The sequence below is a fragment of the Streptomyces sp. MZ04 genome (assembly GCF_004684775.1).
Classification (GTDB): Bacteria; Actinomycetota; Actinomycetes; order Streptomycetales; family Streptomycetaceae; genus Streptomyces.
In genome coordinates, this window is record NZ_SRIC01000011.1 from 1 (window position 1) to 57671 (window position 57671).

The 57671-nt window shown below is 70.4% G+C and carries 44 protein-coding genes, 1 tRNA gene and 1 pseudogene (1 of these 46 running past the window's edge); 20 read left to right on the forward strand and 26 right to left on the reverse strand.

Features of this window, described 5'->3' with window-relative positions:
* Positions 1-279: 279 nt before the first annotated feature.
* Positions 280-1860 (forward strand): sigma-70 family RNA polymerase sigma factor, encoded by a 1581-nt coding sequence (locus tag E2651_RS04505; protein ID WP_135329662.1) that lies wholly within the window; start codon positions 280-282, stop codon positions 1858-1860.
* A gap of 32 nt (positions 1861-1892) precedes the next feature.
* Here the strand turns inward: E2651_RS04505 and E2651_RS04510 are convergent, their stop codons facing one another.
* Entirely contained in the window at positions 1893-2345 is a 453-nt protein-coding gene (locus E2651_RS04510; RefSeq protein ID WP_135329663.1) for a helix-turn-helix domain-containing protein, read from the reverse strand.
* Between the two features lie 120 nt (positions 2346-2465).
* Here E2651_RS04510 and E2651_RS04515 point away from each other — a divergent pair, with 120 nt between their 5' ends.
* Positions 2466-3677, forward strand: coding sequence for an MFS transporter (locus E2651_RS04515; RefSeq protein ID WP_135329664.1), 1212 nt, complete (start codon positions 2466-2468; stop codon positions 3675-3677).
* A gap of 60 nt (positions 3678-3737) precedes the next feature.
* Here E2651_RS04515 and E2651_RS04520 read toward each other — a convergent pair whose 3' ends face one another.
* A complete protein-coding gene (locus E2651_RS04520) occupies positions 3738-3935 on the reverse strand; it encodes a hypothetical protein (RefSeq protein ID WP_135329665.1) in 198 nt (65 codons plus the stop codon).
* Between E2651_RS04520 and E2651_RS04525 the strand changes: the two genes are divergently transcribed.
* Positions 3934-5658, forward strand: coding sequence for a hypothetical protein (locus tag E2651_RS04525; protein WP_135329666.1), 1725 nt, complete (start codon positions 3934-3936; stop codon positions 5656-5658). The two genes, E2651_RS04520 and E2651_RS04525, sit on opposite strands and share 2 nt — an antisense overlap.
* A gap of 313 nt (positions 5659-5971) precedes the next feature.
* Here E2651_RS04525 and E2651_RS04530 read toward each other — a convergent pair whose 3' ends face one another.
* On the reverse strand, positions 5972-8209 hold the full coding sequence (locus tag E2651_RS04530; protein WP_245238571.1) for a hypothetical protein: 2238 nt from the start codon (positions 8207-8209) through the stop codon (positions 5972-5974).
* Between the two features lie 133 nt (positions 8210-8342).
* On the opposite strand from E2651_RS04530, the gene E2651_RS04535 reads away from it, so the two are divergent.
* Positions 8343-9266: an NAD(P)-dependent oxidoreductase gene (locus E2651_RS04535; RefSeq protein ID WP_135329667.1), complete on the forward strand. Its 924-nt coding sequence runs from the start codon at positions 8343-8345 to the stop codon at positions 9264-9266.
* 150 nt (positions 9267-9416) lie between these two features.
* Here E2651_RS04535 and E2651_RS04540 read toward each other — a convergent pair whose 3' ends face one another.
* On the reverse strand, positions 9417-9902 hold the full coding sequence (locus E2651_RS04540; RefSeq protein WP_135329668.1) for an NUDIX hydrolase: 486 nt from the start codon (positions 9900-9902) through the stop codon (positions 9417-9419).
* On the reverse strand, positions 9899-10558 hold the full coding sequence (locus E2651_RS04545; RefSeq protein ID WP_135329669.1) for a TetR/AcrR family transcriptional regulator: 660 nt from the start codon (positions 10556-10558) through the stop codon (positions 9899-9901). The genes E2651_RS04540 and E2651_RS04545 overlap by 4 nt, the downstream gene beginning before the upstream one ends.
* Positions 10559-10626: 68 nt before the next feature.
* Between E2651_RS04545 and E2651_RS04550 the strand changes: the two genes are divergently transcribed.
* From E2651_RS04550 to E2651_RS04560, 3 genes are all read left to right on the forward strand, one after another.
* Positions 10627-12024: an MFS transporter gene (locus E2651_RS04550; RefSeq protein WP_135329670.1), complete on the forward strand. Its 1398-nt coding sequence runs from the start codon at positions 10627-10629 to the stop codon at positions 12022-12024.
* Positions 12021-13265 carry an FAD-dependent monooxygenase gene (locus tag E2651_RS04555; RefSeq protein WP_135329671.1) on the forward strand — a complete coding sequence of 415 codons (1245 nt, stop codon included), beginning with the start codon at positions 12021-12023 and terminating at the stop codon, positions 13263-13265. Before E2651_RS04550 ends, E2651_RS04555 begins: the two co-directional genes overlap by 4 nt.
* A 197-nt stretch (positions 13266-13462) precedes the next feature.
* The gene (locus E2651_RS04560; protein ID WP_135329672.1) at positions 13463-14113 is read left to right on the forward strand and encodes a YceI family protein; all 651 of its coding nucleotides are present in this window, start codon (positions 13463-13465) and stop codon (positions 14111-14113) included.
* An 83-nt stretch (positions 14114-14196) separates the two neighbouring features.
* Here E2651_RS04560 and E2651_RS04565 read toward each other — a convergent pair whose 3' ends face one another.
* A complete protein-coding gene (locus E2651_RS04565) occupies positions 14197-14610 on the reverse strand; it encodes a hypothetical protein (protein ID WP_245238572.1) in 414 nt (137 codons plus the stop codon).
* A 224-nt stretch (positions 14611-14834) separates the two neighbouring features.
* On the opposite strand from E2651_RS04565, the gene E2651_RS04570 reads away from it, so the two are divergent.
* The gene (locus E2651_RS04570) at positions 14835-15497 is read left to right on the forward strand and encodes an MBL fold metallo-hydrolase (RefSeq protein WP_135329673.1); all 663 of its coding nucleotides are present in this window, start codon (positions 14835-14837) and stop codon (positions 15495-15497) included.
* Positions 15498-15542: 45 nt separating this feature from the next.
* Here the strand turns inward: E2651_RS04570 and E2651_RS43690 are convergent, their stop codons facing one another.
* The 4 genes from E2651_RS43690 to E2651_RS04585 form a co-directional block, all read right to left on the reverse strand.
* Entirely contained in the window at positions 15543-15710 is a 168-nt protein-coding gene (locus tag E2651_RS43690) for a hypothetical protein (RefSeq protein WP_167828691.1), read from the reverse strand.
* 103 nt (positions 15711-15813) lie between these two features.
* Positions 15814-16995, reverse strand: coding sequence for an FAD-dependent monooxygenase (locus E2651_RS04575; RefSeq protein WP_135329674.1), 1182 nt, complete (start codon positions 16993-16995; stop codon positions 15814-15816).
* The gene (locus E2651_RS04580) at positions 16992-24260 is read right to left on the reverse strand and encodes a non-ribosomal peptide synthetase (RefSeq protein WP_135329675.1); all 7269 of its coding nucleotides are present in this window, start codon (positions 24258-24260) and stop codon (positions 16992-16994) included. The genes E2651_RS04575 and E2651_RS04580 overlap by 4 nt, the downstream gene beginning before the upstream one ends.
* Positions 24261-24345: 85 nt before the next feature.
* Positions 24346-25401 (reverse strand): methyltransferase, encoded by a 1056-nt coding sequence (locus E2651_RS04585; RefSeq protein WP_135329676.1) that lies wholly within the window; start codon positions 25399-25401, stop codon positions 24346-24348.
* A gap of 545 nt (positions 25402-25946) precedes the next feature.
* On the opposite strand from E2651_RS04585, the gene E2651_RS04590 reads away from it, so the two are divergent.
* A complete protein-coding gene (locus E2651_RS04590; protein WP_167828692.1) occupies positions 25947-26786 on the forward strand; it encodes a helix-turn-helix transcriptional regulator in 840 nt (279 codons plus the stop codon).
* 70 nt (positions 26787-26856) lie between these two features.
* Here the strand turns inward: E2651_RS04590 and E2651_RS04595 are convergent, their stop codons facing one another.
* Together E2651_RS04595 and E2651_RS04600 are read right to left on the reverse strand one after the other, a co-directional pair.
* Positions 26857-27516, reverse strand: a complete 660-nt coding sequence (locus tag E2651_RS04595) for an ATP-dependent Clp protease proteolytic subunit (RefSeq protein ID WP_135329678.1) — start codon at positions 27514-27516, stop codon at positions 26857-26859.
* A 49-nt stretch (positions 27517-27565) separates the two neighbouring features.
* Positions 27566-28219 (reverse strand): ATP-dependent Clp protease proteolytic subunit, encoded by a 654-nt coding sequence (locus E2651_RS04600; protein ID WP_135329679.1) that lies wholly within the window; start codon positions 28217-28219, stop codon positions 27566-27568.
* A 519-nt stretch (positions 28220-28738) separates the two neighbouring features.
* Between E2651_RS04600 and E2651_RS04605 the strand changes: the two genes are divergently transcribed.
* The 5 genes from E2651_RS04605 (at position 28739) to E2651_RS04625 (ending at position 34076) form a co-directional block, all read left to right on the forward strand.
* Positions 28739-29479: an SDR family NAD(P)-dependent oxidoreductase gene (locus E2651_RS04605; RefSeq protein WP_135329680.1), complete on the forward strand. Its 741-nt coding sequence runs from the start codon at positions 28739-28741 to the stop codon at positions 29477-29479.
* A gap of 74 nt (positions 29480-29553) precedes the next feature.
* Positions 29554-30666, forward strand: a complete 1113-nt coding sequence (locus E2651_RS04610) for an SIS domain-containing protein (protein ID WP_135329681.1) — start codon at positions 29554-29556, stop codon at positions 30664-30666.
* Between the two features lie 45 nt (positions 30667-30711).
* Positions 30712-31809: a pyruvate dehydrogenase (acetyl-transferring) E1 component subunit alpha gene (gene pdhA / locus E2651_RS04615; RefSeq protein ID WP_135329682.1), complete on the forward strand. Its 1098-nt coding sequence runs from the start codon at positions 30712-30714 to the stop codon at positions 31807-31809.
* 4 nt (positions 31810-31813) lie between these two features.
* A complete protein-coding gene (locus E2651_RS04620) occupies positions 31814-32797 on the forward strand; it encodes an alpha-ketoacid dehydrogenase subunit beta (protein ID WP_348541604.1) in 984 nt (327 codons plus the stop codon).
* Positions 32790-34076 (forward strand): dihydrolipoamide acetyltransferase family protein, encoded by a 1287-nt coding sequence (locus E2651_RS04625; RefSeq protein ID WP_135329683.1) that lies wholly within the window; start codon positions 32790-32792, stop codon positions 34074-34076. Before E2651_RS04620 ends, E2651_RS04625 begins: the two co-directional genes overlap by 8 nt.
* A gap of 43 nt (positions 34077-34119) precedes the next feature.
* Here E2651_RS04625 and E2651_RS04630 read toward each other — a convergent pair whose 3' ends face one another.
* The 5 genes from E2651_RS04630 to E2651_RS04650 all read right to left on the reverse strand — a co-directional run bounded on the left by E2651_RS04630 (position 34120) and on the right by E2651_RS04650 (position 40923).
* A complete protein-coding gene (locus E2651_RS04630; RefSeq protein WP_135329684.1) occupies positions 34120-34791 on the reverse strand; it encodes a hypothetical protein in 672 nt (223 codons plus the stop codon).
* 42 nt (positions 34792-34833) lie between these two features.
* Positions 34834-35529: a hypothetical protein gene (locus E2651_RS04635; RefSeq protein ID WP_135329685.1), complete on the reverse strand. Its 696-nt coding sequence runs from the start codon at positions 35527-35529 to the stop codon at positions 34834-34836.
* A gap of 149 nt (positions 35530-35678) precedes the next feature.
* Complete coding sequence (locus E2651_RS04640) at positions 35679-36659, reverse strand: alpha/beta hydrolase (RefSeq protein ID WP_135329686.1); 981 nt, start codon at positions 36657-36659, stop codon at positions 35679-35681.
* On the reverse strand, positions 36656-37969 hold the full coding sequence (locus tag E2651_RS04645; protein ID WP_135329687.1) for a hypothetical protein: 1314 nt from the start codon (positions 37967-37969) through the stop codon (positions 36656-36658). The genes E2651_RS04640 and E2651_RS04645 overlap by 4 nt, the downstream gene beginning before the upstream one ends.
* On the reverse strand, positions 37966-40923 hold the full coding sequence (locus E2651_RS04650) for a tetratricopeptide repeat protein (RefSeq protein WP_135329688.1): 2958 nt from the start codon (positions 40921-40923) through the stop codon (positions 37966-37968). The genes E2651_RS04645 and E2651_RS04650 overlap by 4 nt, the downstream gene beginning before the upstream one ends.
* Before the next feature lie 206 nt (positions 40924-41129).
* Here E2651_RS04650 and E2651_RS04655 point away from each other — a divergent pair.
* Positions 41130-41829: pseudogene (locus tag E2651_RS04655) on the forward strand (FAD-dependent monooxygenase); the annotation flags it as partial.
* 126 nt (positions 41830-41955) lie between these two features.
* Here E2651_RS04655 and E2651_RS04660 read toward each other — a convergent pair.
* Positions 41956-42029: transfer RNA gene (locus tag E2651_RS04660), tRNA-Pro, on the reverse strand.
* 108 nt (positions 42030-42137) lie between these two features.
* Between E2651_RS04660 and E2651_RS04665 the strand changes: the two genes are divergently transcribed.
* From E2651_RS04665 to E2651_RS04675, 3 genes are all read left to right on the forward strand, one after another.
* Positions 42138-42671, forward strand: coding sequence for a DUF309 domain-containing protein (locus E2651_RS04665; RefSeq protein ID WP_135329689.1), 534 nt, complete (start codon positions 42138-42140; stop codon positions 42669-42671).
* Positions 42672-42728: 57 nt separating this feature from the next.
* Complete coding sequence (gene cobF / locus E2651_RS04670; RefSeq protein ID WP_135329690.1) at positions 42729-43511, forward strand: precorrin-6A synthase (deacetylating); 783 nt, start codon at positions 42729-42731, stop codon at positions 43509-43511.
* A gap of 76 nt (positions 43512-43587) precedes the next feature.
* Positions 43588-45678, forward strand: coding sequence for an MDR family MFS transporter (locus E2651_RS04675; protein WP_135329691.1), 2091 nt, complete (start codon positions 43588-43590; stop codon positions 45676-45678).
* Here the strand turns inward: E2651_RS04675 and E2651_RS04680 are convergent, their stop codons facing one another.
* The 7 genes from E2651_RS04680 to E2651_RS04710 all read right to left on the reverse strand — a co-directional run bounded on the left by E2651_RS04680 (position 45679) and on the right by E2651_RS04710 (position 54620).
* Positions 45679-46419 (reverse strand): cobalt-precorrin-6A reductase, encoded by a 741-nt coding sequence (locus E2651_RS04680; RefSeq protein WP_135329692.1) that lies wholly within the window; start codon positions 46417-46419, stop codon positions 45679-45681.
* A gap of 35 nt (positions 46420-46454) precedes the next feature.
* The gene (locus E2651_RS04685; protein WP_135329693.1) at positions 46455-47213 is read right to left on the reverse strand and encodes a sulfite exporter TauE/SafE family protein; all 759 of its coding nucleotides are present in this window, start codon (positions 47211-47213) and stop codon (positions 46455-46457) included.
* Between the two features lie 46 nt (positions 47214-47259).
* Complete coding sequence (locus E2651_RS04690) at positions 47260-48777, reverse strand: long-chain fatty acid--CoA ligase (RefSeq protein WP_135329694.1); 1518 nt, start codon at positions 48775-48777, stop codon at positions 47260-47262.
* A gap of 154 nt (positions 48778-48931) precedes the next feature.
* Positions 48932-50119, reverse strand: a complete 1188-nt coding sequence (locus E2651_RS04695; protein ID WP_135329695.1) for a thiolase family protein — start codon at positions 50117-50119, stop codon at positions 48932-48934.
* 204 nt (positions 50120-50323) lie between these two features.
* Positions 50324-51577 (reverse strand): FAD-dependent oxidoreductase, encoded by a 1254-nt coding sequence (locus E2651_RS04700; RefSeq protein ID WP_245238574.1) that lies wholly within the window; start codon positions 51575-51577, stop codon positions 50324-50326.
* Entirely contained in the window at positions 51550-52992 is a 1443-nt protein-coding gene (locus E2651_RS04705) for an FAD-dependent oxidoreductase (RefSeq protein ID WP_135329696.1), read from the reverse strand. The genes E2651_RS04700 and E2651_RS04705 overlap by 28 nt, the downstream gene beginning before the upstream one ends.
* 155 nt (positions 52993-53147) lie before the next feature.
* Positions 53148-54620, reverse strand: a complete 1473-nt coding sequence (locus E2651_RS04710) for an FGGY family carbohydrate kinase (protein ID WP_245238575.1) — start codon at positions 54618-54620, stop codon at positions 53148-53150.
* A gap of 250 nt (positions 54621-54870) precedes the next feature.
* Here E2651_RS04710 and E2651_RS04715 point away from each other — a divergent pair, with 250 nt between their 5' ends.
* On the forward strand, positions 54871-55857 hold the full coding sequence (locus tag E2651_RS04715; RefSeq protein WP_245238576.1) for a hypothetical protein: 987 nt from the start codon (positions 54871-54873) through the stop codon (positions 55855-55857).
* A 90-nt stretch (positions 55858-55947) separates the two neighbouring features.
* Complete coding sequence (locus E2651_RS04720; RefSeq protein WP_167828693.1) at positions 55948-57480, forward strand: amino acid permease; 1533 nt, start codon at positions 55948-55950, stop codon at positions 57478-57480.
* Between the two features lie 14 nt (positions 57481-57494).
* On the opposite strand, the gene E2651_RS04725 is transcribed toward E2651_RS04720, so the two are convergent.
* Positions 57495-57671: the final stretch of a GNAT family protein gene (locus E2651_RS04725; RefSeq protein ID WP_135329698.1), read on the reverse strand. 378 nt of this gene lie beyond the right edge of the window; the window shows 177 of its 555 coding nt (coding positions 379-555); the start codon falls outside the window, past its right edge — the gene reads right to left on this strand; the stop codon is at positions 57495-57497.

A 57671-nucleotide genomic window follows, 5' to 3' on the forward strand; every position in this document is an offset into this window, starting at 1 on the left:
CCCCCATACGTCCCCCTGTCCCCACGCGTGACTCCTGCCCCTCATCGTGTCATCGCCCACTCTTGCTGGCGCCGGCCGCCGATGTCGTGGCACCGTTCCCGGGCAGAAGGGACGGCACCCCCTGCCCCACGCGGCACTTTTGACCCGCCTTGGGCGCATTGTCCGTACAGACCGCGGACAATCTTCCGCTGTCCCCTCAGGTTTCTGTTATCGGGGCGGAGACCAGGGATCTCCCCTTCTGTCGGAGGAGACAGGTCCCAGGACAGAGAGTGGACAAGCGTGAGCAGTGAACGTGAAGTCGCGATGATCATGGCGGCACGGGCGGGCGACGAGCAGGCGCAGGACGAGCTCGTCGCCGAGTACCTGCCGCTGGTCTACAACATCGTCGGCCGGGCCCTGAACGGCCACGCGGACGTGGACGACGTGGTGCAGGAGACCATGCTCCGCGTGCTCGGCGGCCTGGAGGGACTGCGCACCCCGGAGAGTTTCCGCAGCTGGCTCGTGGCCATCACGATGAATCAGATACGCGGTCACTGGCGCGGGCGCGGGGCCGAGCCGATACCGGCGGGCGGCGGCCTCGCCGACGCGTACGACGTGGTCGACCCCGGCGCCGACTTCGTCGACCTGACCATCGTCCGCCTCGGGCTCTCCGGCCAGCGCCGCGAGACCGCCGAGGCCACCCGCTGGCTGGATGAGGACGACCGCGCGCTGCTCTCCCTGTGGTGGCTGGAGTCCGCGGGCGAGCTCTCCCGGGTCGAGGTCGCCGCCGCGCTCGAGCAGACGCCGCAGCACACGGCGGTACGGGTGCAGCGGATGAAGGCCCAGCTGGAGACGGCCCGCGTGGTGGTGCGCGCCCTGTCGGCCGATCCGCGCTGTGTCCAGCTGGAGCAGATAGCCCACGGCTGGGACGGCATGCCCTCCGCCCTCTGGCGCAAGCGGCTCGCCCGGCACGCCCGCGACTGCGCGGCCTGCGCGAGCCATTGGTCGAACCTGGTGCCTGCGGAGCGGCTCCTCATCGCCCTCGGTCTGGTCCCGGTGGCGGCGGCGCTCGCGGACCGGGTGATGGCACCGGGCCTCGTCACGGTGGCGAACGCCCACGCGACCCCCGCGGCCGCCCCGTCGGCCCGCGGCCGGGCCCGCCTGGAGCGGGCCAGACGCCGCCGCCGCAACGCGACCGTGGCGGCCGCTGCCGCCGCCCTGTTGATCGGCGGTGGTACGGCCTACGTCCTCGCCGCTCCGGAGTCGGATGAGACCTCGCCCTCCACCGCGGCGGCCACGGAGTCCCCCACGAGCGCCTCGCCCTCCAAGAGCCCGAGCAAGTCGCCAAAGCCCTCCGCGTCCCCGAGCAAGACCAAGGCCAAGCCCAAGCCCAAGCCCAAGCCGAGCAAGACGAAGGCGAAGCCATCGCCCACCCCCACCAAGGCCGAGCCCAAGCCGACGCCGACGAAGACCGCCGCCCCGCCGCCGGCCACGCCCAGCGGCGTCGCCGACCAGGTGATCGAGCTGGTCAACACCGAGCGCTCCAAGGCGGGTTGCGGCCCCGTCACCTCCAACGCCAAGCTCGCCACGGCGGCCACCAACCACTCCGCCGACATGGCCGCCCGCGACTACTTCGACCACACGAACCCCGACGGCAAGGACCCCGGCGACCGCATCACCGCGGCCGGCTACCGCTGGAGCACCTACGGCGAGAACATCGCACGCGGCCAGCAGACCCCGGCCTCGGTGATGGACTCCTGGATGAACAGCGAGGGCCACCGCGCCAACATCCTCAACTGCTCCTTCAAGGAACTCGGCGTGGGCATCCACAACGGCTCCGGCGGCCCCTGGTGGACGCAGGCGTTCGGCGCGGCGCTCTGACGCCGGCTCTGACTCTGGCTCTCCGGCTCAGCTCACTGTGCGGAGACCTTGTGGACGGAAGTGTCGTCGGGGTCAAGACGTCGCCCGTCCGCGGACAGCACTTCCAGTGCGCGCAGGCGATTTCCCTCCCGGCGGTCGACCAACTCTGAGTGCGGTTCACCGGGGGCGAAGAAGTTCTGTTCGCCCCACTGTCGCAGGGCCACGATGACGGGGAAGAGCGCCTTGCCCTTCGGGGTCAGTACGTACTCGCGGTAGGCGCTGCCGTCCGACGCGGGGACGGATTCGAGGACACCGCCCGCGACCAGGGTGCGCAGCCGCGCGGTGAGGATGTTCTTCGCCACGCCCAGGCTGCGCTGGAACTCCCCGAAGCGCCGGCTGCCGTCGAAGGCGTCCCGCACGATCAGCAGGGACCACCAGTCGCCGATCGCGTCCACCGACCGGGCGACGGGACATTCGCTGTCGTCGAAGCGCGTCCTGGTCACCATGGCGCCCCTCACTCTCATGTTGGTTGCAACATGCTACCAAGCAGGGCTACTGTCGCCGCCACTGGTAGCAAGATGAAACCAGATACGCGGAGAAGTACCGAGGAGCGCGGAGGAGTGCTGATGCCCGGCAACTGTGAGGCTGTGCCACGACGGAGTGCCGTTTTCGTCCTGTCCCGTGGCGTCGTCATCCTGTTCGCCGTCGCCTGCGGGGCAGCGGTGGCCAACGTCTACTTCGCCCAGCCGCTCCTGGTGACCATGGGCCACGACCTCGCCATGAGCCCGGCACTTGTCGGCAGCGTGGTCACCTTCACGCACCTCGGCTACGGCCTCGGCCTCTTCTTCCTCGTACCGCTGGGCGACATGGCCGACCGCAGACGGCTCATCGTCGCCCAACTCCTGTTCCTGGTAGCGGCGTTGGTCGTGGTGGCCGTCGCCCCCACGGCGGCGGTCCTGCTCGCGGGCATGGCCGCCACGGGACTTCTCGCGGTCGTCACGCAGACGCTGGTGGCCTTCGCGGCATCACTGGCACCCGCCGCCGGGCGCGGACGCGTCGTCGGTCTGGTCACCAGCGGCGTGGTCATCGGCATCCTGCTCGCCCGCACCGCGTCCGGACTCCTCGCCGATCTCGCCGGATGGCGCTCCGTCTACCTCGCGTCGGCGTTACTCACCGCCCTGCTCGCCCTGGTGCTGCACCGAGTGCTGCCGCGCCACGGCACCCCGACGCCCACGACCCTGCGCTACGGACAGCTCCTGCGCTCCACGGTCACCCTCTTCGCCCGGGAACGACTCCTGCGGATCCGGGCCCTGTTCGGGCTGCTGATCTTCGCCGCGTTCAGCACCTTGTGGAGCAGCGTCGCGCTGCCGCTCAGCGAGGCCCCGTACTCCCTGTCCCACAGTGCGATCGGCGCACTGGGTCTGATCGGCGTCGTCGGCGCGCTGGCCGCGACCGTGGCGGGCCGCCTGAACGACCGCGGGCTCTCCGGCCGGACCACCGGCATCGCACTTGCCCTGCTCGCCGCGTCGTGGCTGCCCTTGGCCTTCACCCGCAGCTCGCTCTGGGCCCTGGCCGTCGGGGTGGTCCTTCTCGACCTCGCCGTGCAGGCAGTCCATGTCACCAACCAGACCTTGATCTACGCGCTGCACCCCGCTGCGGGCAGCCGACTGATCGGCGGATACATGGTCTTCTACTCGATCGGCAGCGCCACCGGCGCCATCGCCGCGACCTCCCTCTACACGGTGGCCGGCTGGGGCGCCGTCTGCGCACTCGGGGCCACGTTCAGCTGCCTCGGGCTCCTGCTGTGGGCGTTCACCCGAGACAGCACCCGCCGGTAACGTGTGCCCAGCTCATCGGACGGGCTCCCGGGGAAAGGTTGTGGCACGGCTTGAACTGCGCTAGGTCGACGATGGCCGCGAGCCGCGAGCCGCGAGCCGCGAGCCGCGAGCCGCGAGCCGCGAGCCGCGAGCCGCGAGCCGCGAGCCGCGAGCCGCGAGCCGCGAGCCGCGAGCCGCGAGCCGCGAGCCGCGAGCCGCGAGCCGGTCGGGCGGTTCGGGCGGTTCGGGCGGTTCGGCGTCGCCCCTCGGGGCGGGCATGAACGCCGGAGGGCCCCTGCGCGTCCCCGTCGGTCACGACGCCGACCGCTGGACCACCTTCCGCGGTGAGAAGACCCTGGTCGTAGCGGCTCGCACGGTGACGTCGACCGTGCGGGTCCTTGAGTGTCTGCCGGTCCTGCTGCGCGGCGACAGCCGGGTGAGTGTCGTCTTCGCGTACGACGGCACATCCGCCTTCAACGACGGAGTCCTCGATCTGCTGCACGACGCCGGCTGCCGGGTCATGCCGTGGGATCAGCTCAGCCGGATCACACCCGACCTGATCGTCTCCGCGAGCGAGAACATCGACGTGCCGGACGGCGCGTGCCCGGTCCTGGTCCTCCCGCACGGCATCGGCTTCCAGAAGTTCGTGCCGGACTCCCGCTCGGCACGGGACCGCCTCTCCGGTGTCGTACCGGACAGGCTGCTCGAGGCGGGCCGGGCCTGGCTGGCCCTCTCGCATCCGGCCCAGGAGGAGCAACTGATCGCCGCCCATCCGAAGGCCGCGGGCCGCACCCTGCTCGTGGGTGACCCGGTCTACGACGAACTGCGCGCGGGCGCGGGGCAAGCCGCCGCGTACCGACGCGCCCTGGGCCTGCGCGACGACCAGCACCTGGTGGTGCTCAGCTCGACCTGGGGCCGCACCTCGCTGCTCGGCCGGGCGCCCGAACTCCCGGCTCGGCTGCTCGCCGCGCTGCCCTGCGACGAGTACCGGGTGGCCGCGATCGTCCACCCCAATGTGTGGGCGGCGCACGGTAGTTGGCAGATCCGGAACGTGCAGGCGGCCGCCCTGGAGGCGGGCCTGCTGCTGGTTCCGCCGGTGGGCGCGTGGCAGTCGGTGCTCGTCGCGGCATCGGCGGTGGTCGGCGATCACGGCTCGGTGACTATGTACGGGGCGGCGCTGGGCAAGCCCGTGCTGCTCGGCGCGTTCGGCGACGACTCCGTACCGGGCACGGCGATCGCCGAACTCGGCCGTGCCGCGCCCCGGCTCGACCCGCAAGGCGATCTGCTCGCCCAACTGACCCACGCCCTCCGAACACCCGCCCCACAGCGACACGCCTCCGTGGCCGACCAGGCCTTCGCCGAGCCGGGTCTCGCGCTCGCCCGGCTGCGTACGGCGGTGTACCGGCTGATGGAGCTGCCGGAGCCGCGAACCGCACCGCCCGCCCCGTCGCCGCCACCTCGCCCCGAACCGGCGGCCGACGTCGTCACGTCCTGGACGGTGACCACATCGGTGATCCGGGACCAGGATCCCGCAGCCGTCGTCGTACGACGCCATCCGGCCGCAGTCGGCGACACGGCGGGCGAAGAGCCGGACACGTTCACGCACTTGGCCTGCGACGACACCGAGCGGGACACGCGACTGACCGAGAGCGCGTCGGTACTGCTGCGCCGCGCCCCGGCAGCAACGGCCGCCGACGCGATCCGCTGGGCGCGGGACACCCTCGCCCGCTTCCCCGGCGCGCTGCTCGCCGCGACGGCGCTGCCCGGCGGCGGTTGTCTGGCCGGGCTGCGGGACGGCCGTCTCGTGGAGGCGTCGGTGACGGGTCCACCGTCCGGCCCCGGCCTCGCGGCCACGGCCGTCTACACCTGCCTGCGCGCGGAACTCCCCCTGGCGGACACCATCGTGACACTGCGGATCGGCGACGCACGCGGGGAGGACGTCGCACTCCGCGTGCGACCACAACCGACGACCGGGCCCTTTGGCCAACCCGCCCCGCCCTAGGGCCTGTCCGATGGGTCAGGCCGGCCTTCGCGCCGGGCGCCGATTCACCAGGGCCGAGCGGGCCCTCGTGCAGCTGCAAGGCGGAGGAGGGCGACAACGCGGAGCGTCGGCAACCGACGACAACGCCGGAGGCGGCACCTCCCTGCTCGAGCGAAGCCGAGAGCTTGGGGGAGCGCATGCCAGGGCCCGCGACCCCGGCAGGACCCATCGGACAGGCCCTAGCCTCCACCGCACGCCAAACATCCCGCTCAGCGGAGGCGGCGACAACCGGGGCGCCTCGACTGCGCCGCCCGCCCCTCGCCTCCACCACACATCACGCGTCCCCCTCACCCGGCATCCGTCCGAGCCACCGCCTCAACTCCTCTGCCTCCGGGTTGCCTTCCGACTCGTAGATCTCCGCGGCCCTCAGGACCAGAGCGCGGCGGCCCGCCGCGTCTTCATCCCCGGCCTCCAGGATCTTGGCCACCGCCACCCTCGCCTCGGCCTCGTAGTGGAACGCCTCCAGTGCGCGCAGGGACTCCGCCGCGCCCTTCAGGGCCGTGATCGCCTCGTCGGTCCTGCCGCTTCGTTCGTGCGCCGTGCCCAGGGCGATCAGGACGCGCGCCGCCATCCTCGGGTCGTCGCAGGCCGTCAGCGCCCGGTGCGCCTCCCGCAGTGTCTCCAGCGCGTCGGCGAGATCGCCGTGGGCGTCCTGTGCGCGGCCCAGGAAGTACGTCGCTATGGCCGCGCCCCGCATCTCCCGTCCCTGGACGTTGAGTTCGAGGGACTTCCGGTACGCCGCCATGGCCCGGGGCAGATCGGTGCGCTCCCAGACGCGTCCGGCGAACTCCAGGGCGGAGGCGTGCACCACGGGGTGCCCCGACACCTCGGCGCAGGCCACGGCCTTCTCCAGTTCGACGCGGGCCGCCTCGTGCTCGCCGAGGCTCATCAGCGGGCGGGAGAGCAGGCTGCGCAGCCTCGCCTCGGCCGCCGGGACCGGCGTGGGGTCCGCCACCGCTGCCGCCACACCCAGCTCCAGGGACTCCTTCCACGCGGCGAGGTGCCGGTGGTGGAGGAACAGCACCGTGAACGCCTCCGACAGTTGCCACACCTGCGTGAACAGGCCCTCGTCGAAGGCCGTGCGCAGCACCTCGAGGATGTTGGGGTGTTCGGCCTCCAGCCAGTCCAGCGGGGCGGGCGCGCCGTCGTCGGCGGCGGCGGCGGCGAAGGGATCGGGTGCGTCGGACAGCAGTTCCGTGAGATCGGCGATGCGCAGCCTGTCGGCTCTCACGGCCCGGTCGGCGAACGCGGTCAGGGCGAGGTAGTGCGTCACCATGCGCTCGACCGCCGCGCGCAGCGTTCCCCGCGTCTCCTCCTGCGCGGCGCGCTCGCGGGCATGCAGGCGTACGAGATCGTGGAAGCGGTAGCGGTCGTCCTCTGTCATGTCCAGGAGCCGCACCTCCTCCAGGGCATCGAGGAGGGAGCGGGCTGTGTCCGTGCCGAGCCCGGCCGTGGCAGCCGCGGCCCCCGCGTCGAACGACCCTCCCGGCAGGCAGGACGCGAGCCGGTACATCCGGGACGCCTCCGGCGACAGCTCCCGGTACGTGAGATCGAACACCGCGGTCACGGAACGCTCCTTCCCCACGGCCATCCCCGCCAACCGGCCGCTCTCATCCGCCAGTTCGCGGGCGAGGCGGGTCATGGTCAGCCGCCGCCCGGCGACCAGCCGGGCGGCGAGCACACTGAGCGCCTCGGGGAGACCCGCACACAGCTCGACCAGGTGCCGGGCCGCCTCCTCCTCGGCCGTCACGGCCTCGTCGCCGCACAGTTCGGCCAGCAACTCCAAGCCGCTGGTGTGGCCGAAGGGTTCCACGGGCAGCAATCTGGCCCCGGAGACGGCGAGTTCACCGAGGCGGGCGTGACTGGTGGCCAGCACGACGCTGCCCGGCCCCTTGGGGATCAGCGACCGCACCTGTGCCGGGTGGCTGACGTTCTCGAAGACCATCAGTAACCGGCGCGGCGCCGAATGCGACCGGAACAGCGCGACGCGGTCCTCGTACGACGCGGGAATGTACGACTCCCCGATCCCGATCGACAGCAGGCACTTGCGCGCGGCCTCGGACACGTCGCTGCCGCCCGAAGGCCCGCCCAGCGAGGCGAAGTCGACGTAGATCTGCCCGTCGGGGAAGAGCGCGCGACCCTGCTCGGCCGCCCAGTGGCAGACCATCGATGTCTTGCCGACCCCGCGCAGGCCGTAGAGGAGCCCGAGACCGACGCGGTCCCGCGTCCGCTCCGTGCGTCCCGTGCCGAACCAGCCGTCGAGTCGTGCGATGTCGTCCCGCCGATTGACGAAACTCCCCAGCACGGGCGGGACTTGGTCCGGCCTGATGTGCGGTCCGGGAGCCTGCGCCTGCTGGACGTTGAAGGTGATGCCGCCGTGCACCTGCCCCGCCTGGACGACGGGCCCGTGCACGATTCCGGACAGGTCGTTGTGCGTGTGCATCTCCAGAGGCTCCGGCGGCCCGTTCGGCGCTTCGGGCTCTTCTGGTCCTTCGGGCTCTTCGCTCGCCATCCAGAACTCCCCCTCGCTCCGCGCTCGGGGCACCTTCCCCAAGCATCACTGGTGCCACCGTAGAGAGCGATCTTCGTCCTGGCGAGGAGGCCCCGGACTGACCCCGTGCGGCGCGGATCAGTAGGTTGATGCCATGACCGACAAGATCACCGTAAGCATCCTCGGCACCGGCATCATGGGGGCCGCGATGGCCCGCAACCTCGCCCGCGCCGGGCATGACGTCCGGGCCTGGAACCGCAGCCGCGACAAGACCGAGCCACTGGCCGCCGACGGCGCGTACATCGCCGACACCCCCGCCGACGCGGTGCGGGGCGCCGACGCCGTCCTCACCATGCTGTACGACGGTGCCGCCGCCCTGGAGGTCATGCGGCAGGCCGTCCCCGGCCTGCGCCCCGGCACGGCCTGGGTGCAGTCGACGACCGCGGGCATCGACGCGGTCGGCGAACTCGCCGACTTCGCCCGCAGCCACCAACTCCCCTTCTACGACGCTCCCGTGCTCGGCACCCGGCAGCCCGCGGAGGCCGGACAGCTGCTTGTCCTGGCCGCCGGGCCGGTCGAGGGCCGGGACGTGGTCACCCCCGTCTTCGACGCCGTCGGCGCCCGGACCGTGTGGACCGGTGACGACGGGGCCGCGGGCAGTGCTACGCGGCTCAAGCTGGTGGCCAACAGCTGGGTCATCGCGGCCACCAACGCGACGGGCGAGGCCCTCGCCCTGTCCCGGGCGCTCGGTGTGGACCCGCAGGACTTCTTCGACGCCATCGCCGGCGGCCCGCTCGACATGGGCTATCTGCACGCCAAGGCCGATCTCATCCTGGGCGATCGGCTGACACCGCCCGCCTTCGCGGTGTCCACCGCGGTCAAGGACGCCCGTCTGATCGTCGAGGCGGGCGAGCGGCACGGCCTCCGCCTCGACGTGGCCGCCGCGGGCGCCGAACGCCTGCGCCGCGCCGCCGCGCAGGGCCACGGCGACGAGGACATGGCGGCCGCGTACTACGCCAGCTTCGAGGACGACTCCTCACCTGACGCGGGCGCGGGAGTCGACTCGACCACCAAGTGACCGGGAACTCGAGCAGCCCCTGGATCGTGCCGCCCGGCTTGAAGGGCTCTCCGGGGAGGTGATGGACGCCGAACTCGCCGACGAACCGGCGCGGCCGCCGCTGTACGGGCTGCGCCGGTTCGCCGCCTGGCCGGGCGAGCGGTGATGTACTCAGTGGCGTGCAGTGGGATAGCGGTGGAACGCACCGGACGCCGCGCCCAATTCCGGCCGCCATCCGTGCAGTACGGCAGCCGACGGCGCGAAGAGTTCGGCCGGTACGTCTTGGGGCGCGAACCAGGCCCACCGCTCGATCTTGTCCGGCTCCCGCACCGTGGCCGCACCCGACGCCGCCGCCACGAGTGCCCCGGCAGTCACCCGGGTCACCCCGCGCTCCCCGTCCACGAAGAACGCGCCGATCCGGACCTCCTCCGCATCCGCCACCAGGCCGGTCTCCTCGGCCAGTTCACGCACCGCGGCGTCCTCGAAGCTCTCGCCTGGGTCGACCTTGCCGCCCGGCAACTCCCAGCGCCCGTCGTGCCCGAGCCCGAGCAGCACACGCCCGCCCGCGTCGAGGACGACGACTCCGACGCCGACGAGCCCGTGCGGGGTGGGGAAAGCCCGCTCGGCCCGCTCTCTCCGTTCGGTGCCGCTGCTCATGCTCGGTACGCCCGGAGAAAGGTCCGCACGCCCTCGACGACGAGTGGCCGGACGCGATCGTCCTCCGCGGCATTCGCGGAACCCAGCCTGTCCAACGCGACGCCGAAGGTCAGCGCGATGAACTGGTCCGCCGCGAGTCGGGGATCGGGGACGTCGAGCAGCCCGGCCGCGGCGAAGGCGGCGAGCCGGTCGGCGATCGCCTCGTCGGGAGTGTCGGCCATGGGATTCCTGCCCCCGTCCGGCAGGTGGTCGGATCCCGCCCGAACCAGTCGTTGCAGCGTCGCGTACTCCGCCGAGCCGAGCATGTCGGTCGCGATGCGCATCGAGAACGTGACCAGGGCGTCCTCGAGTTCGGCTGCCTCGGTGGCGTCGGTGAGGGTGTCGTCGAGCGTGCGCCGGATCGTGGTGATCAGTGACTGGCCGACGGCGTCGACGACTGCTTGCAGCAGCGTCCGCTTGTCGCCGAAGTAGTCGTAGACCGTCCGCTTGGACACCTCGGCCCGGGCGGCGACCGCGTCGACGCTCGACCGGTCGAAGCCGTCGGCGAGGAACAGGTCCCGGGCCGCCGAGAGGATGGCTGCCCGCTTCTGGGTGGACCCCTCGCGCAGTGTCTTCGTGGCCGGCGCGTTCGTGGCTGGCGTCTTCGTGGTCGGCATGGGCACATCCTAACCGTCCTACACTGCACGGTGTAGTGTAGTAATCCGGCACGACGGAAAGGATGTCCATGACCGCAACTCTGGCTCCCCCGGTCCGTATCGGTAAGGCCGCTGTCTGGGCCCTCGGCCTGCTGGCAGTCGCCACCGGCGCCCTGGAGTCGGTGGTGACGCCGACGCTCCCGCTCCTGCAACGCGAGCTGGACATGAGCCCCGCCGAAGGGGCGTTGCTCAGCATCGTGCTCCTCATCACCGGCGCGCTCATCACGCCGGTCGCAGGCAAGTTAGGCGACCGCTACGGCGGAAAACGCGTCCTGATCCGGCTGATGGCGGTGGTCTCGGCCGGTGGCCTGGTGTCCTCCCTGGCGCCGAACCTGCCCGTGCTGCTGTTCGGTCAGGTACTGCAAGGGGCGATGGTGGGCGCGCTGCCCCTGTCGTTCATCCTGGTGCGCGAACACCTCCCCGCGGGAGAGTCGAAGGTGGCCATCGGGGTGGTCAGCGGGTTGTTCGTGGGCGGCGGCATGGCGGGAACGCTGGCGGCCGGGCCCGTGGCGGAAGGGCTGTCCCGGCACTGGATGTTCGCGCTGCCGACGATCGCGGTCATCGGGGCCACCGTGCTGGTGAACCGGCTGATGCCGCTTGACCCGCCGCGCCGGTCGGACGACACCGGGGTCGACCGGCCCGGCCTGGTTCTCCTGAGCGGGACGCTGGTCACGCTCATGCTCGTGCTGGCGACGGCACCCGACATCGCCTCGCAGCCCCTCGTACTCGGCGCCCTCATCGTGGTGCTTGCCGCCTTCGTGACCGGATGGGTCGCCGTCGAGCGCCGCGCGGTCTCGCCGATGGTCGATCTGCGCATGCTGGCACGGCCCGCGATGTGGCAGTCGTGTGTGCTGACGTTCGTGATCTGCCTCGGTACCTCGGTGGCGGTCTATCTCATCCCGCAGCTCTTCGCGGTGTCCGCCGACGCGTACGGATTCGGGGCCGGCGCCACGGAGATCGGCTTCTTCCTGCTTCCCGGCGCCGTGGCCGCCTCGCTTGCCGGGCCGCTCGGCGGGATCGGGGCACGGCGTTTCGGCTCGCGTGCCGTGGTAACCACCGGGGTCGTCCTGATGGCCGCCGCCCTGATCGCCCTGGCGGCCGCGCACACCGAGATCTGGCACCTGGTCATCGGCAAGCTGCTGATCGGGCTCGCCAACGGCCTGTGCGTGACGGCGCTGGTGACCGGCACCGCCACATCCGTCGACCGAAATGACACCGGCATCGCCACCAGCCTGGTCCTGGTGACGCGCGTCCTCGGCTACGCCGTGGGTGCGCAGATCGGTGGCGCGCTCCTCACCGCCGGGACCCCTTCCGGGTCGGATGTCCCGGCCGAATCGGCCTTCGTCACCGGCTTCGTCATAGCCGGCGCCGTCACAGCGCTGTCCCTGCTTGTCGCCCGCACCATGAGCAAAGGAGTCAAGGAATGAACCGCACCGAGCAGTTGAGGGACATCCGTGCCACGCCGAAGCGCAAGGTCCTGATATCCGGGGCCAGCATCGCGGGGCCCGCCCTCGCGTTCTGGCTGAACCGCCACGGATTCGCGGTCACGGTGGTCGAGAAGGCGGGCACGCCGCGTCTCGGCGGTTACCCGATCGACGTACGCGGCACGGCACTTGAGGTCGTACGGAGGATGGGAATCCTGCCGCGACTGCGGGACGCGCACATCGACCTGCGCCGGCTGACCTTCCTCGACGGGGACGGCGGCGAGGTGGCCTCGCTCGATCCGCACACCGTCACCGGGGGTGTCGCGGGGCAGGACCTCGAGGTGCGGCGCGGGGATCTGACCGGCGCTCTCTACGCGGCGGTCCGTGACGACGTGGAGTTCCTGTTCAACGACTCCATCGACACCCTCGACCAGTCCGACCACGGCCACGGCCACGGCCACGGCCACGGGGTCGACGTCACGTTCCGCGGGGGCGGCAGGCGTACGTTCGACATGGTGTTCGGCGCGGACGGACTGCACTCACGTACCCGCGCGTCCCTGTTCGGCCCCGAGGAGCAGTTCCACCGATACCTCGGTTACTGCTTCGCCGGATTCACCATGCGCAACACCTTCGGGCTCTCCCACGAGACCGTCATCTGGAACACCCCGGGCAGAGCCGCGGCACTCTACGCCACAGGGGACAACGACGAAGTGCACGCCTTCCTGAACTTCGCCCGCCCGGAACCGCCGTTCGACGCGTTCCGGAATCCGGAAGCCCAACGGGGCCTGGTCGCCGCGGTCTTCGCCGACGCGGGATGGGAGGTCCCGGGCATGCTTGCCGCCCTGCGCGACGCGGACGACCTGTTCTTCGACGTCGTCAGCCAGATCCGCATGCCCCGCTGGTCCAGCGGCAGGGTCGCGCTGGTGGGCGACGCGGCGTACGCGCCCTCGTTCCTCACCGGACAGGGCTCCAGCCTCGCGCTCGTCGGCGCGTACATGCTCGCCGCTTCCCTGGCCGACCGGGACCACGCCGCGGGCTTCGCCGCGTACGAACACAGCACCCGTGAGTTCGTGACCCTGAACCAGGAACAGGTCGGCAAGGGCGACGCCACCCTCTTCCCCACCACCGCCGGCGCCCTGGAGCAGCGCAACGACATGCTGCGCAAACTCAGCGCCATGCCCCCTGCCCCGGAAGGTCGGCCGGCCCACTCGGCCCTCACCCTGCCCGCATTCACGCCCTGCTGATCGGGGTAACTGACACAGCGCCAATGTGACCTTGTGTCACGTGACGCCACCCGCCGGTGCATCCACATCCGTGTCGATGTTGTGCATCTTTGCAGTCAGGGGCATGGAACCCGGACGAGACCTCCCATCTCGCTGGGGAGCGCGCGTTTCCACCGTGATAACACGGAGTGATCAATTCCTAAGGAGACGACGACATCATGGGTATCTTCAGCCGTCGCCAGACCGCGACCCTCGAACCGGCGCCGGCTGTCGGCCCCAGAAAGCCTTCCTCTGCCGCCGATGCCGCGCTCGACCCGGCGCTTCGTGCGCTGACGGGCGAGTGGACCATCGACCGCCCGCACAGCCGCATCGGATTCTCCGTGCGGCACGCGATGGTCACGACGGTGCGAGGCGCCTTCGCCGACTACACCAGCACGCTGCACTTCGACGGCGCCCGGCCCTCCGCGTCACGGGCCGAGATCGTCATCCAGGTCGGCAGCGTAGACACGGGTGTGGAACAGCGGGACGCGCACCTCATAGGCGCCGACTTCTTCGACGCGCGCCGCTACCCGGAGATGGTGTTCCGCAGCACGTCCGCGGTCCATGAGGGCGGGGAGACCTTCCGCATGGCGGGGGACCTGACCATCCGCGGCGTCGCCCGGCCCGTCGAGCTGCAACTCGACTACCTCGGTTCGGTCGTGGACCCGTTCGGCTACGAGAGGGCGGGCTTCGACGGCACCACCACCATCGACCGCACCGACTGGGGTCTGGTCTACAACCAGCGCCTGGAGGCGGGCGGCACCATGGTGAGCGAGAAGGTGCGACTGCAGTTCGACATCTCCGCGATCCGCTCAACACCCATGGCGTAGCACCCCGTTGGCTCCACCGCGCCCCCTCCCCCTCCCCTCCCGGAGCGGCGGGGGCGCGCGTCGTGCAACTGCCTAGTGCCGCATCAGGCAACGTTCGCCCTGGTGAGGAACCAAGCCAACACAGCCACGCCGATGGGTAACGCAACAAGGTAGCCGACGAGGATACCGACGCCCGGATCAGCCAGCGCAGGAAAGGCCCAGTTCGCTGCTGCAGCCACGAGCAGTCTCACCGTTGCCAGCGCAAGGAGAGCGGTGACAACAGCAAGCCGACGCGGCGGGCCCGCCCTGCGGTACAACTCAGCCGCAGGCCCGATCGCGATCAGGCCCGTCACGAGGCCGACGAGACTGGTGTCGGGCAGCCACCCGAACGGCCACCCCACCAGAGCGACCAACCCGGAGAAAGCGAGGCCGACCAGTTCCAGCGCGACGGTGGACACTACCGGGTCCCACGAGGGGCGTCGGATCGAGCCGCTCCCACTGTCCTTCTCATCGGCCACGTCGTCAGAGTAGCCATCGACAGGGCGAACGTTGCCTGATGCGGCACTAGTTCGACGATGGGGTCTCAGACGATGGGCTCTCATAAGACTCCAGCGCCTTCAGGACGTCCTGGATCCGGGTGACCTCGGCATTGACGTCCTCACGCCGTCGCCTGGGCCTTGACCTCCTCGGCCTCCGCCACCGTGGGGAGGAACCCTCCGCGTAACAGGAGCCCGTCGGTCACATCCCGTTCTGCGTCCTCGCGCCCGAAGTACAGGACGACGACTCCTCGCTCACGCTGATCGACGCGGGATCTCCCGGCACCGCCGGGGAGATGGCAGCGGCGCTCGGGTCCGTCGGGCTCCGTCCGTACGCCCTGCGCCGCATCGTCCTGACGCATTTCCACTGGGACCACGTGGGAGCGGCCGCCGAGCCGGCCGCCCAGTACGGCGCGACGATCCTCGCGCACCGCGCGGACGCCCCGGTCATCCGCGGTGAACAGCCGCCGCCCTGGCCCGACTTCACGGACGCGCCGGACCGGGAACGCGAGCTGTTCGAACAGGTCCAGGGTCCCGGCGGGCCGACCGCCGACCGTCCGGCGATCTCCTGCGCCCCGCCGTGCCCCGTGGACATCGAGGTGGCCCCCGGCGATGTGCTCGAATTCGCCGGGGGCGCCCGGGTCGTCCATGTCCCGGGGCACACCGAGGGAAGCCTGGCCCTGCACATCCCGGCGCACTCCGTGCTGCTCGCCGGGGACGGCCTGGCCAGGATCGGCTCCGACGTCGTACCCGGAGTGTTCAACCAGGACCGTTCCCGCCTGCTGGCTTCCGCCCACCTGCTGACCGGGCTCGGCGCGGAGACGATGTGCGTCGGCCACGGCGATCCCGTCGTCTCCGGTGGCACGTAGGCCGGGGAGGGTGTGCCGTCCCCCATGTCCGCCGCGGTGTCCGGTTCACTCGCCTTCGACGTCGTCGAAGCCGTACGCGTACAGCAGTTGGGCGGACTCGGCGAGCCAGGCCCGCGTGCGTGCCCGCTCGTCGGCTCCGGCTGACCCGCACCCGCATCCCGCGCCACCCAGCGCGCGCAGCGCCTCGGTCACCACCTGTGTCATCCGGGCCACGTCGGACGGCGCCATCCGCCGTCCGGCGACTCGACCTCCACGGTGATCCGGCACGTGACACGGATCCATGGCTTGCTCCTGGGACGGCTGCGGGCGGCGTGGGTCAGCCCAGCGGGGGCCAGGTGAGGACCGCTTCGTTCTGGCTGGTGAACTTGGATTCGGGCGCGAACCGGAAGTAGAGGTCGCGCATCCGGGAGGCGAAGGGGCCCTCCAACTGCTCGGTCTCGCTGAGCGCGCGGGCCGCGGCGACCAGTCCCTCGGTCCGTGGCCGGCGCTGGTCCTCGTAGCCGCGCAGGGCCGAGGACGGATCCGTCGCCTCCTTGAGGTACTCGGCGAGGACGACGGCGTCCTCGATGGCGAGCGCCGCGCCCTGGCCGAGGCTCACCAGCATCGGGTGCGCCGCGTCGCCGAGCAGGGTCATGCGTCCGGTGCCCCACCGCTCCAGGAACGGGCGGTCCTGCGCGGTGATGCTGACGATGTTCTCCTCGGGGGTGACCCGGATCGCCTCCTGTACCTCCTCGGCCCAGCCGGCGAAGAGTCCCGCGACCTTCTCCTTGCCGAGCCGCGGGTTCCCGGTGACCCAGTCGGGGACGTTCTTCGTCGCCCACCAGTACGCGCGGCCGTGGCCGATGTCGGCGAGGCCGAAGCGCTGGCCCCGCCCCCAGTAGTGGGCGGCGTAGCCCTTGGTCATCCGGGGATGGCTGAAGGGCACCGTCGCCAGCCAGCACACGTAGTTGCCGGGCCGGGGCTCGTCGGCGTCGGCGTCCGCCACCTGTCGGCGGATCGCGGAGTTGAAGCCGTCGGCGCCGATCAGGACGTCGCCCGAGGCCTTCCGCCCGTCCTCGAAGGTCACCTCGACCCCGTCGTCGCCGGTGACGAACTCCTTGGCCGCTGCGTTCAGTTCGATGTGCTGGTCGCCTCCGAGCGCGTCGAGCAGCGTCTGCTGGAGATCGGCCCGGTGGACGGCGTGGTTCGACGCGCCCAGACGGTCGGCGAGTTCACGGAACCGAAGGGCCCTGATCAGCCGGCCGCGCCTGGTGAGGAACTTCAGCTCGTCGAAGACCTCACCGCGCTTCTCCAGACCCGGGGCGATGTCGATGTCCAGGGTGCGCAGCGCCAGGACCGCGTTGGACATCAAGGAGACCGCCGTGGTCCCCGGACGCAGCTCGGGAGCCCGTTCGAAGATCTCGACCTCGACGCCGACCCGGCGCAGCGTCGCCGCGGCCGCGAGACCGCCGATCCCGGCCCCGATGACGATGGCCTTGCGTGGGGAGTGCCGCGTCATTTTCCACTCCTGTCGGTCGGGCGCCGATCGAGTCGGTCGGCCATCACTTCTACGATTCCTGCGATTTCCTGGGCGATGACGTTCACGTGCGGTTCCTCCAGGAGGACCAGGTGGTCGCCGGGCACGTCCACCACCTGAAGTCGGCCGGTGGTCAGGGCTCCCCAGCCGTTCGTGGGGTCCTCGTGCAGGCTCTGTGCGGCTCCGTGCATCGGCTGGAGGATCTCCGGCAGTTCCGAGGTGGCGCGGAGCAGCACCAGGTCCTCGTCGCTCGATTCGGGCCGGTAGGAGAGGATCGCCTGCCAGTGCGCCTTGAACATCCCGAACAGGCGCCGCACGGTGGTGCGTGAACTGCCCGCGGGCAGCACGCCCGCCCGCGTGGCGTGTTCGACGATGAAGCCGAACTTCTCCTCGTCGTCGAGACCGTCCGGCAGCGGGACCACCGGCGTGGTTCCGCCTTGCTCCATCCACAGCAGCTCCCAGAAGAACCACTCAAGGAGCGAGTGGTCGGCGACGTCGGGCCGCTCTCCCTGCTTGACGGCGATCGGGTCGATCAGCACGGTGCCCTGGAGGGCATCCGGATCGGTGCGCTGCAGCTGGCGCGTCATCTCGAAGGCGATGAAGCCGCCGAACGACCAGCCGCCGATGACGTACGGACCTTCGGGGCACGCCCGGCGCATCGCCTTCAGGTAGCTGTCGGCCAGCTCGGGGATGGAGCTGAGCGGTTCCGTGCCGGGGACGGTCCCTGCGGCCTGCAGCGCGTAGACGGGCTGGTCTTCCGGCAGTTGGCGGGCGAGGCGTACGTAGCACAGGACATGGCCGCCGAGCGGGTGGACCAGGAACAGTGGCGGCTTGCCGCCCTGGGTGCGGATCGGCACGACCGGGTCGAACTCCGCCGCCGATTCCCCGGCCCGCAGCCGCTGCGCGAGCCCGGCCACGGTCGGCGCCGCGACGAACGCGGAGAGCGGGACGCTGACGCCGTACCGCTTCTCGATCGTCATCACGAGCCGCATCGCGGTCAGCGACGTACCGCCGATGTCGAAGAAGTTGTCCCGCACCCCGACCGAGGGCAGCTCGAGGAGTTCCGCCAGGATGCCCACCAGCGCCTTCTCGTGCTCGTCGGCCGGTGGGGCGGCGTCCGCCGCCGGCGCGGCCAGCGGCATACGGCGCAGCAGCGCGTCGTCCCGCTTGCCGCTGGGTGTCAGGGGCAGGCTCGCCAGCCACTCCAGGTGCGAGGGCATCATGTAGTCCGGCAGCGCCGCACGCAGACGGGTCCGCACCTCGTCCAGGTCCACGGCCGCCGCGTCGCCGACGAGGAACGCCGCGAGGAACGCGTCGCCGCCTTCCCGGCGCCGGGCCACCACCGCGGCCTCGCGGATGCCGGGCTGCTCCTCGGCGATTTTGGCGATGGCGATCTCCACCTCGGCGAGCTCGACCCGGTAACCGCGCACCTTCACCTGGGAGTCGGCGCGGCCGAGCCACACGAGGTTTCCGTCGGGCATGACCCTGGCCAGGTCTCCGGTGCGGTAGAGGCGGGCGCCCGGCTCGCCGGAGGGATGCGGCACGAAGCGCTGCTCGGTGAGGTCGGGCCGGTTGCGGTAGCCGTGGGCCAGGCACACCCCGCCGATGTAGACCTCGCCCTTCGCGCCGGGCGGCACCGGCCGCATCAGACCGTCGAGGAGGTGGATCTCGATCCCGCCGATCGGGGTGCCGATGGGCGGCAGGTCGGGGAAGCCGGCCGGGTCGCCGGTCATCGTGTGATGGGTCAGCAGATGCGTCTCGGTCGGCCCGTACTGGTTCTCCAGGACGGTGCCGGGCAGCGCGGCGCAGAACCGCCGGATCTCGTCGGTGATCCGCAGTTGCTCGCCGGAGGAGATCACGACCCGCAGTGCGCGGGGCCGGATGCCCAGCGCCTGGGACGTCTCCGCGAGCTGCTGGAGCGCGACACAGGGCATGAAGGCCCGCTCCACCTCCTCGCGGTCCATGAGCCGCAGCAGCGCCGGCATGTCGCGCCGCTCCTCCTCGGCGAGCAGCTGGAGGGTGCCGCCGCCGCAGAGGGTGGAGTAGATCTCCTGGAACGCCACGTCGAAGCTGAGCGGCGCGAACTGGAGGGTCTTGCCGCCCGCCGCGCCGCTGGCGGAGGGGATCTGCCACTCCATGTAGTTGGCGAGCACCCGGTGCGGGAGTTCGACGCCCTTGGGCTCGCCGCTGGACCCGGAGGTGAACAGCAGGTAGGCGACGGTCTCGCCGGTGATGTCCGGCAGTCGCGGACCGCCGCCGGGTTCCGGCTCGGCGGCGAGCGGGTCATCCACGGACAACAGGTCGTCGACGTACAACAGTCGGGAAAAGTCCTCGAAGAGGTGCGCGTGCGTCTCGTGCGTGATGATCCGCAACGGGTCTGCCTGGGCGACCATCGCCGCGAGCCTGGCCGGCGGATAGCTGACGTCGAGCGGGACACAGGTGGCCGCGGCCTTCCCGACCCCCAGCACGGTGGCCAGCGTTTCGGGCGAACGGTCCATGGCGATGCCGACGGTCGATCCGGGCCGGGCGCCGGCGCCGATCAGGCCGCGGGCTATCCGGTTCGCGGCCTCGTCGAGTTGTGCGTACGTCCACTGCCGCGATCCGCAGGAGACGGCCACCGCGTCGGGAGTGGACGCGACGTGCTCGTCGATCCGCCGGATGACGTTCGCGGGGGTGTCGCCGCCGCTGCCGGGGGCGGTTCCTGCCCGCAGTGCCGCTTCGGCTCGCGGATCGCGCAGGAAGGCGAAGTCGGCGTCCGCGTCGGGGTGTTCGGTCATCCGCTGGAGGACGGCGAGGTAGGTGCGGCCGATGCTCTCCGCCTGTGGGCGGGAGAAGGTGCGTCCGTCGCAGTCCATGCGCAGCCAGAGGCGTCCGTCCACCGGGTCGATCACCGCGTTGACCAGGAGCTTGAAGTTCGTCTCCTCCCAGGTCCTGAAGTCGGTCAGCTCCATGTCGGTGTGCTCGAAGAACGAGCTGAGGACGTGCGGGTGGACGTAGTTGAAGGCCGTCTCGAAGATGACGTCCCCGCCGCGGTCCTCCTGGATCGCGCTGAGCGGGTAGCGCCGGTGGGGGTGGCTGTCCTGCTCCTGTCGGTAGACCTCGCGCGCCGACTCCATCCAGGTGCGCGGCCGGGTGTCGAGGCGCAGCGGCAGCGTCTCCAGGAAGAGTCCGGTGATCCGTTCGGCGTCGGCCTCCTCCGGCCGCCCGCCGGTGACCAGGCCGGTGGTGATGTCCCCCGTGTCGGAGAACAGCCGCAGGGTGAGGCAGTGCGCGGCGAGCAGCAGGGACTTGACCGGCAGGCCGTGGGTGCGCGCCAGGTCGCGTATCTCGGTGCCGAGGCCGTCCGGCAGCTCCACCTGGTGGACGATGATCCCCTCGTCGATCCCTTCGTCGCCCGCGGGCATGTACGGCCTCAGCCCGTCGATCTGGACCAGTTCGGCGCCGGTGAGCAGCCGTTGCCAGTAGCGCTTGGTGGCGTCCGAGGCCAGGGCCCGCCGTTCCTCGCGTACGTAGAGGGCGGGGGACGGCAGTGGTCCGGACGGGACGGCGGCGACGGGCTGCCCGGCGTGGTGGAGGAAGTCCTGGAGCAGTTCGCGGACGAGGGTGGCCACGCTCCAGCCGTCGAGGATCGCGTGGTGGAAGCTGAACACCAGCTCCACGGAGTCGTTCAGGACGTGCGCGCGGAACAGATAGAGCGGCGGTCGGTCGAGGCGGTACTCGTGGTACCGGCGCTCCTCGATGTGCCGGGCGATCTCGGCCTGCGCCTCCTGGTCGCCGAGGTCGCGCAGATCCGCGATCTCCAGGCCGCCGTCGGCCTCCCGGTGGACGAGTTGCAGGGGTTCGGAGTATCCGCCGAGGTCGAACGCGGAGCGCAGGACCGGGTGGCGCCGGACCAGGCTGTCGAAGGCGCGGCGCAGCGCTTCCTCGTTCCAGACCGTCTTGAGGGAGTAGCGGAATACGTCGTGGTACACGGCCGATTTCTCGTGTTCCCGGCTGTGGTAGAGCAGGCCGAGGTGCAGCCGTGTCGCCGGATAGGCGTCCGCCAGGCCGGTCAGCCGCGCGCGGTCGACTCCGGACACCAGCGCGAACGGCTCCAGCGGGGCGTCCTGACCGTTCGGCGACGAGGTGGTCGCGGTCGCGGCGAGCGCCGCCACGGTGGGGTTGCGGACCATGTCGGCCAGGGTGAAGTGAACGCCCGCGCGCCGTGCCTCGGCCTGGATGCGGAGCATCAGGATCGAGTCACCGCCCAGGGAGTAGTAGTCCTGGTCGACGCCGATCTCGTCGGTCTCGAGGACGACCGACCAGGCCGCCGCGATCTTCGCCTCGGTCTCGTTGGCCGGCGCCGCGGTCCTGGCGTCCGCCTCCACGGCGGGAGCGGGCAGCCTTCGCCGGTCGGCCTTGCCGTTGGCGGTGAGCGGGATCCGGTCGATCCGCACGAAGAAGGCCGGGATCATGAACTCCGGCAAGGACTTCAGGAGTTGGGCCCGGAGCTCCGCGAGCCGCACGTCCTCGTCCGCGACGTAGTAGCCCACCAGGTGGACGCCGCGGGCCGGTGAGTTCCGGTCCACGACGATCGCGTCCCGGACGCCGGGGAAGGCCGTCAGACGGCCCTGCACCTCGCCGAGCTCCACCCGGTTTCCACGGATCTTGACCTGGTCGTCGAGTCGGCCCAGGTATTCGAGGGTGCCGTCCGCGAGCCAGCGCGCCCGGTCGCCGGTGCGGTACATCCGCCCGCCGGGGGTGAACGGGTCGGCCACGAAAACCGCCGCGTCCAGCTCGGGCCGGTCCAAGTAGCCGCGGGCCACGCCCACTCCCGCGATGCACAGCTCGCCGGGCACCCCGGTGGGCTGCAGGTCGCCGTGTGCCCCGACCACGTAGAGCCGGATGTTGTCGATCGGCCGCCCGATCGGTACGCGCCGTACGTCCTCGGCCGCGTCGCCCGGGCAGTCGTAGTACGTGACGTCGACCGTGGCCTCGGTCGGGCCGTAGAGATTGACCAGGCGTGGCACGGTGACCCCGGCTGCGGCGAAGACCCGGTTGAACCGGTTCACCTGGGCGGGCGTCAGCGCCTCGCCGCTGCAGAACACCAGGCGCAGGGACGCGATGTCGTCCACCAGGGCCGGAGTCTCTTCGAGCAGGTCGAGGAAGGGGCCGAGCATCGAGGGCACGAAGTGGGCCACGCTCACCCGGTGCGCCTCGACCGTCTTGAGGATGGCCGCGGGATCCCGCTCGCCCCCGGGCGGGAGCAGCGCGAGTCCGGCGCCGGTGATCGCCCACCAGAACAGCTCCCACACCGAGACGTCGAAGGTCGCCGGTGTCTTCTGGAGCAGGACGTCCCCGCCGCCGACCGGGTAGCCGCGCTGCATCCACTCCAGGCGGTTCACCACGGAACGGTGCTCGACCTGCACGCCCTTGGGCTGCCCGGTGGATCCCGAGGTGTAGATGACGTAGGCGAGGTCGCGCGGGCCGCCGCCGGCGGGTGCGGGCGGCTCGGGCTCGGCGCCCGGGGTGTCGTCCAGGCGGCGCACGGGTACCGCGTCGCCGACCAGGGAGCCGGGAACGGTACGGCCGAGGAGCACGGCCTTCGCCCCGCTGTCGGCCAGCAGGAACCTGACGCGACCCTCGGGATGGCTCGGGTCGACCGGTACGTACGCGCCGCCTGCCTTGAGCACCCCGAGGACGGCCGCGACCAGGTGCGGGCCGCGCTCGGCCACCACGGCCACCCGGTCGCCGGAGGCCACACCGTCGCCGCGCAACTGGTGAGCGATGTGGTTCGCCCACGCGTCCAGCCGCGCGAAGGTGAGCGCATCGGCGGGATCGTCGGCGAGGAGCGCCACCCGGTCGGGCGTCCTGGCCGCCTGCTGCTCGAAGAGCGCGTGGATTGTGGCGTCCTGGGAGTAGTCGGTCTCCGGGCCGCTGCCCACCGTGATCAGGGCGGCGCGCTCGGCGGCGCCGATCATGGGGACCTCCGACAGCGGGCGGTCCGCCCGGTCGAGGGTGCCCTTGAGGATCGCCTCGATGTGGGTGGCCACGGACGCGATGGGGAAGTCCGCGTCGAAGACGTCGAGGGCGTAGTCCATGTCGACCAGGACATCGCTGACGTCGTCCAACTCGTTGACGACGACCGCGAGTACGTCGTCGTCGTGGGCGCGGGCCTGCACGACGGTTTCGTACGCCACACCCTGTACGTCGAGCGGGTTCGGCCAGCGCAGGTAGGCGATGGTGGTGTCGAACAGCCGCTTGGGGCCGCTGTCCTGGAGCGGCACGGAGCGCAGCAGGTCTCCCAGGGAGAAGCGCTCGTGGGGTTTGAGTGCCCGGGTCGCGGCCTGCACCCCGGCGACCAGTTCGCTCATCGTGCGGTCGGGGCTGGGAGTCACCCGCAGCGGCAGGGTGTTGGCGAAATGGCCGACGGTCTCCTTCTGCCCGGCGGTGGGCCGGTTCAGCAGCGGCACGCCAAGGACGACCTCGTCGCTGCCGTGGATCCGGGAGAGATAGACGGCGAAGGCACTGGCGACGAACGCGAAGACCGAATGACCGCGTTCCCGTATGCCTTCGATGAGACCGCGCTCGATCAGGAAGCTGTGGCGGGCGCTCCTCCGTGACCCGGCCGGCGCGGCGCGGCGGAAGAAGGCCGGGGCGACGCCCTTGAACTGCTCCTGGAAGAACTCCCGGTCCCGCTCGTGGTCGTCCGAACCCCGGTAGCGGCGCTCGTCCTCGGCGAAGTCCAGGTACGACGGCGCGGGCGGGCCGCTGAACTCCCCGGTCCGCCGCACCTGGTCGTACTCGGCGCGGACCTGGGACATGAACAGGTTCAGGCCCCAGCCGTCGGCGACGATGTGATGCACCTTGACGTAGGCGTGGACGACGTCCTCGCGCTCCTTGAGGACCGTGATCCTGAACAGCCGGCGGCGCTCCACCTCGAACGGGACGTCGAAGGCGTCCTTGATCCACGCCTCACAGGCCGCACGCGGCGCGGGAGTTCCGGAAAGGTCGACCGTCGGAATGTCGAACGCCTCGTGCTCGGTCCACTGGCACGGGGTTCCGTCCTCCGGGTCGATCCGGAGCTGGAACGCGTCGTTGCGGTCGGCCGCACGGCGCAGGCACTCCTTGAGCAGGTCGACGTCGACGTCACCGGTGAAGCGGTCGGTGATGAAGCAGTTGAACTGCGGGAGATCCGGGAAGAGGGAGTTCGCCGCCCAGATGTCCTGCTGGTAGGCCGTGAGAGAGTTACGCCCCCGGAGATTCACGATCGCTCCATATTCCTCAGCTTTTGCCTTCGGTTTCTGAGTTGCGCGACTTCCTCGGCGAGCATTTCTCCGCGGATCAGAGGACTCAGCCGGCCTCGGGCTTCCGTGCGCGGAGGATGACGTCGAACCGTCCGGGATATTGGCGGTCCATCGGCTCGAAACCCGCTTCCGTGTACCACTGCTCGAATTCCCGCGGCGTGTAGATGCGGCCCTCGGGCGACGCGATGGTGTGGACGTACGCCGACATGAAAGCGGCGTGGGCGGGGCCGGTCTCTTCGTCGTCCTCGGCGCAGGCGACGATCACCATGTGGCCGCCGGGCTCCAATGCCCGGTAGGTCTTCGCGAAAAGGTTGCGGACCTGCTCCGGGGACCAGATTTCGAGGAAGCGGGAGAAGACGACGCAGTCGTGGGACGACGTGGGGAACTCGTCCTGCATGATGTCGGTTCCGACCGCGCGGACCCGATCGGTCAGGCCGGCCTCGGCGATCCGGTCGTTCGCCATCTTCGCCACGTTCGGCAGTTCGAGAATGGTCGCCTGAAGCTCCGGCCAGCGCTGGGCGAAGGCGATGGCGTTCGTCCCGGTTCCCCCGCCGACATCCAGTACACGGCGATACGACGAGAAGTCCACGGCGTCGACGAAGTCCTCGACCACCGAGCGGCTTTGGTGCTCCATCATGGCGGTCCACACCTTCTCGAGGTTCTCGTCCTCGCCGAGAAGCTCGTAGAGCGTGGTCGCCGACTTTCCGGCGAGCAACTCGCGATGCAGGCCCAGGTTTTCGTTGTCCACCAGCGATTCGTAGAGCCAGCCCATCGGCCGGTACAACATCTCGTGGGTGTAGCGGATGATGACGGGCATGAATCCGTCCGGATCGCCCGACAGGAGATCGGTCGCGGCGGTGTTGTGATACCCGTCGCCTTCCTTGCGCACGAGCTCGAACGAGCAACACCCCAGCATCAGCACGTGTCCCGCGCGCGCTTCAAGACCCAACTCGTCGGTGATCTCTTCGAGGGTGCTGCCCGGCCGCTCGTTGAGCAGGGCGAACAACTTCAGGCGCAGCGCGGCGTGCAGAAACGGGAATCGGAAGCTGGTGTACACCAGCTTCCACAGGTCGTCCAGGGCGGTCGCAGACGGTTCGGTCATGGTGATCCCTTCCCAGTATCGCGAGCCTCAGGGGGGCCATGCGAGGCCGGCCCTCCCACTGCCCCATCTTGGGCACGGAGTCGACGGCTGATCCAGGATGCCGTTATCGGAACACTCGCGGTGCCTGGCTGGGACGGCACGGGCGGAGGGAGGCCGGGGCCCGAAGGAACACGGACTTTGCCGTGAAGAACTCGTGGGGCGACAGGCATGACCTGACCGCACACCCGTCAAACATGGAGTTACTCATACCGCGGTACTCCAACTGCTTCGTAGAGTCGGGTCTGCAAGCAGCATGTGTCCGCGGTGAGTTCACTTTTCCGGCTCCGTCCTGAGTGTGCGTTGCAGGAGCCACGAGCAGCTCACCTCCCACCGGAACATCCGGAGGCTCATGAGTGTTCGAGGAAATGCCGACATTGAAGCGGGGGAATGCCGACGAGCGACCAAGCCCGTTGCCTCTGCCCCGTCGTTCACGAGCCCATTTCTGTAGTCATGCGGGCAGTTACGCCGAAAGCCAGACTGCTCAATACGACCTTTCAGGGGGAAAAGTGTCCGACAACTACCTCAGCAGGAAGGCTCTGGCTCACTTTCTGAGAAGCCGCCGCGAGGGGCTCAAGCCCGAGGACATCGGACTGCCCCGGGGCAGTCGTCGCCGCACCCCGGGCCTGCGGCGCGAGGAAGTGGCCGTGCTGGCCGGAGTGAGCCCCACCTGGTACGCACTGCTCGAGCAGGCAAGGAATGTCTCACCCTCACCGCAGGTACTCGACCGGCTGGCACAGGCGTTGGCCATGACAGAGACCGAGCGCCGATACAGCCATAAGCTGGTGCAGAGCCGCACTTTCCCCCAGCCCATCGAGAAACGGCACGCCGGCAGCGAGGCCAGTCTGCAGAAGGTCTGCGAGACGCTGGAACCGAACCCCGCCTACGTCACCAACTCCATCGGCGACATCCTCGGTTGGAACCGGGCGACGATCGAATGGCTCACCGATTTCGGCCAGATACCCGAACCGGACCGCAACCTACTGCTCTGGTTATTCACCTCACCGGAAGCCAGGAAACGCCTTCCCGAATGGGAGAACGAAGCCCGTGTCCAGGTCGCGCATCTGCGCTGGGTGACGGCGAGTTACCCCAGGACGAGTTGCGTATCCAGTCTCGTGGACCGGCTCGAGAAACTCAGCAGGGATTTCCGGCGAATATGGGAGGAGCATCATGTGGAGAAACCAAAGACAAACATCCGGCTACTCCGTCACGACCGGCAAGGGATCGTTCCCATGCAGGTGATCACACTCTGCGACGCGTCCCACCCGTCGCTGCAAGTCGTCCACCACACCCGCGTCTTCGAGGCGGTTGCGCCCAAGACCGGGGAGCTCATGGCCGAAGCACGCTGACCCACGGGTAGCGCGGCGAGCACACGGACAGGGGCCGGAACGTCTGTTCCGGCCCCTGTCAGGTGGAGTCTCAGACGACCCCGGCCCCGGCGATGGTCCGAGGCGAGATCACCTGGTCGACGAGGCCGTACGCCTTCGCCTCCTCGGCAGTGAAGATCTTGTCGCGCTCGACATCCGCGGCGACCTTCTCCACGTCCTGGCCGCAGTGCTCGGCCAGCATCCTCTCCATCAGCCGGCTCAGCCGCTCGATCTCGGCGGCCTGGATCTCCAGGTCGGACACCTGCCCCTGAGAACCCTGGCTTGACGGCTGGTGGATGAGCACCCGGGCGCTGGGCAGTGCAAGGCGCTTACCCGGCGCCCCCGCCGCGAGAATGACCGCGGCCGCGGAGTTGGCCTGCCCCAGACAGACGGTCTGGACGTCGGGCTTCACGAACATCATCGTGTCGTAGATCGCGGTGAGTGCCGTGAACGAGCCGCCCGGCGAATTGATGTAGAGGGAGATGTCCCGGTCCGGGTCCATGGACTCCAGGCAGAGCATCTGCGCCATGATGTCGTTGGCCGAGGTGTCGTCCACCTGGCTGCCGAGGAAGATGACCCGCTCCTCGAAGAGCTTTCCGTACGGGTCGAATTCTCTCGTGCCCGACGAAGTGCGCTCGACAAAGTGCGGGACGACATAGCGGCTCTCTATGGGGAGCCCCCGGCCACCGCGGACGTCACCAGCTGATTTCATTAGGTCCGGCCTCCATGCACGGGAAGTGTTCAGGTCCACTGCGCTCGCGCTACGACTGTTCCGTGCGCGGGCCACCGGGCCGCAACGTCGCATTGGCCTGCGGCATGATGTCGTCGATGAGCCCGTATTCCTTGGCTTCCGCCGGAGTGAACCAACGGTCCCGGTCCGAGTCCACGGTGATCTTCTCGGGCGTCTGACCCGAGTGATGCGCGATGAGTTCCGCCATCTCCCGCTTGGTCTGCCGCAGTTGCTCCGCGTAGATCTTCACGTCCGAGGCGGAACCGGCAAGACCGGCCGACGGCTGGTGCATGAGGATCCTGGTGTGCGGCAGCGAGAAACGCTTGCCGGGTGTTCCCGCGGTCAGCAGGAACTGACCCATGGAGGCGCAGAATCCCATGGCGATGGTGACGACGTCGTTCTTGATGTACTGCATCGTGTCGTACACCGCCATGCCGGCCATGACCGAGCCGCCGGGCGAGTTGATGTACAGGTAGATGTCCTCGTCCGAGTCGGTGGCGAGGGTCAGCATCTGGGCCGTGATGTAATTCGCGATTTCATCATCGACCTCCTTGCCGAGAACGATGATTCGGTCACTGAGCAGACGGCTGTAGACCTGGTCCCCGAACGGAACGTTTCCACCCTTTGGGCTGTAGGCCTGCGGCGCAGTCCGGAGCACCGGGTGGGTGAACTCTGCGTGACTCATGTATTCCCCTGCTCTAATTCGAGTCCCCGCATATCAGGGACTTGCCGTCGAGTGGGCGATAAATGCACGTCGCCCCCTTTAAGCGAGTGATAGCTGTACGTCGGCCCCTTTAAGGGAGTGATAAATGCATCTCACTCCCTATACCTGACGACGCTAACACACCGCAGGGGCACTGCGAGTTGGGTATCGCGGCTCTTCGCTGAGAGCAAAGTTGAACCGGAAAACCGTGACCATTAGGGCGACTTGACCGTGCAGCGAACGCGGCCTGCAATACCACATTGGCCACCGCTGAACAGAGATCACTTTCAGCCAATGCTGCTGCGTGTGGCTCCCCGCCGCCTCCCGGGGTCAGGCCGCCCCGGCCGGCGGCGGCCGTCCGGCCGACTGCACGGGCACCGCTGAACCTGGCACCCGCGATACCACCATCCCGAAGTTCTGGATAGCGGAGGCGGACCGGTGAAGTGTGGGTCGGGCACGCCCGGCCCGAATACGACGCCCGGCCCGAATGAGGAGTTGCCGATGCGGAAAAGGCTCGCAGTAGTCACCGGCGGAACAAAGGGAATCGGACTGAGCATCAGCCGCAGGCTGGTGGCCATCGGGTACCAGGTCGTCGCCCCGTACCGCCATGACCAGGATTCCGCCGAGCGGGCCGCAAAGGAACTGGGCGAGGGCTTCACGGCAGTGCAGGCGGACCTTGCGGACAAGGACGAAGTCGCCCGGATATCCGACCTTCTGCTGTCCCGGTACGGCACTCCTCACGTACTCGTCAACAATGCCGGGCGCAATATCGACCGGCCGTTCCTCGAGATGTCCGACTCGGACTGGGATCAGGTCATCGAGGCGAATCTGTCCGCACCCTTCTACCTCACACGGGCGCTGGCCCCGGCCATGATGGAGGGGGACGGCGGGAGCGTGGTCAACGTGGCCGCCACCACCGGCATCCGGCCGCGCCGGAACGGCGCCAACTACTGCGCGAGCAAGGCCGGCCTGCTGCACCTCACCAAGTGCCTCGCGCTGGAGCTCGCGCCAAGGATCCGGGTGAACTCGCTCATCCCCGGAATGATCGACACCGAAGAGATGAACACCCGGTTCCGCACGGATGAACCGGACTTCCGCGACCGGCTCCTCGCCGAGATCCCGCAGGGGCGCATCGGCAGTCCGGAATCGATGGCCGACGCACTGGAGTTCCTGGTGAGCGACAAGGCCTCGTACATCACCGGGCAGAAGATCATCGTAGACGGCGGGCAATTCATGTGGTGACGGCGGCACAACCCGCCGTTCCGAGCAGTACGGCCAAGCCCCCCTCCTATCCGCCGCACCGGAAGGTGAACCGCATGCAGTCGCGTATGGACCGCTACCAGAGCTTTCTCGTGAACGAATACCGGAAGGGCTTCCTCAAGCCCGAGGAATACTCGCTCGACGAGGTCACCGACGACCTTCGGCTCAAGATGAGGTCAGGGAAGTTCAAGCGGGTCGTCTTCACCGGAATGGGATGCTCCGCGATCGTCTCCGACGTGGTCGCGGCGTTCTTCAACTCCATGGACTCCGGACTGGAGTTCCACGTACTCAACGACTACGACCACCGGTATCTGATGCCGCGCTCCGTCATGGAGGACGAGGCGACCCTCATCATCGTCAGCTCCTACAGCGGCCACTCGAACGAACCTGTGCACGTCTTCCACAACCTCGCCGACGCCCACGACCGGATGCTGCTGCTGACCTCGGGCGGCCGTCTCGGCGAACTGGGGCGCGAGGCCGGGGTGTCGATCGCGCGGTGGGAGCTGAGCGAGCCGGACCGGGAGTACCCGCTGTTCCACGTCGGGCAGTACTTCGCGATTCTGCTGGACATGTTCCTCGGCCTGGGTCTTATCGACGAGGACCACCGCGAGGAGGTCAGCCGGCTCCCCGGTCACCTGGACACCGACTTCACCGACACCCACCGGCAGTTGGCCCGCACCCTGGCCGAGCGCAGCCAGGACGCCAACGTCATCATGCTGGCCTCCCCCAAGTGGCACGAGAGCCTGCTCAAGCTCGCCAAGATGCACCTCAACGAGATCGCGATGGTCCCGGCCGCGCGGAACTTTTTCCACGAGTTCTGCCACAGCGAGGTCGCCACCCTCTCCGACCCGGTCCGCAAACACAGCGTGGTGATCTTCGAGGACGACGACGAGGACGCGTACACCAAGGCCAAGACGGACAACCTCGTCGCACTCCTCACCAGCGACCGCCCGGAGAACCGGAACATCGAGGTCACCCGGGTCGCGCTCACCGAACCCACCTTCATGCGGAAGTACTTCACCGCGCTGGAGCTCGTCCAGTACATGACGCTGGATCTCGGCCGGGCCCGTGAGACCGCCTCGCGCGAGCTGATATCGGAGGCCGCGGGCAACCCCTGGTACCACGGCGACACCATTCGCTCCGAGGAGGCCGGCCGCCAGGACCGGTGACCCCGCCTGCACGGACTCGCCGGTACCGACTACCGAGGGATGCCCATGAAGGCCACGACCGCCCTGCCCGATCTGGAATCCGTCCTCGCACCCCTCGCCCTCATGTCTCCCGAGGGCGTCCCCGTGGCCGAGCCGCCGTTCGACGTGTCCCTCACGCCGGAGGAACTGACCGGGCTCTACGAGTGGATGTTCCTCACCCGCGCCCTGGACGAGGAGTTCATCCATCTGCAGCGGCAGGGGCAGCTGGCGCTGTACCCGTCGTGCCGGGGCCAGGAGGCGGCCCAGATCGGCTGCGCCGCCGCACTCCGCGCCGACGACTGGCTCTTCCCGCAATACCGTGAGCTGGGGATGTTCCTGTGGCGCGGGATACCCGCCGCCGGGGTCGGCGCCGTCTGGCGCGGCACCTGGCACGGCGGCGGATGGGGCTTCACCGAACACGCCTGCGCCCCGCTGAGCATCCCCATCGGCACCCAGGCACTGCACGCGGTGGGTGCCGCGATGGCGGCGCCGCTGCGCGGTGAGGACAGCCTGGCCGTCGCCCTGATCGGCGACGGGGCCACGAGCGAGGGCGACGTGCACGAAGCGCTGAACTTCGCTGCCGTCACCTCCGCCCCGTGCCTCTTCTACGTACAGAACAACCAGTGGGCGATCTCCGTGCCGCTGTCCGAACAGACCCGCGCCCCCTCGCTGGCACACAAGGCGGTGGGGTACGGCATGCCGGGGGTGCGGGTGGACGGCAACGACGTGCTCGCCTGTTACGCCGTGACCGAGCAGGCAGCCCGCCGGGCCAGGGAGGGCGGCGGCCCCACGCTCATCGAGGCGGTCACCTACCGCATGGCGCCGCACACCACGGCGGACGATCCGTCCCGTTACCGCTCCCAGGAGGAGGTGGACCACTGGGCCGCCCTCGACCCGCTGCCGCGCTTCCGCCGCTACCTCACCCACCGGGACCTGTGGCGCGCGGAGACCGAGGAACGGGTGCGGGCGCGGGCCGAGCAGATGTGCGCCGAGCTGCGCGATGGTGTCTTCGACGCGCCGGACGTGGCCCCTTCGGAGCTGTTCGCCCACGTACTCAAGGAGCAGACACCCGAACTGCGGGAGCAGGCCGCCCAGTTGCGCGCCGAGCTGGCCCGGGAGGAGTGACCGCGTGGCAGAGACCATGGTGGAAGCGATCAACACGGCACTGCGCGAGGCCATGGCCGAGGACGACCGGGTGGTGGTCTTCGGCCAGGACGTCGCGCGCCAGGGCGGCGTCTTCCGGGTGACAGAAGGGCTGGCCGAGCGGTTCGGCCCGCGGCGCTGCTTCGACACACCGCTGGCCGAATCGGCCATCGTGGGCGTGGCGTTGGGGATGGCGCTGCGCGGGATGCGGCCGGTGCCGGAGATCCAGTTCGACGGCTTCACCTATCCGGCGTTCGACCAGATCGTCAGCCATCTGGCCAAGTACCGCAATCGCACCCGCGGGGCGCTCGAGGTGCCGGTGACCATCCGCGTCCCGTCCTTCGGGGGGATCGGCGCGGCCGAGCACCACTCGGAGTCCACCGAGGCGTACTGGGCGCACACCCCCGGGCTGCGCGTGGTGGCCCCCGGCACGAGCGCCGACGCGCACGATCTGCTCCGCCAGGCCATCGAGTGCGACGACCCGGTGCTGTTCCTGGAGCCCAAGCGGCGCTACTGGGAAACCGGCGATCCGGCCGGCTCGCAAGGCGCTGTGGACCTGGGCCGCGCCGTGGTCCGCCGCGGGGGCGCGGACGTGACGGTGGTGTCGTACGGCGGCACCGTCGGCGTCGCTCTGGAGGCGGCGGAAGTGGCCAAGCGGGAGCACGACTGGGAGCTGGAGGTGCTGGACCTGCGGTCACTGGCACCGCTCGACTTCCCCACCATCGCCGCCTCCGTCTCCCGGACCGGCCGCTGCGTCGTCCTGCACGAGGGTCCGCGCACGCTGGGCCTCGGCGCGGAGATCGCGGCCCGCGTCCAGGAGGAACTGTTCTGGGACCTGCAAGCTCCGGTGCTGCGCGTCACCGGATTCGACACCCCCTACCCGCCCGCGCGATGGGAGAAGGCATGGCTACCTCACGTGGACAGACTCCTTGACAGCATCGACCGCTCCTTCGGGTACGCCCATGACTGACGACACGGTGCGGGATTTCCCGGTGCCCGACCTGGGCGAGGGGCTTGCGGACGCGACCGTCGTCGCATGGCTCGTGGAGCCCGGCGACTCCGTCACCGTCAACCAGCCGCTGTGCTCACTGGAGACGGCCAAGGCCGAGGTGGAGATCCCCTCCCCGTTCGCGGGAGCGGTGCTGGAGCGGCGGGGCGAGCCGGGCGAGACCCTCGCGGTGGGCACCCTGCTGGTCCGCATCGACACCGCACCGGCGGGCAGTGGCGCCGGGGCCAAAGAGCCGGCGCCGGCGCCGACGCCGGTACTGGTCGGCTACGGCACCCGGGACGGCCGGGACTCCACAGGCAGCACCCGCCGCACCGTCACACGACGCCCCGCGCCCCGCCGGGCAGGAGCGGCCACCGCGACGGAGACCGATGATCGCCCCCGCGCCAAACCGCCGGTACGACAGCTCGCCCGCAGGCTCGGCGTGAATCTGGATGTGCTCGGCCAGGGTTCGGGACCGGACGGCGTCATCACCCGTGCCGATGTGCAGGCGGCCGCCGCTGCTCCCACGGGCGGCGACGCGGCCCCGACGGACGCTCCGCTGCGCGGCGCAAGGGCACGGGCGGCAGAGCGGATGGCCACTTCCCGCCAGGAGATCCCGGACGCACACTGCTCCGTCGTCGCGGACTTCTCCCGCCTACTGGCCCTCCGTGACCGGCTGCGGGCGGATGCCGGAGCGGGTGTCCGGGCAGCGGCCGGAGCGGAGGAGGCCACGCCGTTCGCGCTGCTGCTGCGACTCCTGACGCTTGCCCTTCAGGAGCATCCACGCCTCAACTCCACGTTCGTCAAGGAGCCTCCGGCGGTCCGCACACACCCGGCCATCCATCTCGGCATCGGCACCGCCACCCCGCGCGGCCTGATGGTCCCGGTCATCCGGCACGCCGAGCGGCTCTCCACGGCCCAGCTCGCCGCGGAGCTGTCCCGCCTCGTGACCACCGCCAGGTCCGGCTCACTGACCCCCGGCGAGTTGACCGGCTCAACCTTCACAGTCTCCAACTTCGGCGCCTTGGGCGTCGACGAGGGTGTTCCGGTCATCAACCCCCCGGAGGCGGCGATCCTCGGCGTGGGAGCGGTCAAGAACCGCCCGCACGTGACCGACGACGACCGTCTCGTCGTACGCCCGACGGCCACACTCACCTGCGCCTTCGACCACCGGGTGTGCGACGGCGCAGAGGCGGCCGCGTTCCTCACCTGCCTGCGCGATCTGGTGGAGTCCCCGGAGGCGCCGCTTCTGTGGCGGTGAGGAGCGCCGAGGTACCCGGCAGATTCCCCGGCCAGAGCGCCGATCAGCCGCTGACCGTGCGCAGAAAGTGATCGGCGTCCTCCGGCTCGCCCAGGCGCCCCACCTCCAGCCAGGAACCGTCGGCGAAGCAGAGCCGGAAGGTGGCGTACCCGCGCGGCTGGCCCGCCTCGCCCTCGATACGGGCCTGGTCAAGGGCGAACTCCTTGACGATCCGGAAGTCGTCGGCCTTGGTCGGCGACAGCCGTCGGCGAGGGGACGCGGCCAGGCAAATGCGGTCGCGGGCCAGCATGACGAGACGCTTGGGGCTCGGCGAGTGTCCGTACCAGCGCAACAGCAGCTGGCCCGCGGTCAGATTCCAGTCACCGTCGAAGACACCGGTGCTCTCAGGGGAGGGGCCGCGCCCGGAGCCCTGTGCTTCGGGCGCGGTCCGCGACGATCCGGTCCGACGGCCACGGCTCCGCCCCGGCGACAGCGACTGGTCCAGCATGCGCCCGAGTGTGTCGATCAGGATCACCGGCACTACCACGAAGCAGAACACCACGGCCCCCACGTACACCAACCAGTGGTGGCGCGATTTCAGGCGTCCCTTACCAGCTGCGCGATGAACGTCCTTGGGTGGGGTGGGAATGCGCTTGTGGATCTCACACCAGACCAGGGCCACCGGCTCCTCACCCAGAATCTTCCGCACCCGCCGCTGCACCCGCCGCTTCGCCATGCCGAAGATCCTACTGACTGACCCACGAAAGCCCCGGTCCACCTACCCCACGCGCTCGATCCGCGCCTTGCGGATCAGGAACTTCCCGGCCTCGTGCACCTCCTCGAACGCCGCGTTGTTCAGCAGTACACAGCTGCCCGACGCCGAAGTGACCTCCACCGTGGTGGACTTGGAGTTGTCCAGGTTCGTCACCTTCAGCTGCGTACCGACGGGGAACTCGTTGCTGGACGCGGCCGGCGCACCGTCCTCGCCGGACAGTGTGACGGTGGAACCGGCGCAGACGACCTCGCCCTCCACGCCCGCATCGCCCCCCGGCTCCTCCGCCGGCGGCTGAGCAGCGTCCCCACCGGCACCGGCACCGGCACCGGCACCGGCACCTGCCCCTTCACCGGCCCCGGCACCCTCGCCCGCGCCCGCACCCGCACCCGCGCCGGCCTCCGCGCCCGCGCCGGCCTCCCCGTCCTCACCCGCGTCGCAGCCCGACGCCGCCTGCTTCCGCCTGATCTCCTCGATCACCGCTTCCCGATTGGCGATCCGCGCCGCGGACTGCGCATCGGGGTTGGCTCGCTGACCCGCGATGAACTCCTCGTTGTTGCTCAGCGCGGTGGCCAGCCCGTCACACGCTCCCGAGGCCTGGCTCGTACCGGTCATCACCACCGCGGTTCCCGCCACCAGCGCGGCGGCTCCCACCATGAGGGCGACCTTCTTCTTGCGGCTGAGGGTCTTCTTGCGCGACACGTGCGGCTCCTGTCCCCGGCGGTGTACGCCACCACCGGATGGGTGTGTCCGTGTGCCATCACGTACGCGCAGCAAGCCCGTTCGTCTCAACCACCCCACCAACAACTTCCGTATCAGAGAGGCGAATTAGGGGAATACGCGTCTTCACCTCAACGGGCAAGGCAGGCCAGGGAAAGCAGCAAATGGGCGGATTCAGCGTGGCAGAAGTCGGAGTGCGCACCGGCCGGATTCCACAACCGGCCACGGCGGTAGCGCCAGTGTGCGTCGATGTTGACGAGCCGGTGATCGAGTTCATGCCGACGGTAGGGGACTTCGAGGCGGCGCAGCGGCAGTGATCCGATGCGCTCGGACGGTTCGGCCACTCCGGCGTATCCGATCCCCGGTGTCCCCTCGGCCAATCGGTGCCACAGGCCCGTCGCCCGGTCCGCACGTGAATGCGTCAGGACTACGGGGCCGTTGATCGGTGCGTCGTGGAGGATGCGCCGGAACCGGTCGGCGAAGATGCCGGGCGATGCGGCCATCTGAAAGATCAGCAGTGTGTCGAGCGTATGCGGGTAGCGGGGGTTGCTGCGGTTCCAGCCGAGGACCGGTGGGCGGGCGTCCGCTGCTGCCTGAACCGCCTCGACGAGGAAGCGGCCGCCGAAGGAGTGGCCGATGGAGTGCAGGTACTGGCCGCTCGACGTGCGGAGTGTGGGTGGGGCGCCGGGAAGTCGACGGTGCTCGTTGAGGTAGCCGAGCAGCTGGCCCATGACCTCGGCGGCTCGGCCTCGCGTGGTCATGGCGTGTGCCCGGTCCCGGATGCGGCGGTATCCGTGCGGGAGTGGGTTGCTCATGGAGGGCCAGCGGACGAGCACGTAATGCGCCGACCACGGGCCGAGGGCCGGATAGGCGCCGGGCCGATCCGCGTGGACCGTCTCCACCAGGGTGAAGAGCCGCCGTGCCGAGGAGAGCGCGCCCGCGGGGCTGTTCCGCCAGCCGTGTACGAAGACGACGATGTCGGTGGCGGATTCGGGTACGCGGAGGTGGCGAGCCAGGAACCCGGGTACGGCGACGGGCGGCACGGCCCCGCCCGTGTCGGGATCGAGCAGCTCGCCCTCGGCCGTGAGATCGACAACTGCGTGCGGAGTCATACCGGTTCCTGGGGCCAGAGATGGACGTCGAGGCCGCGATGGAGCGTGAAGATGAGCCCGAGCGGGTTCCCCTCCTCGTCGGCGAAATAGCGGGCCAGCTCCCGCACGCTGTCGCCGAGTCTCGCCCCCTCGTCGAGGAAGGCGGAGAAGAGCCTGGCGGCATACTCCCGGGCGAAGGCGCGGGGGAGATCGATCTGCGGTCCGAGCAGGCAGCGCGCGCCGTTGCGCAGCAGATGGTGTCCCGCGGTCGGGTAGAACACGGAGGACAGCTGTCCGCCCTCGCAGGCTCCGACAAAGACCAACGGCCGGCCCGGCATCGGCTCTTCGCGGGACAGCCAGCTCGCCATCTCGCTGCCGTAGATCTCCTCCCCGTCACCGAGCTTGAAGTAGGAGCCCGTCGTTCCTCCGTTGGGGCTCACCTGGCCGTGGCAGCCGAAGCAGCTGATGTGGTCGTCGTAGGACCGGCTCTGGAAGGCATGGCGCAGTTCGTCCTTGTCGCGGCGTACGGCGATCGACGTCTCGCGAGCACAGCGGTCGAAGATGTCGTGCAGTTCGGCGACGAACCGTGTGCGCGGGTACTCCTCGTCGACCCCTTCATCGACATTCAGTCCGATGCCGACCGGGCCGTCGTGCACGGGGATACGACTGTCAAAGCCCCGGACCCGGGAGATGGTGTGCTCAATGAGGTGCTGGTGGCCCCAGAATCCGGGGAAGGACCACGAGTCGTCGAGCAACAGCCCCTGGTTGTCGTCCCCTTCGGGCGGGGTGTAGAGCAGATTCCACGGGACGAACAGGTGGTCCGACTCCATCGTCATGATGCACTCCCCGTCCCTGATATGCCGGAGCAGTGCTTCTCCGATCTCTTTCATCCCCGGGTCACCGTTGTGGAACAGCAGTTGGAAGAGATGGTTGCCCGCACGCGCCAACCGCAGCCCGATGCGGTCGAGATGGGGGCAGTCGATCGGGGAGTCCGTGTGCTCGTCGACGAACGGGAAGACGGTCGACGGGGCGTCCGGGCCGTGTCCGCGGTGCTCATGGCGGATGACGTGCTGCTGCCACGTCTCGCGCACCACGGCGATCCCTTCCGTCAGCACCTCGACGTCCGCGATCCACCCTCGAAAGCAGCCGTCGCCGTCCGACGGGAAAGCCGACCCCCACGCTCTGACGTCATACCCTGTCCCGCCCCGCTCGCCGGGCATCCTGGTGAAGCAGAGATGCACGGTGCGGCGCCGGTTGTAGTCGTGGTCCGGGATCCGCTGCAAGCCATTGGTGTCGTCGAAGACGACGGTGCTCCGGAGCCGCTCGGTCATCGCGCCCCGTCCACTGCCGCGCTCGATGAGGACTCCGGCTCGGACTCCGTCACCTGGAGACCGGTCTGGATCTCCTGCAGCAATTGGCCGTCACGCTCGCGATAGACGCGGAAGGAGAGGGAGAGATGGCCGGGCGCGATCGGCACGACGGTGAATTCGACGGGCGGTGTCGTGCGGTCCGCTCGCAGTTCGACCAGGTGCGTCATCGGGGTGACGTCCAGCCGGCCGGCGTCCAGGAGAATGCGCAGCTTCACCGGCTGTGGGAGCAGCGGCACTTCGGCCCGCTCGGGCCCGGTGACGGCGGCAAGGGCGAAGCTCACCCTGCTGGGGCGGGCCACCGTCGGCAGGTCGTCGTCAAGGCGCTCGATACGCGCCTCGCTGAGCGGTTGCTGGTAGTCGAAGCCGCACCGCTCGCAGAATCGGCCTCGGCCACGTGCGTGCACGGCGCAGCGGGGGCATTCCTGTCCGGGGAGGGGGCCCGAGAGAGCTCCGGGGAGAGGCGGGTGCGATGAGGTGCGCCGTGGGTCGTGCGTGTGGGTCGAGTACCGGCGGAGGGCTTTAGCGCTGTGGCGAGACTGGCCATGGCTGCCGACCGCCAGGAACAGGGCCGAGTACGACGTGGTGGAGGGCGGCACGCTCTGAGACCACCTGGTGCTGAAAGTCCGGGCAACCGAGCTGTCTGTGGTGCCCCATGCGACCGAGCTGATCGAGGTGGCGGGACGGGCCTGCTCGTCGGCTCCGCCATCCGCTGTTCGGACGCGGACCACTCCGGCCCCGCTGTCGATGACATCGACCTCCGCAGGAAGCTGCGCGGTCAGACCCAGCAGGGCCGCGAGCGCCAACGCGCGCTGCCACTCTCGTGTTGCCCGGAGGTAGTCGCCCGAGTCCAGCGCCTGCCGTGCTGCCTCCATGGCCTGACCCTGGTCGACAGGAGACGGCAACTCACCTGATGTCGCCGCTGCGTGCGGCACCGTCCGGCGGCGCGCGCGGGCCTCCTCCGGCCTTTCGAGGAATTCGGCGCACCAGGCCAGCACCAGGTGCGGCGCGGCCTCCCCCGGCAACGAGGCGTGCACCTCTGCGAAGTGGCGGTATGCGTCCTCGATGCCCTCACACGCCAGCGACATCAGCCCGCGATGCCAGCGCGAGCGCCAGTCACCCAGTCCACGGGATGGCAGCGCGGCCTCCGCACGCCCCAAGTGCCCGGCGGCGGACTCGATTTCACCGAGTGCCAGATCCGCCCGGCACAGCGCGAATTCGATCTCGGGGGTCCTGGGCCTGTCCATCGATCCATCCCTGCCAAGCCACCGCCGTATCGCATCGGGGTCGGTCTCATCGAGCATGTCCAGCAGCTTCGCGGCCGGATCCTCCTGGGACGGCAGCGGCAAGGGCAGGGCCTGCACACAGGGCGGACCCAAGGGGTGAGCCGGCGCGCCCTCCCTCGGGCGGGGAGCGCGGAAGTACCGGGACGCTCTGGGGCGCGGAATCCCGTCGCGCTCGGTGAGCAATTGACGCAGGACACCCTCGAGTTGATCGGCCATGTCAGGGCACGAGGGGAAGCGCAGCCTCGGGTCGGCGGCAGTGGCGCGGTCCACAACGTGGTGCAGCGCCCGCACGGCGGGAGTGGGCACATTGCCTTCGCCGGCTTCAAGCAGGGCCCTCAGTGTCGCGCCCAGGCTGTAGATGTCCGACTGCGGCGAGGGACCGCCTTCACGTCCCCGCGTCTCCGGAGCCTCATAGCCGTGGGTGTAGACGGAGGGCGAGGATCGGTCATCGATGCGGCGCACCGCTCCGAAGTCGATGACCTTGATCCGGTCACCGCACAGAATGACGTTGGCCGGCTTCATATCGCAGTACAGCAGCCCTCGTTGGTGCAGATGGCCCAGTACTTCAAGGATCTGGATGCAGTACGCGACGGCCTGCTCGACGAGCAACAGCCGACGCCCCCGTTTGGCGCCCTTGATCACATCGTGCAGCGAAGGGCCTTGCAGGTACTCCATCACCAGGTAGCTCTCGGCCTCGCCCGATCCGGCATCCGCGTCCCTGATGACATCGACGCTGCGCACGATGCCCGGGTGGTCCAGGTCGGGGCCGGTCAGGATGCCCCGCTCCTCGAGGACGAGTTCACGGGCACGCGCCCCATGGGTACCGATGGACCCCTTGAGTACGACTTCCCGGTCCGGACGACGGATGTCCCGCGCCCGGTAGATCCACCCGGTACCGCCCCGCGCGACGGTCCCGAGGACCTCGTAACGATCGGCCACCACATCACCCCGGCGGAGCCGCGGAGTGAACGAGTATCTGCTGCCGCACCGCGGGCAGTACCCCGCGACAGCACCCTGCTCCAGTCGATCGGAACGGGCGACCGGCGCGCCGCACTCCCCGCAGAACCTCTGCCGCTCGGGAACGGACCAGGACCGCGCCGCGTCGAGGGGCGATGACAGGGCATCCCTGACAGATGACAGGGCATCCCTCACAAAGGAGCGGAGAACAATCGCCGGGATCAATCCGGAGCCGACGGTGACGCCGACGACCGAACCGCTGACGGGGTCGACAAGCGGAGCACCGCTGAGCCCTGGAAACCCGTGGTGCCGCGAGGCCGGCGTGAGGGCGGGGACCGGGGCATCGGCGGACAACGTGGCGATCTCGGCGTACGGCAGGGAGCGGTCCAGTCGCAGCAGGGCGACGTCGTGCTCGGGCAGGCCGGGCCCGCCGAGACCGGTCTTCACCTGCACCACCCGCGCGACGGCTTGCCGCTCGCCGACCAAGCCGACGAAGTCCACGATCCGTTCGTCCCCCTCCTCGGGAGGAAGCTCGCCGGGTGTGTCTCTCAGGACATGGCCACATGTCAGGACGTACCGCTCACTGATCAGGAAGCCGGAGCCCGCCACGCGGTTGTCCTCCGCCCGGATCCGCACTGCCCACGGCGGCGGCGTCGACTCCTGTTCAACCCCCATGCCGGTCAACGATACGGCGAAGACGGCCGGTTGACCTCATGGGCAGCGGTGAGACCAGGCCGTGGGCACCGCGGTGACACCGGCCGATCCGCGGTGTCGGTGCCATGTCGGAGCACTGTCGGGCGCTCCTCGTGGCGACCCTCGCCGAGGGCACGGGTGCGGCCGACCTTGTGCCCCCACCGCACGGTGCCTGCCGGGAGTGAGTCGACGGCGGCACCGTCGTCACCGGCCTGCTGGTCGGCGCGGACGGCGCGTGGTCACGGGTCCGGCCGCTGCTTGTCCCCCGCCACACCTGAGTACATCGGTAAATCGGTCGTCGAGACCTACCTGTTCGACTCCGGCACACGGCACCCGGCCGCCGCGAAAGCGGTCGGCGGCGGGATGCTGATCGCTCCTTCGCCGGGCAGGGAGATCTTCGCTCACCGGGAAAAGGACGACACTCTGCACGCCTACGTGGGACTGTCCGAGCCGCAGGACTGGTTCGCCGCCATCGACTTCGCCGATGCCGCCACGGCCACCGCGCGGATCGCGCAGGAATTCGACGGCTGGGCGCCGGAGCTCACCGCGCTGATCACCGACAGCGACGTCGCACCGCTCCTGCGTCCCCTCTACGCGCTGCCGACCGAGCACCGCTGGGACCGGGTGCCGGGAGTGACCCTGCTCGGCGACGCCGCCCACCTCTCGGCTCCCAACGGCGAGGGCGCCAACCTCGCCATGCTCGACGGCGCCGAACTCGGTGAAGCCCTCGCCGCGCACCCCGACGACATCGAGACGGCGCTCACCGAGTACGAGCAGGCCATGTTCCCGCGCAGCGCCGAGGCCGCCACCGACGAGATGCCCGGGCTCGACTCCGCCTACAACACAGCCCACGACCTGATCAACATGGTCACCGAGAAGGGCCGATGAGCTGGAGAGCTCCCTGCGGACACCAACAGACCCTCCCATCAGTCAAGTTGCCCCGCTCACCCCCGAAAACGCCTCAGGGCCCATCCGAAGATGAGCCCTGAGTTGCGGAAATATCCGACATCACTGTCGGGACGACAGGATTTGAACCTGCGACCCCTTGACCCCCAGTCAAGTGCGCTACCAAGCTGCGCCACGTCCCGGTGCGCGTGTCCCGCGGTGTTCTGCGTGATCGCGCAGACAGAACTTTACCCCACGTTCGGGGGTGGTCCGCTCCCTCCTCTTGGGGTGCGGGGAGGGACAATCGGCAGATGAGTTCCGCACCTGGATCCGATGAACCCGGCCGTGACCGTGACGCGGAAGGGCGGGCCCGCAACGCGCGGCCGCGTGACGGTCTCGGGCGGCCGTTGCCGTACGGCGCCGAAGGCGTGGAGCGGCAGCCCGAGGGGGTCACGCGTACGCCCGACGAGACGATCGCGCAGGCGCAGGCCCTGCTGGACGCCGGGCGGCCCTTCCACGCGCACGAGGTCTTCGAGGACGCCTGGAAGTCGGGGCCCGATGACGAGCGTGACCTGTGGAAGGGGCTTGCGCAGCTCGCCGTTGGTCTCACTCACGCGGCGCGCGGCAACGCCACGGGCGGTGCCCGGCTGCTGTTGCGGGGGGCGGCCGCGGTGGACGCGGGGCGGCGCGAGGAGCGGCCGTACGGCATCGCGGTGGACGGACTGATCGGCTGGGCGCGGGAGTTGGCCGAGCGGGTGGAGAAGGGCGGCTCCCCGGTGGACGCCGCCTCGTGCGCGCCGCGGCTGCGGGGTGCTGCGGACGCGCATGCGGAGGGCGACGCGTAGACCGCCGCGCCACACCCCGCACGGCGCCTCTCGCCCCCCGTGCGGCAGACTCTCGGCGTGCGAAAGATTCATGTCATCGGCATCGGCGCGGGCGACCCGGACCAGTTGACCCTGCAGGCCGTCAAGGCCCTCAAGAGCAGCGACGTGTTCTTCATCCTGGACAAGGGCGGGGAGAAGGACGACCTCGTGCAGTTGCGGCGAGGTCTGCTCGACGAGCACCGTGCCGACGGCGCGTACCGCGTGGTCGAGGCGCGGGACCCGGCGCGGGACCGGAAGGCGGGCGGCGCCGACTACTCCCCCGCCGTCGGGGACTGGCGCAGTCGCCGCGCGGACATTTATGAGCGGCTGATCGCCGATGAGATGGGCGAGGAGGAGAGCGGGGCTTTCCTCGTGTGGGGCGATCCCGCGCTGTACGACAGCACCCTCGGCATCCTGGAGGAGGTGCTCGGCCGGGGCGAGGTGACCTTCACGTACGACGTCGTGCCGGGCATCAGCAGCGTCTCCTCGCTCGCCGCCCGGCACCGCACCGGACTCAATCGCGTCGCGCGGCCGGTACAGATCACCACGGGGCGGCGCCTCGCCGACGGGGGCTTTCCCGAGGGAGTCGACGACGTCGTGGTGATGCTCGACGCCCATCAGGCCTTCCGGCAGTACGCCGGGCGGCCTGATGGCGGCGACATGTACATCTACTGGGGGGCCTATATCGGGACCGCCGACGAGATCCTCGTCTCCGGGCCCCTCGACGAGGCCGCGCCCCGCATCGAGACCCTCCGGGCCGAGGCGCGTGAGCGCAAGGGGTGGATCATGGACACCTATCTGCTGCGGCGCAACCTGGACTGAGCCCTCCGGGGTCCGCCGTCACCGGACCGGCCCGGTCCGGCATGCACCTGCCCAGGGGCGGTGTGAGGGTGACCGTGTGACCACCACCGCCCAGCCGGCCGCCGAGGCCCCGGCGCAGGGCCCGCCCGTCCTGGACAAGCGCCGCCGCAATGTCGTCTTCGTGACGATCATGCTGGGCATGCTGCTCGCCGCGCTCGACCAGACCATCGTGGGCACCGCGCTGCCCACCATCGTGTCGGATCTGGGCGGCGCCGAGCACATGTCGTGGGTGGTGACGTCGTATCTGCTCGCGGAGACCGTCGCCACGGTGCTCGTCGGGAAGTTCGGTGACCTCTTCGGGCGGAAGGTCGTCTTTCAGATCTCGGCGATCGTGTTCATCACGGGCTCGTTCCTGTGCGGGCTCTCGACGAACATGACGCTGCTCATCGCCTGGCGCGCCCTGCAGGGCATCGGCGCGGGCGGTCTGATGGTGACGTCGATGGCGTTGATCGCCGATGTCATCCCGCTGCGTGAGCGCGGCAAGTACCAGGGTGCGATCGGTGCCGTCTTCGGCGTGGCCACCGTCATCGGGCCGTTGCTCGGCGGACTTTTCACCGACCATCTGACCTGGCGCTGGGCCTTCTACGTCAACGTACCCATCGCGATCGTCGTGGTGATCGCCGCGGCCCGCACGATCCCCGTCGTGAAATCGGCGGTACGTCCCGTCATCGACTATCTCGGCATCGCGTTCGTCGCGATCGGGGCCAGCGCGCTGATCCTGGCGACGAGTTGGGGCGGCAACCAGTACGCGTGGGGCTCCGGCACCATCATCGCGCTGTTCGTGGGCGGTGCCGTCGCGCTCGCGCTGTTCTGTGTGGTCGAGACGCGGGCCGCCGAACCGATGCTGCCGATGCGGCTGTTCGCCAACCCCGTCTTCACGGTCTGCTCGATCCTCAGCTTCATCGTGGGCTTCGCGATGCTCGGCGCGATGACGTTCCTGCCGACCTATCTGCAGTACGTGGACGGGGACTCGGCCACTGTCTCGGGCGTGCGGACGCTGCCCATGGTGATCGGGCTGCTCATCGCGTCGGTCTTCAGCGGCAATGTGGTGAGCAAGACCGGGAAGTATCGCGTCTTCCCGATCGTGGGTGCGCTGGTGATGGCGCTCGGGCTGTTTCTTCTTTCGCTGATGGGGCGCGAGACCAGTACGTGGCTCGAGTCGGTGTACATGTTCGTCCTCGGCACCGGCATCGGGCTGTGCATGCAGGTCCTGACGATCGCCGTGCAGAACACGGTCGCGTACGCGGATCTGGGCACCGCCACGTCGGGGGTGACCTTCTTCCGTACGTTGGGCAGTTCGTTCGGGACGGCGGTGTTCGGGACCATTTACGCCAACACCCTTGAACCGAACCTCAAGGACGGGGTCGCCGCCGCAGCCGGCACGGGCGCCGCGGACCCTGCCGTGGTGGCCAAGGCGGCGCAGAGCCCGCAGGGGCTGCACGATCTGCCGTCCGACGCGGCCGCGCCCATTGTCGACGCGTACGCCGACACGCTGCACACCGTCTTCCTGTGGACGGTGCCGGTGGCGCTCATCGGGTTCGTGGTGGCGCTGTTCCTCAAGCAGGTCCAGCTGCGGGACAGCGCGCGGATGAGTTCGGCGGACATGGGCGAGGGCTTCGCGTCGCCGACGACGAGCGGCACCCCGGACCAGGTCCTCGAGCTGGCCGTCGGGAACATCATCCGCAAGACCGGCATGGACACCGCGCGCCGTGTCATCAGGGACGCCGACACCCGTCTGGACATGGCGGGCGCGTGGGCCGTGATGCAGGTGACGCTCTTCGACCGGATGGTGGGCCACGCGAACCTCGGTCTGATCGCGGCGCGGCGTCGGGTGCCGCCCGAGGTTCTCGTGCCGGTCTTCGACCGCATGGTCGAGGAGGGCTTCCTGACCCGCTCCGGCATGCTCTTCTCGCACACCCGGGCGGGCGAGCGCGAGGCTGAAGTGATCGGCAAGGCGTGGGCGAAGTGGCTGGGCGAGCAGGTGGAGAAGGACAGCGGCCGTCCCGCCGACGCGGAGCTCATCAGGGCGGTCGACGCGATCGCCAAGCGCCTCCTGGTGGAGGACCTGGAGCACGGCCTGTCACCCGAGAGTCAGCGGCCGCTCGCGTCGGCCAAGGCCGAGGTGTGATCAGTCAGCGCCGAGGTACGACAGGACGCTCGCCACATCGGGCAGCTCGCGCGCGCCATCGGGTGCCGGCGGGCGGCGGACGATCAGTACGGGTACGGACAGCGCGCGGGCCGCGGTGAGTTTGGCGGCCGTGGCGGCGCCGCCGCTGTCCTTGGTCACCAGGACGTCGATGCGGTGCTCGCACAGCAGTGCCGTCTCGCCCTCGACGGTGTAGGGGCCCCGGTCGAGCAGGATCTCGGTGTGGTGGGGCAGCGGCGGCTCGGGCGGCTCCACGGAACGTACGAGGAAGTGGAGTTCGGCCAGGAACGGCTCCGCGAAGGCGGCGAGGCCCAGGCGCCCCGTGGTCAGGAAGATCCGGCGGCCGAGCGAGGGCAGCAGGGCAGCTGCCTCGGCGAGCGAGCCCGCGTCGTGCCAGCGGTCGCCCGGAGCGGGCCGCCAGCCGGGCCTGCGCAGCAGCACCGCCGGGACGCCGGTGGCCGCCGCGGCCCGCACCGCGTGTTCGCTGATCGTGGCGGCGAAGGGATGCGTGGCGTCCACGACGGCGTCCACGCGGTGCTCGCGCAGCCAGGCGGCGAGGCCGTCCACGCCGCCGAACCCGCCGACGCGTACGTCACCTTCGAGCGCGGCGGGGCGGGCGACGCGCCCCGCGAGCGAGGTGGTCACGCGGACATCGGGCCGGGTGGCGAGGCGCGCGGCGAGCGCGCGGGCTTCGGTGGTTCCGCCGAGGACGAGCACATGCATGGTGCCGAGGCTACGTCGCGCCCGGAAGCGCCTCGTCAGCGGAGCAGCAGCTGGAGTCCGCCCAGCACCGTCGCGCCGATGACCAGCTGCTCGAAGAGCCGCTGGTTGATGCGGTGCACGGCGACCTTGCCGATGTAGGCCCCCGGGACGACGAAGAGCACGAGCGCGGCGTCAAGGAGCAGCGAGTGCGCGTCGATCAGGCCGAGGCCCACGCTGAACGGCACCTTGGAGGTGTTGACGATCAGGAAGAACCACGCCGACGTGCCCAGGAAGCTCAGCTTCCGGAAGCCCGCGGAGAGGAGATACATCGACAGGACCGGGCCGCCCGCGTTGGCGACCATCGTGGTGAATCCGCCGAGTACGCCGTACGAAGGGGCCTTCAGCCGGGAGCCACGGCCGGGCGACTCCCCCGCGTCCCCCTCGTCCGCCGGGGCGGCCCGGCGGCGCCACAGCGTGACGGCCGCCATCAGGAGCAGGATCGCCCCGATCGACGTACGCACGCCGGCGTCGTCGGCCCACATCAGGAAGACGGTGCCGACGACCACACCGGCCGCGACGGCCGGGAACAGCCGCCACAGGGTGGGCCAGTGGGCGTGCCGGCGATAGGTGAGGACGGCGAGGACGTCGCCCGCGATGAGGATCGGCAGCAGGACGCCGGTCGACTCGCGGGCCGGCAGGACCGCCGCGAAGACGGCGAGGCTGACCGTGTTGGCCCCGCTGACGGCGGTCTTCGAGAAGCCGACCAGCAGTGCGGCCGCGGCGAGCGCGGCGAATTCCCAGAGCGATATGTCCATGCCAGGAACAGATGCTAGACCCAACTATCGCCCTGGGACGACACGGCTAGGCTTTGCCGTAGGTGGCGCGCAGCTCCCGCTTGAGGATCTTCATGCTGGGGCCGAGCGGCAGCGCTTCGGTGAACTCCACGCGGCGCGGGTACTTGTGACGGCCCAGGTGTTCCTTGGACCAGGCGGTGATCCCCGCGCCGTCGGGGTCCGAGCCGGGCCTCGGGACGACGACGGCGCAGATCTCCTCGCCGTGCACGTCGTCGGGCAGGCCGATCACCGCGGCGTGCGCGATGTCCGGGTGCCGCATCAGGACCTCTTCGACCTCGCGCGGGTAGACGTTGAAGCCGCCGCGGATGATGACGTCCTTCTTGCGGTCGACGATGGCCAGGAACCCGTCTCCGTCCTTGGTGCCGAGGTCACCGGTGCGGAACCAGCCGTCGACGACGGCCTCCTCGGTCGCCTCCGGACGCCCCAGGTAGCCGGAGAAGACGTTGTGGCCGCGGACGACGACCTCGCCGAGCTCCCCCGTCGGCAGCAGCTCGATGCGCCCCTCGACCTCGGCGCGGGCGATCTCCACGTCCACGCCCCACACCGGGTGGCCGATGCTGCCGGCCCTGGTGCCGAAGACGGGCTGGTTCACGGAGGCGGTGGGCGAGGTCTCGGAGAGGCCGTAGCCCTCGAAGACCGGTACGCCGAAGGCCTCCTCGAAGCGTTCGAGTACGGCGACGGGGAGCGAGGCGCCGCCCGAGACGCACAGCCGCAGCGTGGGCAGTTCGGCGGCGGTCGCCGCGGCGGCCACGAGGTTCACGTACATCGTCGGCACCCCGTGGAAGGTGTTGACGCCCTCCGCGGCCATCAGCGCGATGGCCCGCGCGGCGTCGAAGCGCGGGAGCAGGACGAGGGTGGCGCCCGCGCGCCAGGTCGCGTTCATGGAGACGGTCTGGCCGAAGGCGTGGAAGAGCGGCAGGGCGCCGAGCGCGATGTCGTCGCGGTGCACGTCGTGGGCGTCGAAGGCGCAGACCGTCGCGTTCATCACCAGGTTGAAGTGGCTGAGGACGGCGCCCTTGGGGACGCCGGTGGTGCCGCTGGTGTAGAAGACGACGGCCGGGTCGTCGGCCTCCCGGGTGAGGTACGTCGGCAGGGGCTCGGCCTCGCGCGCCAGGGTGTCCAGCTCGCCGTCCGTGCCGAGGGTGAGCATGCGTACGCCGGTGGCGGCGGCCGCGGCCTTGCCGGTCTCGGCCTGCGCGGGGTGGCACAGGAGCAGGGTCGCGCCGCTGTCCCGCAGGACGTGCTCGACCTCCTCGGCGGAGAGCAGCAGATGGACGGGGACGACGACACCGCCCGCGGCGAGGATCGCGTAGTAGGCGCGCGGGAACGCGGCGGTGTTGGGCGCCATCAGGGCGACGCGGTCCCCCGGCTCGACCCCGAGGCCCACGAGCGCCGCGGCCTGTGCTCGGGCCTGACTCCACAACTCGCCGAAGGAGAGCCGGAGTTCGCCCTCGACGAGGGCGGTGTGGTCCGGCCTGCGGCGGGCGGGCTCGGCGAGGATCGAGGCGAGGGACAACGTGGCCATGGGTGGTGCTCCGTTTCCGTGCGGCCTTGGGGTCTTGCGGTCTTGCGGTCTTGCGGCCTTGCGGCCTTGCGGTCTTGCGGTCTTGCGGTCTTGCGGTCTTGCGGTCTTGCGGTCTTGCGGGGTGACGCGGTGGCGGTCCGGTGTCGGCGCGGGCTCAGCCGCGCTCGACGAGCAGCGCGCTGCCCTGGCCCACGCCGACGCACATCGTGGCGAGGCCGCGACCGGCGCCGGTGCGGCGCATGCGGTGCAGCAGCGTGGTCAGGATGCGGGCGCCCGAGCAGCCGAGGGGGTGGCCGAGCGCGATGGCGCCGCCGGTCGGGTTGACAAGGTCCGGGTCGATGCCGAGGGCGTCGACGCAGGCGAGGGCCTGGGCCGCGAACGCCTCGTTGAACTCGGCCTCCTGGAGGTCCCCGACGGACCAGCCGACGCGGGCGAGCGCCTTCTGGGTGGCGGGCACGGGCCCGATGCCCATGACGTCCGGATGGACACCGGCGGAGGCGCCGGCGACGTACCGCCCGAGGGATTCGAGGCCGAGCTCGTCCAGGGCCTCCTCACTCACGAGGAGGAGTCCGGCCGCGCCGTCGTTCATCGGGGACGCGTTGCCCGCGGTGACGGTGCCGCCCTTGCGGAAGACGGGGCGCAGGCCGCTCAGCTTCTCGTACGAGGTGTCCTCACGGACGCATTCGTCGAGGTCGACGACGGTGCCGTCGGGCCGCGTGACCGGAAGGATCTCGTCGTCGAAGTGGCCGTTCTTGCGGGCCTCGGTGGCGCGTTGGTGGCTGCGCAGGGCGAAGGTGTCCTGGCGCTCGCGGGATACGCCGTGACGCCCGGCGACTTCCTCGGCGGTCTCGCCCATGGCAAGAACCCCGTGCAGCTCCTTCATCGCCGGGTTGACCAGGCGCCAGCCGAGCCGGGTGTCGAAGGTCTCCATCTTGTGCGGCAGGGCCTCGTCCGGGCGCGGGAGCACGAAGGGGGCGCGGCTCATCGACTCGGAGCCACCCGCGAGGACGATGTCGGCCTCGCCCGCGGCGATGGTGCGGGCGGCGGCGGTGACGGCCTCCATGCCGGAGGCGCAGAGCCGGTTCACGGTCGCGCCGGGCACGGACTCCGGGAGGCCCGCGAGGAGGGCGGCCATCCGGGCCACATTGCGGTTGTCCTCACCCGCCTGGTTGGCGGCGCCCCAGTAGATGTCGTCGATCCGGGCGGGGTCGAGCTGCGGGGTGCTCTCGACGATCCCGCGTACGACCGCGGCGGCGAGGTCGTCTGGGCGTACGGAGGAGAGAGCGCCGCGGAGTTTGCCGATGGGGGTGCGGCGGGCGGCGGCGAAGTGGACTGGGCGCACGATACGGCTCCGGATCGTCACGGTTGATCTCACATGGTGGTCTCACGATATAAATTAGCACTGCTAGTTTTGGAGTCTAGTCGGGGGTGGGCGCCGGGGGAAGTGCAGCTATCCCGTGTCGCGGAGGGGCCGCGCAGGGGAACTGCGCGACCAGCCACATCCAGCCCGCAGATTCAGTACCGGCCTTCCGGCGGAGCGCCGGGCTCAGGCCAGGCCGATCCGCACCGCACCACCCGCCGCGTCGACCAATCCGACCCAGGCCCCGGAGAGGTGCAGCGCCCCATTGGGCAGCACCCTGCGCGGCACCCTCGCCCGGTGCAGGCACCGCCCGTCCTGGGTGACCAGCAGGACGGGACGGGTCAGGGTCTCCGCCGTACGCAGCACGAAGCGGGCCCCGGGGGCAGGCCGCTCACCCGGCACCAGACGGTTCGGGGCCACCCACCGCAGGGGTGCGACGGCCTCGACTTGCAGCCCCGCGGACGGCCAGACCGCGCCCTCCAGATGGCGGCGCACCGCGGCCGCCGCTTCCGCGCCCTCCCGCGCCGCGGCCCTCGCCGGTTCCACCGCGTGCAGCACGTTGCCCACCGCGAACACGCCGCGCGAAGCCGTACGGAACGCCCCGTCCACGGCGGGGCCCCTGGTCCCGGCGTCCAGCGGTACTCCCCCGCGCCGCGCCAGTTCCTGCTCGGGCACGAAGTCCCCGGTGAACACCACCGTGTCGCAGGCGATCGCCCCCGGTCGCCCGTCGGCGTGCCGCAGCCGTACCCCCGAAAGGCGTCCCCTGCCCAGGAGTTCGACGACCGTGGCGCCCGTCAGGAGCGGCACCCGGCGCCCCAGCCTGGCCGACGCGGCCCGCGCCCGGCCCACCTGCGGCCGCCTCTCCTCGGTGACGAGCGCGGCGACCTCGACGCCCGCGCGCCGCAGGGCGGTCAGCGCCGCGTAGCTCACCGGCTCCGCCCCGACGACCACCGCGCGGGTCCCGATCCGCTGGTGATGGAGGTGCACCGCCTGTTGCAGTTCACCCGTCGTGTAGACGCCCGCCGGGCGGGTCCCCGGCACCAGGCGTGCGGCGCGCGGCCGTTCCCGCGCCCCGGTGGCCAGGACGACGGCACGCGCGGTGATCCGCTCCAGGCCGTGCGGCCCGGTCGTCTCGACCGCGAGCTCCCCCGCCCATCCGGTGGCACTCACCCCGGTCCGTACGGCCGCCCCGGCGCCGAGGGCGGCCTCGACGAGGCGGTCCGCGTACTGCGGCCCCGTCATTCCCCAGCGCCCGAAGCCCCGGTGGTGGCAGTGGCGCGGCACCCCGCCGGCCCGCTCCTCGCGCTCCAGGACCTCCACCGTGCCCGCGCCGGCCGTGGCCAGCCGCCCGGCCGCGGCGAGCCCCGCCGGTCCACCGCCGATCACGAGTACGTCGACCGCCCGCTGCCGCCTCATCGCGCCGCCCCCGACTCGCCCCATCCGTCGAAGAGTTCGCGCACCGCGGCCCCGCAGTAGAACCCCTGGCACCGTCCGCCCCGCGCCCGTGTCCGCCGCCGCAGGCCGTCGAGCGAACCGGGCGGGACCGTGCTGATCAGGGCATCCCTGATCTCCCCGCGCGTCACGCGTTCGCAGTGGCAGACGATGCTGCCGTAGGCGGGGTCGGTCGCGATGAGGTCGGCGCGCTGATAAGGGCGGGGGAAGGCCTCCCCGAGGTTCGGCATGCGCACGGGGTCGAGGGCACCGGCGTGCGTCAGGTCGAGTTCGGGTCCCGCTGTCTCGGCGAGCAGGTCCACGACGTACGCGGCGATCGCCATGGACGCGGTCAGGCCTGTGGAGCGGATGCCGCCCACCGTGATCCAACGCTCCTCGGCGGATGCGTGGATCTGGTAGTCGTCGTGCTCGGTGGCGGCCCGCAGTCCCGCGTAGACCGTGGTGATCTCCTCGTCGAGCAGCGCGGGCAGGATCCGTCCCCCCTTGGCGCGCAGCGTGTCGATCCCGTCCGCGGTCGTTCCCGTGGCCGTCTTGTCGTCCAACTCCTCGGCCGTGGGCCCGAGAAGGACGTTCCCGTACACGGTCGGCGCGACCAGGACCCCCTTCCCCAGCGCCGTCGGCACCGGCAGGAGGATGTGGCGGACCAGGTCGCGGGCGAGCTTGTCGAAGACGATGAGCTGGCCCCGTCGGGGGGTGACGGTGAAATCGCCATCGCCCAGGCTCCGTTGATCGAGCTCGTCGGCGTGCAGTCCCGCGGCGTTGATGAGGTAGCGGGTGCGCACGACACCCCGGGACGTGGCCAGTTCACGGCATCCTCCGCCCGGGTAATCCTCCCGATCGCCGTCCTCGACATGACAGTTGAGGTGCAGGTCCACTCCGCCGCGTACGGCTTGGGTGGCGTACGCGAGAGTCGTCGTCCAGGGGCAGATGATCGACTCGCCGGGGACGTCGAGCGCGCCAAGGGCGCCGGGCCCCAGGTGCGGTTGGCGGGCCCGCACCTCGTCCGCGTCGATGATGCGGGCTGCCGTGTACGCGTTGCGCCGCGCCTTGTCCAACAGGCTGGGCAGCGCCGCCAGTTGCTCCTCGTCCCACGCCACGAGCAGCGCGCCGACCGGCTCGACGGGGATCCCCGTCTCGGCCGCGTACGCGGCGAGCAGGCGCTGCCCCTCGCGCACCAGGCGGGCCTCCAGGGAGCCCGGCACGGCGTCGAAACCGGTGTGCAGGATCGCCGTGTTGGCCTTGGACGTGCCGTCGCCGACATCGCCGGAGGCCTCGACGAGGGCGACGCGGAGCCGGTGGTGCCGGGCCAGTTCGCGGGCGATGGCCGAGCCGACCACGCCGGCGCCGACGACGGTCACGTCGTAGGGCTCGGACGGCAGTGGACCCTTGGCGGTGACGGTCATCGCGGCCCCTCGATGGCGGCGGTCATCGCGTACCCCTCGGTGGTGATGGTCATCGCGTACCCCTCGGTGACGGCGGTCATCGCGTACCCCTCGGTGGTGATGGTCATCGCGACCCCCCGGTGGTGGCGGTCATGACGACGGCGCGGTGGTGGCGGTCATGACGACGGCGCGGGCGCGCGGTCCAGGAGCGCGGTGACCGCCGAGCGGAAGCCTGCGAGGCGTTCGGCTGCCTGACCGCCGTCGATCCGCGGCTCGTACACGGCGGCCGGCCGCCACCTCGGCACCACGTCACGCACGCCGAGCTTCGGGTCGAGGCCCAGGCGCGCGACGGCGCCCACGCCGAGCGCGGTGACATCGGGCAACGCCGAGACTTCCACGGGGAGTTGGAGCAGATCCGCCTGGGTCTGCATCAGCAGGGCCGAGCGGGTCAGGCCGCCGTCGACGCGCAGGCTCGTCAGGGGCTCGCCCAGGTCGGCGGCCACGGCGTCGGCGAGCGAGACGACCTGGGCGGCGATGCCCTCGCACAGGGCACGGACCAGGTGACCGGGGGCCGTGTCGAGGCCGAGGCCCGTGATCGAGCCGCGCAGATCGCCGCGCCACCAGGGCGCCGCGAGCCCGGCCAGGGCGGGTACGAAGGTGACGCCGCCCGCGTCCGGCACGGCCGAGCCCACCGGGTCGATGTCCTCGGCCCCGGAGATCACCCCGAGGTCGGTGAGCCAGCGCACGGCGGACGCGGCGGTGTAGACCTGCCCGTCCAGGCAGTAGCTGCTCTCCCCCGCCAGCCGCCAGGCGACACAGCTGACCAGGCCGGAGTCGCCACGGCGCGGGCGGGCGCCGGTCTGGGCGAGCAGGAACGCGCCGGTGCCGTAGGTGCACTTGGCGGTGCCGGGCTCGGTGACGTCCTGGGCGAGCAGCGCGGCCTGCTGGTCCACCAGCAGTCCGGTCAGCGGGAGTTCGGGGCCGAAGGCCTTCGTGGTGCCGACCGGGCCCGCTGCGTCGACGACGCGCGGCAGCCGCTCGCCGCCCAGGCCGAAGACGTCGAGGGCCCGCGACGACCAGGCGACGTCGTCCAGGCCGAGCAGCTGGGTGCGTCCGGCCGTCGCCGCGTCGGTGACGAACTCTCCGGTGAGCCGGTGCACGAGCCAGGCGTCGCTGGTGGTGACCACGCCCTCCCGGGTGAGATGGCGGCGTATCCACGCCATCTTGGGCGCGGCGAAGTAGGGGTCGAGCGGAAGCCCTGTCAGCTCCCTCAACTCATCGGCGTACGGAGCGAGTTCCGTGCACAGGGGTTCCGCGCGCCGGTCCTGCCACACGATCGCCTCGGTCAGCGGCCGGCCGGACGCGGGGTCCCAGGCGAGCACCGTCTCGCCCTGGTTGGCGAGCCCGACGGCGGCGACCGGCCCCCCCGCCTCGTCCAGGGCGCGGCGCCCCGCCTCGACGACCGAGGCGAGCAGCTCGGCCGGATCGACCTCCACCCGGCCGCCGGGCAGATGGCGCGGGCGCACCGGCGCTGTGCCGGAGCCGATCACGCCGCGCTCCGGGCAGAGGACGAGCGCCTTGGTGCCGGACGTGCCCTGGTCGATGGCGAGGACGGCCTCGCCGCGCGGAGCGCTGCCATTCGTGATCACCGCGGAAGCCTGCTACAGCGGCCACGAGGGCGTCAAGGGTCCCTCTTCCGCCCTGACTTCCCCTCCGAAGAGACCCGAAATTGCCAACCGGCGCGCCGAGTTGACCACAAATCGATCCCAAAATATCCATGAACCGCCATGGAAACGGAACATCCAGATCTACACTGACCGCCGAGCACCATCGTTGTGCAGCGGGCCAGTTCACACCATCAGCCCTTCCGTCATCCGCCCCCACCGAGGACCCATGCCCATGCCGTCAGGCCGCCCCGTGTATCACCCGGCGGGCCACGACGAACAGTTGCGCGCCGTGCTCCAGGACCTGAAGACGGGTCGCTGGGTGTCGACGCGGAACCTGCTCGACGCGACGCCCGACTGGGGTCTGTGGACGCAGCGCACGCAGATCCTGGCGGCCGCCGTCGCCGGTTCCGACGTCGTCAGGACCTGGCGGGAAGAGGAGCCGCTCAGCGAGGCGGCCGCCGTGCTGCACGCCAGGGTGCTCGTCGAGCGGACGCTGCGCGCCCACCGGGCCGGGCACCGCCACACCAACGAGCTGTGGCGCGAGGCGGCCGCGGCGTGCGGCGCCACGGCGGACGCGTCGCCCGAGGATCCCGTGCCGTGGGTCTGCCTGCTGGCCCTGGCGCAGCTCGACAAGGGCCAGCGGTGGGACGAGCACCGGGCCCCCGCCCCGGAGCCGATGCTGTTCCCCGGCCCCTGGCATCTCCTCGCCGAGGCCGACAAGCGCGACCCCGGAAATCGCGAGGCCTACCACCGCATGCTGCAGTTCGCCTACGCGCGTCGACCCTCGGGACCACTGACCGAAGCGGTCAACTTCGCGCACTGGGCGGCCGGTTCGGCACCGGCCGGATCCGCGCTCCACGTACTGCCCCTGTACGTACGCGTCGAGCGGTACCGCAAGGAGGGCGGCGGCGAGCGCGCCCTCGACCTGCACTGGATCGGGGACGACGCGACCCGCTCCGCGCAGCGCGCCCTGCACCTGTGGTTCGAGCACACGCTGCCCGCGGCGACCTCGCTCCTCGACCTCAACCAGCTGGCCCACGCGTTATGGGGCGCGCACCAATTCCACGACGCCGTACGGGTGTTCACGGTCCTCGACCCGTTCTACACCGTGGCCCCGTGGACGTACCGCACCCAGGCACCCGGTGACGCGGACGCGGCGGCCGACGTGTTCGTCCAGGCACGTGACCGCTGTCTGAGCGCCGTACGAGATCCGGGCTGAGGCCCGAGGAGGCCCGAGGTTCCCTGCCGGGCCCATCGAAGCAGCACCACCCCGCTCCCCAAGTCCCCGCTCCCCGACGGAGGTACATCCGTGTCCCGCACCACCTGGTCGTCGAGCCCAGCCCCGGCCTCGACCCCGTTGCCAGACGAGGAACAGCGACTCAGAGAGCTCGGCTACCAGCCGGTCCTCGCCCGCCGGATGGGCGGCTTCGGCAACTTCGCCATCAGCTTCTCCGTCATCTCCATCCTGTCCGGCTGCATGACCCTCTACGGCTTCGGCCTCGGCACCGGCGGCCCCGCCGTGATGCTCTGGGGCTGGGCGGGTGTCGGCCTCTTCGTGCTCTGCGTCGGCCTCGCGCTCGCCGAGGTCACCAGCGCGTACCCCACGTCCGGGGCCCTCTACTACATGGCCGACCGGCTCGGCGGCCGCCGCTGGGGCTGGTACACGGGCTGGCTCAATCTGCTCGGCCTGCTCGGCGCGATCGCGGGCATCGACTACGGCGCCGCGCTGTTCTCCGGGGCGTTCCTGAACCTGCAGTTCGGCTTCACGCCGACGCCGGAGAAGACCTTCCTGATCTTCCTCTGCATCCTGCTCCTGCACGCCGTCCTGAACCTGTTCAACGTACGTCTGGTGAGTCTGCTCAACTCCATCAGCGTGTGGTGGCACGTGGCCGGTGTCGCCGTCATCGTGGGCGTCCTCGCGATCGTGCCGGACCACCACCAGTCGCCGTCGTTCGTCTTCACCGAGTTCGTCAACGACACCGGGTGGGACAACCCGCTCTACGTCACGGCGATCGGCCTGCTCCTCGCGCAGTACACGTTCTCCGGATACGACGCGTCCGCGCACCTGTCGGAGGAGACCTCCAACGCGTCGGTGTCCGCGGCGCGCGGCATCGTGCGCGCCATCTGGGCCTCGTGGATAGCCGGTTTCATCCTGCTGGCCGGGCTGACCTTCGCGATCCAGGACTACGCGGGCACGCAGGGCAGCGAGACCGGTGTGCCGCCCGCGCAGATCATGATCGACGCGCTCGGCGAGTCCGGGGCGACGGCGCTGCTGCTCATCGTGATCGTGGCGCAGCTGTTCTGCGGCAACGCGGAGACGGCCGCCGCGAGCCGCATGGTGTTCGCGTTCAGCCGCGACAACGCGCTGCCGGGCTCCGCGGTGTGGCGCAAGGTCAGCTCCCGCACGCAGGTTCCGGTGCCCGCGGTGTGGCTTTCGGTGGGCCTCGCCGCGCTGATCGCGCTGCCGTCCCTGTACTCGACGACCGCGTACACGGCGGTGACCGCCATCAACGTCATCGGCATCACGCCCGCGTACGCCATCCCGATCTTCCTGCGGCTTCGCGCGGGCGACCGCTTCGAGCCGGGCCCGTGGAACCTGGGCCGCTGGAGCAGGCCGATCGGCTGGATCGCGGTGCTCTGGGTGGCGTTCGTGACGGTCCTGTTCTGCCTGCCGCAGGTCTCGCCCGTCACGGCCGACACGATGAACTACGCGTCGATCGCGCTCGCTGTGGTGCTGATCCTCGCCACGGTGTGGTGGTTCGTGGCGCGCCGCTCCTACAGCACACCGTCGGCGTACGGATCGGAACGGGAGCAGGCGGAGATCGCGGAGGACATCGTCTGAGCGGCCGAGTCGCCTTATGGCCGGCGGTCGTTGAGGATCCGCTGGAAGAGCCGGTGGTCGCGCCAGGCACCGTTGATGTGCAGGTAGTCCGGCGCGACACCGAACTCCTCGAAGCCGCACTTGGCGAGGACCCGCTGCGAGGGCACGTTGTCGAGGAGGGTGCCCGCCTCGACACGGTGCAGGCCGAGCTC

Coding starts and splice junctions, on each gene's coding strand:
- E2651_RS04520 (WP_135329665.1), bottom strand. CDS start 3,935: ATGCCCGCCCCGAGGGGCGACGCCGAACCGCCCGAACCGCCCGAACCG.
- E2651_RS04555 (WP_135329671.1), top strand. CDS start 12,021: ATGAACCGCACCGAGCAGTTGAGGGACATCCGTGCCACGCCGAAGCGC.
- E2651_RS04575 (WP_135329674.1), bottom strand. CDS start 16,995: ATGACGCGGCACTCCCCACGCAAGGCCATCGTCATCGGGGCCGGGATC.
- E2651_RS04585 (WP_135329676.1), bottom strand. CDS start 25,401: ATGACCGAACCGTCTGCGACCGCCCTGGACGACCTGTGGAAGCTGGTG.
- E2651_RS04535 (WP_135329667.1), top strand. CDS start 8,343: ATGACCGACAAGATCACCGTAAGCATCCTCGGCACCGGCATCATGGGG.
- pdhA (WP_135329682.1), top strand. CDS start 30,712: ATGAAGGCCACGACCGCCCTGCCCGATCTGGAATCCGTCCTCGCACCC.
- E2651_RS04610 (WP_135329681.1), top strand. CDS start 29,554: ATGCAGTCGCGTATGGACCGCTACCAGAGCTTTCTCGTGAACGAATAC.
- E2651_RS04630 (WP_135329684.1), bottom strand. CDS start 34,791: ATGGCGAAGCGGCGGGTGCAGCGGCGGGTGCGGAAGATTCTGGGTGAG.
- E2651_RS04600 (WP_135329679.1), bottom strand. CDS start 28,219: ATGAGTCACGCAGAGTTCACCCACCCGGTGCTCCGGACTGCGCCGCAG.
- E2651_RS04550 (WP_135329670.1), top strand. CDS start 10,627: ATGACCGCAACTCTGGCTCCCCCGGTCCGTATCGGTAAGGCCGCTGTC.
- E2651_RS04665 (WP_135329689.1), top strand. CDS start 42,138: ATGAGTTCCGCACCTGGATCCGATGAACCCGGCCGTGACCGTGACGCG.
- E2651_RS04525 (WP_135329666.1), top strand. CDS start 3,934: ATGAACGCCGGAGGGCCCCTGCGCGTCCCCGTCGGTCACGACGCCGAC.
- E2651_RS04640 (WP_135329686.1), bottom strand. CDS start 36,659: ATGACTCCGCACGCAGTTGTCGATCTCACGGCCGAGGGCGAGCTGCTC.
- E2651_RS04605 (WP_135329680.1), top strand. CDS start 28,739: ATGCGGAAAAGGCTCGCAGTAGTCACCGGCGGAACAAAGGGAATCGGA.
- E2651_RS04700 (WP_245238574.1), bottom strand. CDS start 51,577: ATGGGGCGAGTCGGGGGCGGCGCGATGAGGCGGCAGCGGGCGGTCGAC.
- E2651_RS04690 (WP_135329694.1), bottom strand. CDS start 48,777: ATGGCCACGTTGTCCCTCGCCTCGATCCTCGCCGAGCCCGCCCGCCGC.
- E2651_RS04680 (WP_135329692.1), bottom strand. CDS start 46,419: ATGCATGTGCTCGTCCTCGGCGGAACCACCGAAGCCCGCGCGCTCGCC.
- E2651_RS04650 (WP_135329688.1), bottom strand. CDS start 40,923: ATGGGGGTTGAACAGGAGTCGACGCCGCCGCCGTGGGCAGTGCGGATC.
- E2651_RS04540 (WP_135329668.1), bottom strand. CDS start 9,902: ATGAGCAGCGGCACCGAACGGAGAGAGCGGGCCGAGCGGGCTTTCCCC.
- E2651_RS04545 (WP_135329669.1), bottom strand. CDS start 10,558: ATGCCGACCACGAAGACGCCAGCCACGAACGCGCCGGCCACGAAGACA.
- E2651_RS04530 (WP_245238571.1), bottom strand. CDS start 8,209: ATGGCGAGCGAAGAGCCCGAAGGACCAGAAGAGCCCGAAGCGCCGAAC.
- E2651_RS04685 (WP_135329693.1), bottom strand. CDS start 47,213: ATGGACATATCGCTCTGGGAATTCGCCGCGCTCGCCGCGGCCGCACTG.
- E2651_RS04560 (WP_135329672.1), top strand. CDS start 13,463: ATGGGTATCTTCAGCCGTCGCCAGACCGCGACCCTCGAACCGGCGCCG.
- E2651_RS04705 (WP_135329696.1), bottom strand. CDS start 52,992: ATGACCGTCACCGCCAAGGGTCCACTGCCGTCCGAGCCCTACGACGTG.
- E2651_RS04645 (WP_135329687.1), bottom strand. CDS start 37,969: ATGACCGAGCGGCTCCGGAGCACCGTCGTCTTCGACGACACCAATGGC.
- E2651_RS04715 (WP_245238576.1), top strand. CDS start 54,871: ATGCCGTCAGGCCGCCCCGTGTATCACCCGGCGGGCCACGACGAACAG.
- E2651_RS04595 (WP_135329678.1), bottom strand. CDS start 27,516: ATGAAATCAGCTGGTGACGTCCGCGGTGGCCGGGGGCTCCCCATAGAG.
- E2651_RS04515 (WP_135329664.1), top strand. CDS start 2,466: ATGCCCGGCAACTGTGAGGCTGTGCCACGACGGAGTGCCGTTTTCGTC.
- E2651_RS04625 (WP_135329683.1), top strand. CDS start 32,790: ATGACTGACGACACGGTGCGGGATTTCCCGGTGCCCGACCTGGGCGAG.
- E2651_RS04510 (WP_135329663.1), bottom strand. CDS start 2,345: ATGGTGACCAGGACGCGCTTCGACGACAGCGAATGTCCCGTCGCCCGG.